61 protein-coding genes and 1 tRNA gene (2 of these 62 only partly in view) are annotated in these 57463 nt (G+C 32.8%); 39 read left to right on the top strand and 23 right to left on the bottom strand.

Annotation, left to right across the window (positions count from 1 at the left end; all coding sequences use genetic code 11):
* The 3 genes from ABZC13_RS02905 to ABZC13_RS02895 all read left to right on the top strand — a co-directional run.
* On the top strand, positions 1-136 hold the 3' portion of the coding sequence (locus ABZC13_RS02905; RefSeq protein WP_372999804.1) for a hypothetical protein. 2 nt of this gene lie to the left of the window's left edge; 136 of the gene's 138 nt are visible here — the last part of the coding sequence; the start codon is cut by the window's left edge — 1 of its three bases falls inside, at position 1; its stop codon occupies positions 134-136.
* Positions 137-224: 88 nt separating this feature from the next.
* Positions 225-300: transfer RNA gene (locus tag ABZC13_RS02900), tRNA-Arg, on the top strand.
* Entirely contained in the window at positions 301-600 is a 300-nt protein-coding gene (locus ABZC13_RS02895; RefSeq protein WP_372999801.1) for a hypothetical protein, read from the top strand.
* Positions 601-854: 254 nt separating this feature from the next.
* Here the strand turns inward: ABZC13_RS02895 and ABZC13_RS02890 are convergent, their stop codons facing one another.
* Positions 855-1628: an NYN domain-containing protein gene (locus tag ABZC13_RS02890; RefSeq protein ID WP_372999798.1), complete on the bottom strand. Its 774-nt coding sequence runs from the start codon at positions 1626-1628 to the stop codon at positions 855-857.
* Between the two features lie 314 nt (positions 1629-1942).
* Between ABZC13_RS02890 and ABZC13_RS02885 the strand changes: the two genes are divergently transcribed.
* The 8 genes from ABZC13_RS02885 (at position 1943) to ABZC13_RS02850 (ending at position 9715) form a co-directional block, all read left to right on the top strand.
* Positions 1943-3211, top strand: a complete 1269-nt coding sequence (locus tag ABZC13_RS02885) for an ATP-binding protein (protein ID WP_372999795.1) — start codon at positions 1943-1945, stop codon at positions 3209-3211.
* Between the two features lie 92 nt (positions 3212-3303).
* Positions 3304-4416 (top strand): ATP-binding protein, encoded by a 1113-nt coding sequence (locus ABZC13_RS02880; protein WP_372999792.1) that lies wholly within the window; start codon positions 3304-3306, stop codon positions 4414-4416.
* A gap of 7 nt (positions 4417-4423) precedes the next feature.
* Entirely contained in the window at positions 4424-4639 is a 216-nt protein-coding gene (locus tag ABZC13_RS02875) for a hypothetical protein (RefSeq protein WP_372999789.1), read from the top strand.
* A 74-nt stretch (positions 4640-4713) separates the two neighbouring features.
* Positions 4714-4980, top strand: a complete 267-nt coding sequence (locus tag ABZC13_RS02870) for a hypothetical protein (RefSeq protein ID WP_372999786.1) — start codon at positions 4714-4716, stop codon at positions 4978-4980.
* Between the two features lie 160 nt (positions 4981-5140).
* Positions 5141-5323, top strand: coding sequence for a hypothetical protein (locus tag ABZC13_RS02865; protein ID WP_372999783.1), 183 nt, complete (start codon positions 5141-5143; stop codon positions 5321-5323).
* On the top strand, positions 5324-5749 hold the full coding sequence (locus ABZC13_RS02860) for a sensor histidine kinase (RefSeq protein ID WP_372999780.1): 426 nt from the start codon (positions 5324-5326) through the stop codon (positions 5747-5749).
* Between the two features lie 26 nt (positions 5750-5775).
* The gene (locus ABZC13_RS02855) at positions 5776-7926 is read left to right on the top strand and encodes a S41 family peptidase (protein WP_372999777.1); all 2151 of its coding nucleotides are present in this window, start codon (positions 5776-5778) and stop codon (positions 7924-7926) included.
* Positions 7927-7930: 4 nt separating this feature from the next.
* A complete protein-coding gene (locus tag ABZC13_RS02850; RefSeq protein WP_372999774.1) occupies positions 7931-9715 on the top strand; it encodes a hypothetical protein in 1785 nt (594 codons plus the stop codon).
* A 1-nt stretch (position 9716) separates the two neighbouring features.
* On the opposite strand, the gene trpA is transcribed toward ABZC13_RS02850, so the two are convergent.
* Positions 9717-10454, bottom strand: a complete 738-nt coding sequence (gene trpA / locus ABZC13_RS02845; RefSeq protein ID WP_372999771.1) for a tryptophan synthase subunit alpha — start codon at positions 10452-10454, stop codon at positions 9717-9719.
* A 16-nt stretch (positions 10455-10470) separates the two neighbouring features.
* A complete protein-coding gene (locus ABZC13_RS02840; RefSeq protein ID WP_372999768.1) occupies positions 10471-10872 on the bottom strand; it encodes an Hpt domain-containing protein in 402 nt (133 codons plus the stop codon).
* A 54-nt stretch (positions 10873-10926) separates the two neighbouring features.
* Here ABZC13_RS02840 and panB point away from each other — a divergent pair, with 54 nt between their 5' ends.
* The 3 genes from panB to ABZC13_RS02825 all read left to right on the top strand — a co-directional run bounded on the left by panB (position 10927) and on the right by ABZC13_RS02825 (position 13882).
* Positions 10927-11718, top strand: a complete 792-nt coding sequence (gene panB / locus ABZC13_RS02835; RefSeq protein WP_372999764.1) for a 3-methyl-2-oxobutanoate hydroxymethyltransferase — start codon at positions 10927-10929, stop codon at positions 11716-11718.
* A gap of 12 nt (positions 11719-11730) precedes the next feature.
* The gene (ruvB, locus tag ABZC13_RS02830; RefSeq protein ID WP_372999761.1) at positions 11731-12744 is read left to right on the top strand and encodes a Holliday junction branch migration DNA helicase RuvB; all 1014 of its coding nucleotides are present in this window, start codon (positions 11731-11733) and stop codon (positions 12742-12744) included.
* 76 nt (positions 12745-12820) lie between these two features.
* The gene (locus ABZC13_RS02825; protein ID WP_372999758.1) at positions 12821-13882 is read left to right on the top strand and encodes an AI-2E family transporter; all 1062 of its coding nucleotides are present in this window, start codon (positions 12821-12823) and stop codon (positions 13880-13882) included.
* On the opposite strand, the gene ABZC13_RS02820 is transcribed toward ABZC13_RS02825, so the two are convergent.
* From ABZC13_RS02820 to ABZC13_RS02810, 3 genes are read right to left on the bottom strand one after another with little or no spacing between them, the layout of a single operon-like run.
* Positions 13842-14735, bottom strand: coding sequence for a lipid A biosynthesis lauroyl acyltransferase (locus tag ABZC13_RS02820; protein ID WP_372999755.1), 894 nt, complete (start codon positions 14733-14735; stop codon positions 13842-13844). The two genes, ABZC13_RS02825 and ABZC13_RS02820, sit on opposite strands and share 41 nt — an antisense overlap.
* Positions 14732-15727 (bottom strand): lipopolysaccharide heptosyltransferase I, encoded by a 996-nt coding sequence (waaC, locus tag ABZC13_RS02815; RefSeq protein ID WP_372999752.1) that lies wholly within the window; start codon positions 15725-15727, stop codon positions 14732-14734. The genes ABZC13_RS02820 and waaC overlap by 4 nt, the downstream gene beginning before the upstream one ends.
* Positions 15728-15741: 14 nt before the next feature.
* Positions 15742-17580 (bottom strand): PilZ domain-containing protein, encoded by a 1839-nt coding sequence (locus ABZC13_RS02810; RefSeq protein ID WP_372999749.1) that lies wholly within the window; start codon positions 17578-17580, stop codon positions 15742-15744.
* 114 nt (positions 17581-17694) lie between these two features.
* On the opposite strand from ABZC13_RS02810, the gene ABZC13_RS02805 reads away from it, so the two are divergent.
* The 10 genes from ABZC13_RS02805 (at position 17695) to pssA (ending at position 26616) form a co-directional block, all read left to right on the top strand.
* Positions 17695-19095 carry a FlgO family outer membrane protein gene (locus ABZC13_RS02805; protein ID WP_372999746.1) on the top strand — a complete coding sequence of 467 codons (1401 nt, stop codon included), beginning with the start codon at positions 17695-17697 and terminating at the stop codon, positions 19093-19095.
* Positions 19096-19211: 116 nt separating this feature from the next.
* The gene (locus ABZC13_RS02800; protein WP_372999743.1) at positions 19212-19691 is read left to right on the top strand and encodes a hypothetical protein; all 480 of its coding nucleotides are present in this window, start codon (positions 19212-19214) and stop codon (positions 19689-19691) included.
* Between the two features lie 65 nt (positions 19692-19756).
* Entirely contained in the window at positions 19757-20662 is a 906-nt protein-coding gene (locus ABZC13_RS02795; RefSeq protein ID WP_372999740.1) for a PDC sensor domain-containing protein, read from the top strand.
* Positions 20659-21270, top strand: coding sequence for an imidazole glycerol phosphate synthase subunit HisH (gene hisH / locus ABZC13_RS02790; RefSeq protein ID WP_372999737.1), 612 nt, complete (start codon positions 20659-20661; stop codon positions 21268-21270). Before ABZC13_RS02795 ends, hisH begins: the two co-directional genes overlap by 4 nt.
* Positions 21271-21279: 9 nt before the next feature.
* Positions 21280-21990, top strand: a complete 711-nt coding sequence (hisA, locus tag ABZC13_RS02785) for a 1-(5-phosphoribosyl)-5-[(5-phosphoribosylamino)methylideneamino]imidazole-4-carboxamide isomerase (protein WP_372999733.1) — start codon at positions 21280-21282, stop codon at positions 21988-21990.
* A gap of 74 nt (positions 21991-22064) precedes the next feature.
* Positions 22065-22439, top strand: a complete 375-nt coding sequence (locus ABZC13_RS02780) for a chemotaxis response regulator CheY (protein ID WP_372999730.1) — start codon at positions 22065-22067, stop codon at positions 22437-22439.
* Entirely contained in the window at positions 22439-23266 is an 828-nt protein-coding gene (locus ABZC13_RS02775; RefSeq protein ID WP_372999727.1) for a 50S ribosomal protein L11 methyltransferase, read from the top strand. Before ABZC13_RS02780 ends, ABZC13_RS02775 begins: the two co-directional genes overlap by 1 nt.
* Before the next feature lie 16 nt (positions 23267-23282).
* A complete protein-coding gene (ftsH, locus tag ABZC13_RS02770) occupies positions 23283-25271 on the top strand; it encodes an ATP-dependent zinc metalloprotease FtsH (RefSeq protein ID WP_372999724.1) in 1989 nt (662 codons plus the stop codon).
* The gene (locus ABZC13_RS02765; RefSeq protein WP_372999721.1) at positions 25261-25893 is read left to right on the top strand and encodes a phosphatidylserine decarboxylase; all 633 of its coding nucleotides are present in this window, start codon (positions 25261-25263) and stop codon (positions 25891-25893) included. The genes ftsH and ABZC13_RS02765 overlap by 11 nt, the downstream gene beginning before the upstream one ends.
* Positions 25894-25896: 3 nt before the next feature.
* Positions 25897-26616, top strand: coding sequence for a CDP-diacylglycerol--serine O-phosphatidyltransferase (gene pssA / locus ABZC13_RS02760; protein WP_372999718.1), 720 nt, complete (start codon positions 25897-25899; stop codon positions 26614-26616).
* A gap of 2 nt (positions 26617-26618) precedes the next feature.
* On the opposite strand, the gene ABZC13_RS02755 is transcribed toward pssA, so the two are convergent.
* Positions 26619-28958, bottom strand: a complete 2340-nt coding sequence (locus ABZC13_RS02755) for a hypothetical protein (protein ID WP_372999715.1) — start codon at positions 28956-28958, stop codon at positions 26619-26621.
* Positions 28959-29133: 175 nt separating this feature from the next.
* On the opposite strand from ABZC13_RS02755, the gene ABZC13_RS02750 reads away from it, so the two are divergent.
* Positions 29134-29997, top strand: a complete 864-nt coding sequence (locus ABZC13_RS02750; protein WP_372999712.1) for a hypothetical protein — start codon at positions 29134-29136, stop codon at positions 29995-29997.
* Positions 29998-30013: 16 nt separating this feature from the next.
* Here ABZC13_RS02750 and ppk2 read toward each other — a convergent pair whose 3' ends face one another.
* Entirely contained in the window at positions 30014-30832 is an 819-nt protein-coding gene (gene ppk2, locus ABZC13_RS02745) for a polyphosphate kinase 2 (protein ID WP_372999709.1), read from the bottom strand.
* Between the two features lie 183 nt (positions 30833-31015).
* On the opposite strand from ppk2, the gene ABZC13_RS02740 reads away from it, so the two are divergent.
* The 3 genes from ABZC13_RS02740 to ABZC13_RS02730 all read left to right on the top strand — a co-directional run bounded on the left by ABZC13_RS02740 (position 31016) and on the right by ABZC13_RS02730 (position 32885).
* Positions 31016-31996 carry a DUF2156 domain-containing protein gene (locus ABZC13_RS02740; RefSeq protein ID WP_372999706.1) on the top strand — a complete coding sequence of 327 codons (981 nt, stop codon included), beginning with the start codon at positions 31016-31018 and terminating at the stop codon, positions 31994-31996.
* Positions 31993-32451 (top strand): ribosomal protein S18-alanine N-acetyltransferase, encoded by a 459-nt coding sequence (gene rimI, locus ABZC13_RS02735; RefSeq protein WP_372999703.1) that lies wholly within the window; start codon positions 31993-31995, stop codon positions 32449-32451. Before ABZC13_RS02740 ends, rimI begins: the two co-directional genes overlap by 4 nt.
* A gap of 74 nt (positions 32452-32525) precedes the next feature.
* Complete coding sequence (locus ABZC13_RS02730) at positions 32526-32885, top strand: hypothetical protein (RefSeq protein ID WP_372999700.1); 360 nt, start codon at positions 32526-32528, stop codon at positions 32883-32885.
* An 87-nt stretch (positions 32886-32972) separates the two neighbouring features.
* Here ABZC13_RS02730 and serS read toward each other — a convergent pair whose 3' ends face one another.
* Positions 32973-34223: a serine--tRNA ligase gene (gene serS / locus ABZC13_RS02725; RefSeq protein WP_372999698.1), complete on the bottom strand. Its 1251-nt coding sequence runs from the start codon at positions 34221-34223 to the stop codon at positions 32973-32975.
* 12 nt (positions 34224-34235) lie between these two features.
* Positions 34236-35147, bottom strand: a complete 912-nt coding sequence (locus ABZC13_RS02720; RefSeq protein WP_372999696.1) for a methylenetetrahydrofolate reductase — start codon at positions 35145-35147, stop codon at positions 34236-34238.
* Between the two features lie 54 nt (positions 35148-35201).
* Here ABZC13_RS02720 and serB point away from each other — a divergent pair, with 54 nt between their 5' ends.
* Both serB and ABZC13_RS02710 read left to right on the top strand, forming a co-directional pair.
* Complete coding sequence (gene serB, locus ABZC13_RS02715) at positions 35202-35825, top strand: phosphoserine phosphatase SerB (RefSeq protein ID WP_372999693.1); 624 nt, start codon at positions 35202-35204, stop codon at positions 35823-35825.
* On the top strand, positions 35825-36145 hold the full coding sequence (locus ABZC13_RS02710; RefSeq protein WP_372999690.1) for a hypothetical protein: 321 nt from the start codon (positions 35825-35827) through the stop codon (positions 36143-36145). Before serB ends, ABZC13_RS02710 begins: the two co-directional genes overlap by 1 nt.
* 50 nt (positions 36146-36195) lie before the next feature.
* Here the strand turns inward: ABZC13_RS02710 and ABZC13_RS02705 are convergent, their stop codons facing one another.
* The 4 genes from ABZC13_RS02705 to rpsF all read right to left on the bottom strand — a co-directional run bounded on the left by ABZC13_RS02705 (position 36196) and on the right by rpsF (position 39479).
* Positions 36196-37908: a hypothetical protein gene (locus ABZC13_RS02705; protein WP_372999687.1), complete on the bottom strand. Its 1713-nt coding sequence runs from the start codon at positions 37906-37908 to the stop codon at positions 36196-36198.
* A gap of 202 nt (positions 37909-38110) precedes the next feature.
* On the bottom strand, positions 38111-38374 hold the full coding sequence (gene rpsR / locus ABZC13_RS02700) for a 30S ribosomal protein S18 (RefSeq protein WP_372999684.1): 264 nt from the start codon (positions 38372-38374) through the stop codon (positions 38111-38113).
* Between the two features lie 24 nt (positions 38375-38398).
* A complete protein-coding gene (locus ABZC13_RS02695; RefSeq protein WP_372999681.1) occupies positions 38399-38992 on the bottom strand; it encodes a single-stranded DNA-binding protein in 594 nt (197 codons plus the stop codon).
* A 31-nt stretch (positions 38993-39023) separates the two neighbouring features.
* Positions 39024-39479: a 30S ribosomal protein S6 gene (gene rpsF / locus ABZC13_RS02690; RefSeq protein ID WP_372999678.1), complete on the bottom strand. Its 456-nt coding sequence runs from the start codon at positions 39477-39479 to the stop codon at positions 39024-39026.
* 225 nt (positions 39480-39704) lie between these two features.
* On the opposite strand from rpsF, the gene ABZC13_RS02685 reads away from it, so the two are divergent.
* Both ABZC13_RS02685 and ABZC13_RS02680 read left to right on the top strand, forming a co-directional pair.
* The gene (locus tag ABZC13_RS02685; RefSeq protein WP_372999674.1) at positions 39705-40718 is read left to right on the top strand and encodes a divergent polysaccharide deacetylase family protein; all 1014 of its coding nucleotides are present in this window, start codon (positions 39705-39707) and stop codon (positions 40716-40718) included.
* Complete coding sequence (locus ABZC13_RS02680) at positions 40719-41498, top strand: DNA-processing protein DprA (protein WP_372999671.1); 780 nt, start codon at positions 40719-40721, stop codon at positions 41496-41498. It abuts the gene before it with no gap.
* A gap of 104 nt (positions 41499-41602) precedes the next feature.
* Here ABZC13_RS02680 and queA read toward each other — a convergent pair whose 3' ends face one another.
* The 4 genes from queA to hemW all read right to left on the bottom strand — a co-directional run bounded on the left by queA (position 41603) and on the right by hemW (position 44950).
* A complete protein-coding gene (queA, locus tag ABZC13_RS02675) occupies positions 41603-42631 on the bottom strand; it encodes a tRNA preQ1(34) S-adenosylmethionine ribosyltransferase-isomerase QueA (RefSeq protein WP_372999668.1) in 1029 nt (342 codons plus the stop codon).
* Entirely contained in the window at positions 42624-43433 is an 810-nt protein-coding gene (gene tatC, locus ABZC13_RS02670; protein ID WP_372999665.1) for a twin-arginine translocase subunit TatC, read from the bottom strand. The genes queA and tatC overlap by 8 nt, the downstream gene beginning before the upstream one ends.
* Complete coding sequence (tatB, locus tag ABZC13_RS02665) at positions 43426-43833, bottom strand: Sec-independent protein translocase protein TatB (protein WP_372999662.1); 408 nt, start codon at positions 43831-43833, stop codon at positions 43426-43428. Before tatB ends, tatC begins: the two co-directional genes overlap by 8 nt.
* Before the next feature lie 61 nt (positions 43834-43894).
* Positions 43895-44950 carry a radical SAM family heme chaperone HemW gene (gene hemW / locus ABZC13_RS02660; protein ID WP_372999659.1) on the bottom strand — a complete coding sequence of 352 codons (1056 nt, stop codon included), beginning with the start codon at positions 44948-44950 and terminating at the stop codon, positions 43895-43897.
* Positions 44951-45064: 114 nt separating this feature from the next.
* Between hemW and ABZC13_RS02655 the strand changes: the two genes are divergently transcribed.
* Genes ABZC13_RS02655 through ABZC13_RS02625 form a run of 7 tightly spaced genes read left to right on the top strand, consistent with a single transcriptional unit; the run spans position 45065 to position 52994 of the window.
* Complete coding sequence (locus tag ABZC13_RS02655) at positions 45065-47623, top strand: EAL domain-containing protein (RefSeq protein WP_372999656.1); 2559 nt, start codon at positions 45065-45067, stop codon at positions 47621-47623.
* Positions 47624-47678: 55 nt separating this feature from the next.
* On the top strand, positions 47679-48149 hold the full coding sequence (locus ABZC13_RS02650; RefSeq protein WP_372999653.1) for an RNA pyrophosphohydrolase: 471 nt from the start codon (positions 47679-47681) through the stop codon (positions 48147-48149).
* Positions 48150-49361 carry an aspartate kinase gene (locus ABZC13_RS02645; RefSeq protein WP_372999650.1) on the top strand — a complete coding sequence of 404 codons (1212 nt, stop codon included), beginning with the start codon at positions 48150-48152 and terminating at the stop codon, positions 49359-49361.
* Positions 49362-49365: 4 nt separating this feature from the next.
* On the top strand, positions 49366-49914 hold the full coding sequence (locus tag ABZC13_RS02640; protein ID WP_372999647.1) for a HobA family DNA replication regulator: 549 nt from the start codon (positions 49366-49368) through the stop codon (positions 49912-49914).
* Positions 49901-50518, top strand: a complete 618-nt coding sequence (locus tag ABZC13_RS02635; RefSeq protein WP_372999644.1) for a DNA polymerase III subunit delta' — start codon at positions 49901-49903, stop codon at positions 50516-50518. Before ABZC13_RS02640 ends, ABZC13_RS02635 begins: the two co-directional genes overlap by 14 nt.
* Complete coding sequence (folP, locus tag ABZC13_RS02630; protein ID WP_372999642.1) at positions 50508-51650, top strand: dihydropteroate synthase; 1143 nt, start codon at positions 50508-50510, stop codon at positions 51648-51650. The genes ABZC13_RS02635 and folP overlap by 11 nt, the downstream gene beginning before the upstream one ends.
* A gap of 9 nt (positions 51651-51659) precedes the next feature.
* On the top strand, positions 51660-52994 hold the full coding sequence (locus ABZC13_RS02625; RefSeq protein ID WP_372999639.1) for a diguanylate cyclase: 1335 nt from the start codon (positions 51660-51662) through the stop codon (positions 52992-52994).
* Here ABZC13_RS02625 and ABZC13_RS02620 read toward each other — a convergent pair.
* From ABZC13_RS02620 to ABZC13_RS02600, 5 genes are all read right to left on the bottom strand, one after another.
* The gene (locus tag ABZC13_RS02620; protein WP_372999634.1) at positions 52991-54637 is read right to left on the bottom strand and encodes an inorganic phosphate transporter; all 1647 of its coding nucleotides are present in this window, start codon (positions 54635-54637) and stop codon (positions 52991-52993) included. The genes ABZC13_RS02625 and ABZC13_RS02620 overlap by 4 nt on opposite strands.
* A gap of 87 nt (positions 54638-54724) precedes the next feature.
* Positions 54725-55189 (bottom strand): tetratricopeptide repeat protein, encoded by a 465-nt coding sequence (locus tag ABZC13_RS02615; RefSeq protein WP_372999631.1) that lies wholly within the window; start codon positions 55187-55189, stop codon positions 54725-54727.
* 9 nt (positions 55190-55198) lie between these two features.
* Positions 55199-55741, bottom strand: coding sequence for a peptidylprolyl isomerase (locus ABZC13_RS02610; RefSeq protein ID WP_372999628.1), 543 nt, complete (start codon positions 55739-55741; stop codon positions 55199-55201).
* Positions 55734-57233 carry a hypothetical protein gene (locus ABZC13_RS02605; protein WP_372999625.1) on the bottom strand — a complete coding sequence of 500 codons (1500 nt, stop codon included), beginning with the start codon at positions 57231-57233 and terminating at the stop codon, positions 55734-55736. Before ABZC13_RS02605 ends, ABZC13_RS02610 begins: the two co-directional genes overlap by 8 nt.
* 45 nt (positions 57234-57278) lie before the next feature.
* Positions 57279-57463 carry the 3' portion of an HU family DNA-binding protein gene (locus ABZC13_RS02600; RefSeq protein ID WP_372999622.1) on the bottom strand. It continues 100 nt past the right edge of the window, so only the last 185 of its 285 coding nucleotides appear in the window; its start codon lies beyond the right edge, outside the window — the gene reads right to left on this strand; its stop codon occupies positions 57279-57281.

The following is a 57463-nucleotide window of genomic DNA, read 5'->3' as shown; positions in this document are numbered from 1 at the left end:
GTCAATTAGAAATATAAAACAGACAGAAAAAGTAAAAGTACTTTTAAGACTATTAGATAATAATGAAAACATGGAAACAGCTTGCAGCAAAGCGGGACTTAATGTCGAAGTAGCAAAAACACTCCTATCTTTATAGTAAGAACTTATTCTTCCAAAACTTACATAATAAATTAAATTAATGACACTCACGGCATTGATTTAATGTAATATACTTACATACCGTACTCCTTATCGCTTAACTGGATAAAGCAGTCCCCTCCTAAGGGATAGCTCGTGGTTCGAGTCCACGTAGGGAGACCAATGAATAAAAGGAACGAAGTGTTTAGATTATTTAAAGAAAAAGAAAAAGAAAAAATTAAGATAGAAATACATAATCGTTTAATTGATATTAGAATAGGTAGAAAATACGCTAGAGGGGAAGATATGGATGGTAATAATTATGAATGCCTTAATTATACAGCGGAAGAAGTATATGATAATTCTCTAAACACTTCTGATGATTTAAAAGCTGTCAATAAATTATATTTTATAGAAGGATATGATTTACAAACAAAAGAATTATCACGTGTACTTAAAATAGCTAGAAAAACTAAAAGATAATATTGAATATGGCGTAGTTTAAGAAAGTGAAATTATTCTTTATATGCCTTTATTCCAATGCAAGCTACCTTCTTGTGAAGATAAACTTTCAAAGTGTTTATAACCAATACATCCATAATCAGCAATGCTAGTAATTTCAATTAAGTTGACTAACAAACCAAAAATTATCCTTCATAGGTTGAAAGTAATCTGCAAACATTTTTTTGCTTGACCGGTAGTGTCATATAGACGTTCGATTTGCTTTTTTCATGATATTATTTTTTTATTCTTATCATTAGTTGAGTTTTTCTGTCTCCTACATATTCCATATCAAATAAGTCTAGTGCCTTAATGAGGTCGCCCATTTTTTTAAATCCATAGTTAACTTGAGAAAAAGAAGAATTTTTTCTTATATACATAGACATATCTTTGACATCTGCCCATCCTTGCTCATCTGATGTTACGTCAACACCTTGCTTAAGTAGATTAATAAGTTTATAGTCTTTTCGTATATCATAGTTATTTCCAACATATTTTGTAACAGCTTCAGTAATAGCTTGATGCTTGTTATTTTTAGAAATATCTTCTACTGTCTCATCATTTAGTAATACACTTAATTTTTCAACATATATGAACTGTGAACATGCATTTACAAATGCCATAGGCGTCTTTGCTTCTCCATATCCATACACCGTTAGTCCATCAGATAATATTCTTGTGACAATAGGAGTAAAATCACTATCGCTAGTTATTAAAACAATAGCTTCAAGGTCTTTTGTGTATAAGATGTCCATAATGTCAATAATCATAGCTATATCTGTTGCATTTTTACCTTTAGTGTAAGCAAACTGCTGAATAGGTTTAATATTATAATCTTGTAAAATATTTTCCCAGCCGTAAAGTTGTTTATCTTTCCAATCTCCATAAGCTCTTCTAATATTTACGGTTCCATATTGAGATAAATCATCAAATATGCTTTCTATATATTTTGAACTTACATTATCGCAATCTATAAACATTGCAATGTTGTTTTTATACATATTTTTCATTTTAATTCCTAATTAAGTTTATGTTTTTTTTCTAGAAAATTATTGCACTTTGTTATTTATTATACAAAAAGTATGTAAAATGAATAGGCAGTATAAATTATTAGATTTTAAAATACAGATTTTGAAATATAGACTAGCCAAAAATATATGTATAACACCACAATAAGCCCTATACAATCATTATTAGTATTTAAGTATTGTTACCGGTAAATCTTCATAATAAAATATATTTACAATTTTATATATATTTTTATTTCATTACGCCATAATATTAAATATGATTTATGTTTTATAAGAACAATTAGGGGACAGTCATGCCATTTGAAATTACAGATTTAAAAGAGCACAATTCAGAGTTACTTAAACTTCTTACTCAGCATCTCCCTGATATGTTGTGGGTTAAAGATTTAAATGGAATATACCTTTATGCAAATCAATCTATATGTGACGGCTTACTAATGGCAAAAGACACGAAAGAACCTATAGGAAAAAATGATGTCTATTTTGCTCTACGGGAGAGAGAAGCTCATAGTGACAAACCGGATTGGCATACATTTGGTGAACTGTGTTTTAACTCGGATCAAGTTGTTATAGATAACAATAAAGCCATGAAATTTGAAGAGTACGGAAATGTAAAAGGAGAACTTCTTTATCTCGAAGTATATAAGGCTCCATTTTATGACAAAGATGGGAAAATTATCGGCACAGTAGGTGCCGGTCGAGATATAACAAAACTAAAAAAGATACAACTTGATCTAGAAGAAAGTCTCAAAATATTGGATCAGCAAAGAGAACAGCTAAAGTCATTTAACGAAGAACTTGAAAAGCGAGTTAAAGAGGAAATAGAAAAACAGCAGAATCAAGAACGTCTTATAATCCATCAGTCTCGTCAAGCGGCAATGGGAGAGATGCTTGAATCAATCGCACATCAGTGGAGACAGCCATTAAATATTATTGGATTAGCAACAGCAAATTTGGAGACACAGTATGCTATTGGTTCTCTTGAGAAGAAGGATTTCCATGAAAAGATGGAGATCGTCTCATTAAATATTAATTATATGTCTGACACAATTGATGATTTTCGAAATTTTCTAAATCCGGAGAGAGATATGATTACTTTTTCTCCGCAGAGAAGTATTGAAGAAGTTTTAACAATTCTAAATGCTCAACTTAAAAGTAATAAAACTACTCATACACTTATAAGCAATTGTGATCTACATTTCTATGGTGTTGAAAACGAGTTCAAGCAGGTAATGTTCATTTTGTTTAACAATGCTATAGATGCGATTAAATTACAAATGGAAGAAAAGATTATTGAGCAAGGGAAAATTACTATTTCCATTAGCTGCCTGGATGATCAAGGAATCATCGAAATAAGTGACAACGGTGCTGGTATCGATACTAATATTATAGACTCTGTCTTTGATCCATATTTTACCACTAAATACCATTCTCATGGTATGGGGATAGGACTTTATATTGCCAAAAATATTATAGAGACAAGAATGAAAGGTTCATTAAGTGTAAAAAATATTAAATCGGGCAGTTGTTTTATTATTTCCTTACCTTTGATCAGCCACTAAATTTTAAAATTTAAGATTGTTAAATTAGATTATTGTTTATTATTGTTGCTATGTTTAATATTATTGTAAAGTAAATAATAATAACATAAACAATGAAAAAACTACGACATAAAGAAATACTCGAAAATATCAGTGACTGGCTATGGGAAGTAGACAGTAGTGGTGTATATACTTATTGTGGTGAGAATGTTTATAATTTTTTGGGTTTTCATGCTGATAAAGTAGTAGGTAAGACACCATTTGACTTTATGAGTGAAGAAGAAGCTATTAGAGTTAAAGAAAAGTTTGCTGCTTATGTTGAAAAAAAAGAAAATATAGTAAATCTAGAGAATACACATACCCATAAAGATGGACATGAAGTCACTGTGCTTACAAGTGCTATTCCTATTTTAGATAAAAATGGTGCCTTACTTGGATATCAAGGTATTGACAAAGATATTACAGATATTAGAGAAGTAGAAAAAAGCCTAAAAGAGAATCAAAAGATGCTTGCGCAACAAACTAGAATGGCACAAATGGGTGAGATGATCAGTATGATCGCTCATCAATGGAGACAGCCTCTTGGCGCAATTTCCTCAGCTGCTATAGATCTGCAAATAAAGATGGAACTGGAGTTTTTTGACTTGACGACTGAAGAAGGTAGAGAGGAATATACAGAGTATTTTTTTCACAAAATAAAAGATATAAATGAGTATGTGCAAAATCTAACAGCTACTATAGATGATTTTAGAAACTTTTATAAACCAAATAAAGAATCAGTATGGGTAAAACTCGATGAGGTGATTTCAAAGTCATTAAATATAATCCAAGCCTCACTTCTAAATGATAATATCAAAATCATCAAGAACTATAAATCTACTATTGATATAGAACTTTACAGTAATGAAATGATGCAGGTTATTCTAAATATCTTGAAAAATGCGCAAGATAACTTTAATGAAAAAGATATAGAAAATAGATATATTAAAATTACCACTAAAGATAAAACAATCTCAATATGTGATAATGGCGGAGGTATTGAAGAAGATATAATTGATAAAATATTTAACCCTTACTTCTCTACCAAAGATGAAAAAAGTGGAACCGGATTAGGGTTATATATGGCTAAGACTATTATTGAAAAGCACCATGCAGGAAATATAACTGTAAAAAATACAGATGATGGAATATGTTTTATAATAGAGTTAGGAGATATTTGTATATAATGCCATTATGAAAATATGGATATTAGATACAAAAGCCCCAAGCCACCGTCTTGTACGTCTTAATTGTGAAGATCATAGTGATTTTACATACCTGGGTGATTTAGATGATAGTGAGTTAAGCAGGTTCTTTTTAGAACTTAAGGATGATATTGATGTTGAAAAAAACATAAAACTACTAAAATATTACGGATATCTACACCTTTTTATTATTGCTAAAAAGTAAAGCTATCCATACCTTGTTTTTATAGGAAATAGTATTTTAAGATATAATTAATACTTATTTAGTGAAAATATGTTATGAAGAAAATAAAGAATGACTTTACTATGAACCTTATAAGTGCTTTTTTAGTTTTTGGCATAAGTTTTTTGTCAGTCAGTTTTTTTGCCGTTTTTAAACTAAATGAGAATATTGCCTTTAAGAATGCCAAAGTCAATGCACAAATGGTATATCACCTGAAAACTTTTCAATTTGAGACATACATAAATGATATGGTAAATGAGCTTTATGAAGATGAAGTATGGTACTCGAAAATAGATTCAAAAACCGATAAAACCAGTTCTTAGAGTAGGAATACCAATTGTTAGAGACTCTAAAAAAAGGTATTTTAATCATTAATCTCTTTATGAATTATTTTTTAAAAACATTGATTATGTCTAGTGAACATGACATTCTTTTAATAGACAAAGATAATAAAATTATCGTCTCAACTGTAAATAATAAGAATTGGCAAATCTTGGTGAGATGCTGAGTATGATAGCACATCAGTGGAGACAGCCTTTGGCATATATATCAGCAATATCAGGAACTTTGACTCTTGATATTATTATGGATAAATATAATGGAGAATTTTTTAGAAAAAGACTAGAGTCAATAGGAGAATTACCATGCATCTGTCTTCGACAATAGATGACTTTAGAAGCTAGAAACATCTCTATTGAAATTGAGTTAGAAGAGAATATAATAGTAAAGACCTATGTTAACGAAGTTAAGCAGGTAATTCTAAATATATTAAAAAATTCCGAAGATGCATTAGTGGAAAAGAATGATAAAGATCCTAAAATATGGATATCCTCAGAAGTAGATGAGAAGTATGTTTATTTAAATGTATCCGACAATGCCGGTGGAGTTCCAGAAGATATAATTGAAATAATCTTTGAACCATATTTTACTACTAAACAGGCAAAAGATGGAACAGGACTTGGCTTGTACATGTCTAAAACCATTATTGAAGAGCACTGCAATGGTAGACTAAGTGTAGTAAATATCGATAATGAGGCAAAATCTATTATCTCTCTTCCTCTAAATGAATTAAGTAATGTAGTGATAAAATAAATAAAATTGATACTTTAGGGAATTAGATGAGAATAATATTTATAGCTATAATTACTGTTATATTCAGTGCATCTTTATTCGCTTTAGATGGTGAGCAAAAGTATAACAAGGTAATCTCTAGTATAGAAAAATATTACTATAAAGCATTTTCCAAAGATGAAATAATAACTAAAGGCTTAGATGAATTTATAGAAAACACTTCTCTTCTTGGTCAAGACGATAAGAAAAAAATCGATGTTAAATTTAAATTTTACAATAATAAATATGGCAAAGACTCTAAAGAGAGTGCATATAAAAAGATAAAAACTATTATAGAGTTTTTATTAAAAGAGATGTTCTCTAAAGAAGAAATTTACGACATACTTATACATGCAACTATGGAATCACTAGACTCTCACTCTAGCTATTTAGATAAAAAACACATGCAAGAGTTGAAAATTCAGACGGAAGGTGTTTTTGGAGGGCTTGGAATTACTGTAGGAAAAAGAGAAAACAAATTGACCATTGTCTCACCTATTGATGATACTCCTGCTTTTAAAGCAGGTATAAAAGCAGGTGATATTATTTTAAAGATAAATGAAATTCCTTGTGAGAATATGTCAATAAATAAAGCAGTTACCCTTATGAGAGGAAAAGTCAATACATCTATAAAATTGACTATATTACGTGATTCAGAGATATTCCCTGTAACTATTGTCAGAGACTTTATACGAATAAAATCAGTAGATACCAGAGAACTTCCAAATGATATTTTGTATTTGAAAATAACTACATTTGATAAAAATGCTCTTAAAAGTATTACCAAAGCCATTAAAGAAAAGAAAAGTTCGAATAGAAGTATAATTTTAGATCTTAGAAATAATCCTGGTGGACTTCTTTCTGAGTCAGTTGCTATAGCAGATCTATTTATGAACAGAGGAAATATTATAACTCAAAATGGTCGTTCAAGTATTGTTTTAAAATCATACAGCGCAACAGAAGAAAAGACTTTAACAGAAGCCCCGTTAGTTGTTTTGATAAATGCAGGAAGTGCTTCTGCATCTGAGATTTTAAGTGGAGCACTTCAGATACATAATCGTGCAACTATTATTGGTGAGAGATCTTTTGGAAAAGGAAATGTACAATCCATTATTCCTATAAGCAAAGAAGAATCTATAAAATTAACAGTTGCACACTACTTATTGGCTGATGGTAATAGTATTCATAATATTGGTATTAAACCGAATTATATTGTAAATACAGATATTGAAAATGGATATGATGTGGCTTTAGCAGCGGCTGAAGATTATTTAAATAATCAAAATATTTTTAAAAATAAATATTTGACAAAAGCCTATGGAACAGGGATAGAACGTAAACGATTTAGAAATCAGAATATTGTACAAAAAAAAGTAAAAGTATACGAAGAGAGTCTGCGAGAGCGTTTAAACAAACTAAAAAAAGCTCCTGAAGATAGTAGTAAATGGTTAATATCGATAGGTATAGAAAACTATGAGTATACAGAAGATGTAAAGTATTCTAAAACAAGTGCTGAACTCTTTAGCGAGTTATTGCAAAAAAAGTATGGAATTGCACAACATCGTAGTCTAGTGCTTGTTGATGGTGAAGCAACTATGGGTAGAATCAAAAATAAGATGAAAAGACTGCTTAGAGAAGTGAATAGAGGTGATACTATCTACTTTTATTATAATGGTCATGGAGTACCTGTTCCAAGTCAAAAAAATGAGCCATATCTTTTACCTAACGATGTAGAACCAGAGTTTGCAAGTGATGATAAATTCTTTAAAATGCAAAATATATATAAGCTTCTTTCTTCCTCAGATGCAGATAAAATAATAGCAATTATTGATAGCTGCTTTAGTGGAGGCAATGATGGGAAAAGTCTTATAAAAGGTGTGGCTGCTACAAGACTGGTTCCAAAAAATGTGACTTTTAATAAGAAAAAAATGGTAGTTCTTTTTGCTGGACGAGGAACTCAATACTCTAATATGTTTGAGCAAAAAGGACATAGACTTTTTTCTTACTATGTTATGGATTCTATCTTAAAGGGTAGAGATGACGTGGAGATGCTATATAATGAAGTTTATGTAAATGTAAAAGATGAATCATTTAAGATGGGAGATATGCATCTGCAAGAGCCTACAGTTGTGGGCAATAAAAAACTAAATTTCAAGTAACTATATGTTGAAAAGTTTGCTTATATTTCTGGTTTTGTTTACTTGGTCCTTAATCGCCACATTCTCTTCATGTGTCGTATTTATACTCTATATATTAGCATTTACAACACTTTTGACAATTTCTCTGTCTGAGATGCGTATCGTTAAAAAGTATGCAATTGCAGAGACAGTTTTTCATGAAAACACTTCTTTATTTAGCATCGTTAAGAGTGTGTGGTTAACACTGCTTACTTCACTTGTTGTAAGTTTTGTTGCATCTGTCATAATCTTGGTTGCCAGCATCTATCTTGATGCCATAATATTTTTGATTTTGGGCTTTGATGTATTGCTTATCTGGTTTATATATGCAAAAGTGAAAAAAAGACTATCCTCGACCGTAAAAGAAGGCTTTTTGCAAAGCATATCAAGAAGATGGACTGTTTGGATAAACACATTTATTTTGATAATTACCTTTGTTACCTATCAGTTTTTTACAGCACCTACTTACGAGATAAAAATTTTTAGTTGTGAAATACTTAACCTTGTATCTTCAACATTAAGATATAAAGAGTTGCTAGAATGGAAATTTATGAGTGCATCTGCCGGCACTCTTGCAAACAACAATGGCATCTTAGTTTGGTTGTTTTATCTTTTAGTGTCTCAGGGAATATTTGCCTGGGGTTATTCAAAACTACTTCTGAGTGTATCTATATCCAAGTCTATAATATATAAAGAAGAACCTAAAAGCAGAAACTACTTTATTTTTGGTTTTATAGCGACCATAGTGCTGCTTTTTATAATCACTATGGGCATAAATCATCTTTATGAGAGGCAACATATACAAAATGTTCAGACAAAGATAAACAATGCCTACAAGGAAGTTGACAGGGTTATAAGTGCAAAATTAAACTCAAGTGAACAGTCGTTAATATACAATATAAGCAGTGTTATAGATGCTGAGGTAGATAATGCTTTTGAGCCAGTATATGACTCAATTCCTGAACTTAGCGACTATTATTATTCTGTAAAAGGTGAATACACTCGAATTATCTTAAAAGGCTATAGTCTTTACTGTGGCTATAAAAATGACTATATGGTTCCATACTATAACCAGTACCTTCCAAATGGCTATAAGCTTAAGCAGTGTGACTCACAGATGCTAGATAATGAGATTCAATCAAAAATAAACTACTTCCTGTTTGATCAGAATGATTTTTCACAAAGAGTAGACAGAGCTTCTTATAGTATAAATGAAAGTATAAGAAAATCTATGACTGATTTTCAAAGTGAGTTAAATGAAAGTTTGAACTCTTTAGAAGCAGAGCACAAAACTGAGCTTGGATCTCTAGAGTCAAGCTTCGACAATATCTTTGAAGCCAACTCCAGGGATGTAGCAAAAAAAGGTTTAAGTGCTACCGGGACTCTTCTTATCAGTGGTGCAATATCAAAAAGTGTAATGTCGAAGATGCTGCTAAAGTTTGGAGCAAAGGGAGCTGCAAAAGCTTCTTCATTTATAGGCGGTTCAGTTGCAGGACTTACAATATGTGCTCCAAGTGGACCTTGGGCTTTGTTATGTGGAGTTGTGACTGGTACTGCAAGTTGGGTTGGCGTAGATGCTGCTATGACTGAAGTGGATCAGGCATTTAATGAAGATGACTTTCAACTAAGTGTAAAAAAGATGATAGATGCCCAAAAGAACAGTTTAAAAGAGCTTATGAAAGCCTCATATAAAGAGTGGATAGAAAATATATTTCTTAAATTGAAAAGAGATACAGAGGCTCTAAAATCACCATATGAACAACTAAAATAATTTAATTGATCTCATTTTTAATAATTTGAGCTAACTCACTACACTGTTTGATCTTATCAGAATAGCTAAGAGTCTCTTTTAAAAGTATATCAATGAACGCACTTCCAACAATAACCCCATCCGCACCCTCAACTTTGTCTTTAGCAGTTTTTGCATTTACTCCAAAACCTACATAAACAGGAGTAGATGAGTGCTTTTTAATAGAGCTTAAAAACGGTTGTAGATCTTCAGCTTGACCAGAACCTGTAATCCCTGTATAAGCTACCATATAGATAAACTTTTGAGCATCACTTACAACCTCTTTGATTCTTTCATCGCTGTCTGTAGGAGCTACAAAACTAATGTTGCTCAAGGAGTTTGCTTTAAACAGATCACTGTAAGGCAGAGCTTCTTCATGTGGCAGATCCGGTATGATAAAACCATTTATTCCCAACTTAGATGCCAAAGGCAACAGTTTGTCCATATCTTGCTGATAAAAACTGTTGAAGTAACCCATCCAAAGAGTGTCAACCTTTGGTGCTACTATCTCTGAGATCTCAAGAAGATGCTTGAACTTAAAGCCAAGCTCCAATGCTTTATGGTTTGCTTTTTCGATTAAGGGACCGTCTGCAACAGGATCAGAGAATGGAACACCAAGCTCAAGCGTGTCAACACCGTTTTCACCAAGTGCCAAGGACAGGTCTATGCTAAAAGATTTTTCCGGGTAAGCAGAAGTTATATATGCTACAAGTTTTTTCAAGTTTTTTCCAGTTTAGTTATTTTTCTAGGTATGGTGTTTTTAATAGAGAATATTTTACATGACTCAACTCATTGTCAAGTTTGAAATCATCTTGCCACTGAGAGTACATATCACTTATTGCAAGTAGCCATGATACAATATCATCACTAGGAAGCTCATCTGTCTTTCTTAGCTCTTCTAAAGCATCTTCTACAAAGGCAGAGAGTTTAGACATCGGCAAGATTTTCAAGTATCCAGAGGCAGATTTTATGTTGTGAAAAACACGAAAAAGCTCATCAACACTTCTCTTGTATTTATTGGGTTTTTCGAGATCCATAATCATCACTTCCATACTCTCAACCATCATAGAGTAATGATCCAAAAATTCATCAACGATCTCAAAATCAAAGTTACTATCTAAGTCACTTCTTATGCCCATAAAGTAATTCTCCTATTTAGTGCAATTGTATCAGTTTTTAGTTAAAATACTTTTATGAATAAAAAAATGACAATAACTTCTATACAAAAAGCAAAGGGCGTAAGACCTCTAGTAATGATTACAGCGTATGATGCTCTGTTTGCAAAACTGCTAGAACCTAGCTCAGATATGATTTTAGTTGGCGACAGTTTAAACATGAGTTTTGCAGGTAAAAACGATACGCTAAGTGCAACAATGGAGCAAATGCTATACCATACGAATGCTGTGTGTAATGGCGCAAAAAATAGCTTTGTAGTATGTGATATGCCTTTTGGAACTTATACTAATAAAAATGACGCACTTCACAATGCTATAAGAGTTTTTCAGGAGACTCCAGCTGATTGTGTAAAGATAGAGGGTGGAGAAGATAAAGCAGATATAGTTCGACACCTTACATCTAATGGCATCGCTGTTTGTGGTCATATCGGACTATTACCTCAGTCTGTAAGAAGTGAGGGTGGGTACAAGGTTAAAGGTAAAAGTGAAAAAGAGAAACTGCAATTGATCGAAGATGCTAAAGCTATCGAGAAAGCCGGAGCATTCTGCATGGTTATAGAGGGTGTTAAAACTGATGTAGCTACTGCAATAGCAAAGTGTGTTGAAGTGCCTGTTATAGGAATTGGTGCCGGAGCTGATGTTGATGGTCAGGTTTTAGTGTTTTCAGATATGCTTGGACTATTTGAAGAGTTCACTCCTAAATTTGTTAAAAAATATATGGATGGTGCAGCTTTAGTAAAAGATGCAGTTCAAAATTATGCAGATGAAGTCGTGGCTAGAGAATTTCCAAAAGAGGAACATACTTATTAATGGCAGAGTTTAATGGATAGACTAGTAGAGATAGAAACTTTTTGTGCTGATGAAGAGAGTATAGAGACATCTTTACGACCAGATGCCTGGAGTGAATACATTGGGCAGGAGCAGATAAAAAAAAATCTTAGTGTTTTTATCCAAGCCAGTAAGAAGAGAGATGAAGCACTTGATCATGTCCTTTTTTACGGACCTCCAGGTCTTGGTAAGACTACTTTAGCCCTTATTATAGCAAATGAGATGAATGCAAACATAAAAGTTACAGCAGCTCCAATGATAGAAAAAAGTGGAGATTTAGCCGCTATCCTTACAAATTTAGAAGAGGGTGATATTTTATTTATTGATGAAATACACCGCCTTTCCCCAGCTGTAGAAGAAATACTTTACTCATCTATGGAAGATTTCAGAATAGATATCATCATAGGCAGTGGACCAGCTGCACAAACTGTAAAGATTGACCTTCCAAGATTTACTCTCATCGGTGCAACAACTAGAGCAGGTATGCTTTCCAATCCTCTCAGAGATAGATTTGGCATGAGTTTTAGAATGCAGTTTTATTCTTCTTTAGAGTTGTCAAAAATTATTTCTCAGGCATCTACTAAACTGGATAAAGAGATAATCCATGAAGCATCTATAGAAATAGCAAAAAGAAGTAGAGGAACTCCTCGTATAGCTCTTCGTCTTCTTCGCCGTGTTAGAGACTTTGCTGAAGTTGCCGAGGAACTAAGTATAGATCATTCTCGTACTCAGTATGCCCTGGATCAGCTTGGCATCAATTCTCACGGTTTTGATGAGATGGATATAAGACTTTTAAAACTCTTAGTATCTGCAAAAGGAAAAGCAATGGGTCTAAGTACAATCGCAGCAGCTCTTAGTGAAGATGAGGGAACAGTAGAAGATGTACTAGAACCTTACTTAATTGCAAATGGTTACTTAGAGAGAACAGCAAAGGGTAGAAAGGCTACAAGAAATACTTATGAAGTTTTAAATATTTCATTACCAAACGATGAAGGAAGTTTATTTTAATGAAATACAAAAAAATCTATTTCTTGTTTGGGCTAAATTTTATAAATAAAATCTGCTCCTCACAAGGATTTTTCCTATGAAACCACAATACTTTGTAGCCATACTCTTTGCGACATCTCTTTACTGGATGTACCTACTTTATGCTCCTTTTATACTTAGTATTACAATAGCCGCGCTATTGGCAGTTTCTACTTCGAATATTCAAGACGCACTTTATAAACTTCTGAAATCAAGACTTGCCGCAGCTCTTGTTTCTAGTTTTCTTTTGGCAGTTTTATTCTTCGCGCCACTTGGTTATTTCCTTGCCACATTGACTATAAAACTAAACAGTATTGACCCCCAAGTTTTTGTAGGTATCGAAGTTTATGTCAAAGAGCTGATAGAAAAGCCACCTGAATACCTTCTATTTATTAAACCATATGCTGTAGATGCACTAAAAGATTTAGATGTTAACTCTCTAACTACAAAGGCTATCTCTTTCACTGGAACAATAGGAGCTTTTAGTGCAGGCTTTTTGAAAAATGCATTTTTAATTATTATATTTTACTTCTTTGCTCAGTACAATGGGGCTTATATAGTTGAGTTTTTAAAACGTGTTGTTCAGATGTCTGTTGACGAGACTACACTTCTTGCCAAAGAGCTTTCAGCTGTTATGAGTGTAGTTTTTTATTCCATAATAGTAACTGCAATGTTTGAGGGTGTACTATTTGGTGTTGCAGTCTCTTTTATGGGTTATAACGGTCTTCTTTTTGGAATCATGTATGGTTTTGCCTCTCTAATACCTGTAGTTGGTGGAGTTCTTATGTGGCTTCCATTTATGCTTTATGAGTTTTCAATCGGAGATTCATCAAGTGCAATATTTATAGCTCTTTATTCAATCATTGTAATTTCAATAATCGCTGATACATTCATAAAACCTCTAATCATAAAAGAGATCAATAATAGACTTTTAAAAGAAGATGACACACGAATAAATGAGCTTGTAATATTCTTTGCTATTATTGCCGGACTTGCAACATTTGGTTTTTGGGGAATGATTTTAGGACCTGCAATTACTGCGTTTTTCTTAACGATTTTAAAACTATTTGAAGCAAGAACTAAAGAGTGCGAGAATAAATCTCTGGATAATCGTCTTTAAATCTTCTATGGAGCCAAAACCAAGGCTCCGGAGCTTTTAAGATTTCTGCACTTAACCAATCTGTCTGCATCTGAGTAGATACTCTGATATCTTCTTCTTCGTTATCTGTTTTTGGCGGTATAATCTCATCGTAAAATTTTATAGTATATGTTTCATCATCATTTTCATGTATAAGTGCCGGAATTAAAGCTGCATCAAACTTTCTCGCAAAATAAGCAGTTGTTTTAATCTGGCTTGTAGGCTTACCTAAAAAATCAACTGTGATAGCTTCTTTTTTATTTACATTCGCATCTATTAAAATTGCTATTGCTCCACCGGAGCGGAGTTGTTTTAGTATACCTCTTGTAGCACCATTTCTCTCTACGTACTGCATGCGAGATTTTGAGCGAGAACTTAAAAGATAATCTTCAAAATATTTATTTTTCATTCTTTTGTATACAATCATGATCGGTTCTCTTAGGGCACTTAGCATTGCTCCAGCTAACTCCCAAGAACCATAATGCGAAGTTACAAAAATTATAGGTCTATTTTGCTCTTGCACTTTTTTCAACACTTCATCATTCTCAAAAGTAATTTTTTTTGATAACTCTTCGATAGAGTAATATCTTATTTCCATCGTATGAAGAAAATTTAAAAGCAGTTGTCTAAATGCATTTTTCGCAATCTTTTGTATAAACTCTTCATCTATATTATCACCGTAGATAAACTGAAGGTTTTGTCTTATGACTTTGTTGTACCTTTTTGAGACTTTATAAGCAAAAAAACCTAAGCCGACAAAAAAAGCACGTCTAACTTTTCTAGGAAGAAACATTAGAAATTTTTCAAGAATTAAAAAAGCATAAAAACCAATCATTTTAATAGCTCCTTTGCTTTAGTAACAACTTTGCTTACTTCTATGTCTTTTATAGAAAAGTCATTTTTATTTATATGATATATATCTACTTTAGAGCTTGATTTTATGCCTACATTTATAGGAGTCTCATAAATCATTCTAGTAGTCGTTGGACCAAAAAGAGTGATTGAAGGAATGTTTTGAGCCCAGGCCATGTGAGTAGGGCCTGTGTCATTTCCTATCAGGAGGTCAACACTCGAGATAAGAGAGACTAACTCAATTAAAGATAGTTTAGGCGCTATAGTCGCATAAGCAGAGTTGTCACATATCCAAAGGGCATCTTCTTTTTCAGCATCTGAGCCCCATAAGATTATAGAGTTTTCTTTCAACTCATTACAAAGTTCAGCAACTCTCTCTTTCGGGTATTTTTTTGATTCCCAAGAAGCACCTATTACAATAGCTATATTCTTCTTATCACTATTTTCTAGCGGGTACTCATTTGTCTCAAATATAGGCTTTTTATGAAGTAGCATCTCATCGCTAATATTAAATCCAAGTCCATCAGAAGCAAGAAATGTATTTCTCTTAACGATATTTTCATCATATGCTATAGATGAAGTAGTCTTGTAGAAATAAGAAGCGATACCTTCTCTTGCAGAGCTCTTGTCAAAACCATGAGTATTACTTCCAATAAGTCTAGCTACTATTGCAGATTTCAAAAGCCCTTGGATGTCTATTATAATATCAAACTCACCAAGTGAACGTAGTTCTAAAAAAATTTGTTTTAAAAGGGAGAAGCTTTTAGACTTTTTCAATTGTTTTAGGTTTAGTGTATGAACAATAGAAACAAGGGGATGATTTTCTAGCAGTGGAGCAAAAACTTCTTCAGTTATCCATTCTACCTTTGCATCTGGATATTTTTCATGTATAAACTGTAGTGTTACAGCACTATTAACAATATCTCCAAGAGCAGAAAGTCTTACTATAGCTATGCGTTTTATATCTTTTTTCATTGTCGGCATTATACCTAATTTAGCATAGTGCTTTGTTTTTTTAGCTCAACAATAATCTCTTTTTGTCTATCATAAACATATTCCATAAGTATGGCTTCATGCACTTGGTCCTCATCAAGGTTTACTACAACTTTACAAAACTCTTCATCGCACATAGTAAAAATAACTTCTGCTGTTAGAGTCAGCTTTAGGTAACCTTCCTCACTACTAGTTACGGGAAGAGTAAACTTTAGAGAGACTTGCATCATTTTTAGAGAGTCTATATTTGGATAAAGCCTTGTTTTAATAGCAATAGAGTTCATAGAAATATCTAATACTTCACCGCTTAAAGTGCCTTTTTGGTGAACAATAGATATCGGTGTTCTTTGTGAACAAGTTACACGAGAATATCTTCTGCCATTTGCACTTCCCTGTACAAAACGAAAGTTTTTCAAAAGAGCGAGTCTCCTCTTTGAATCTATATATTTTACATCTGCAATTATGTCTTTTGTAAAACTAGAAGACTGAATTACTGTCTCTTTTTCAAAATTCATAACAGTACCTTGGAGTTGCTCATAAGTTACATACACTTCTTGATCTGTTTTTTTCATAATGTTAGAAGAAGTATTTATACAAAGACCTTTGTAAATATTTAAAAGCTTAATAGGTGTTTTATTTGTAAATGTAGCTTGAAGAAGTATATCTATTGCTCTTGCATCGTCGAGTTCATTGCTTATGTCAATAACTCTGTAAAGTTTTTGAGCCTCTATATCTTTTATCGATATACTCTCTCTTGCAATATCAGATATTGTTTTTAAAACAGTGTTTAATTCTAAGGCATTTATATCAAATGCATATAGTCCTATGATTGGCTTAATCTTCTGTTTAGATGTATATGTTGATATCTTCGCTTGTATAGTACTGGCTTTTTGTTTTGTGGACTCAAAATCAAGACCTTCAAAAAGTGTTAAGTAAAGATTGTTGTCATACTGCGCTAAAAGTGTACTAGAATCTATTTCTATCTCCACTTGTAAAAGTAGATCACGGATAGACATCTCTATCTCATATTCACTCCAATATAGACGTAGATTTGACATGTTTTCTATTTGGATTGTAATAATAGAAAAGAGACTTTTTGAGATGCTTGTCTCTAAGATTTTTTCTTTTAGAATCTCTATGAAATAGATTCGATTTTTAATAAAGTTTACGCCTGAAGAGAGTTGCATAGCATCTTGAGAAATATTTTCTATATATATAAATTTATTATCATTATAGCTTGAGGTGGAACTTCTGATATTGTATGCTTGGGTAGAACCGGTAAAGTTAAAACTTTTTTGTTGAGATATGTCTTCTTTTAAAAGAGCAGCTAAGTCAAGTTCCAAACATATTCTGGATTTAACCATTTCCAAGTCTGTACATTTAAACTCATCATATAATTTGTTACTTGCAAATTTTAGTCCATTTGAATCAAAAAGCATAAAGCACTGATCCTTGATTATACTTTTTGCTATAGAGTTTTGTATTTGAGCATTTTTATTCTTGAGAAGTTCTGTTTTGATATTTGAGATAATTTTAGATGTATCATGCTTTGGAGTGATAATGCTTTTTACATTTAACATAGAAGCAAGTTGAAAAAGCATCAGGTTATGTGAATCATTAATAAAAAAATATATTAAACTTTCTGTTTTTGATGCGAGTAAATTTTTTATATGTAAGAGCAGAGCTTTTTCTATTTTATCAATTTCTACTAGATAAATCTCGTCATATTTGAGACTTTTAGTATTACTGATATCAATAAACTCACAAGATTCAAATGCATCAACTGTGTCTGATAATTGCTTCGAAGTAGAAGTCTTGTAGTAGAGATGAACCAACAGATGCCTTTAAAAGTTGCTATTAACAGATTATACCATATCTCGTAATAAGGCTTCTAAAAGTAATTTTAGCTACTTTATTGCATAATGATGTAAATCTTAAAAGGTGAGTATGTGAGAAGTTTGAAATCAAGTGTATTTATAGTACTAAGCACAGCTTTTTTATCTACTGCTATAAATGCAGATATTAGTGGAGTTGGTTTTGCTCAAACAAATAAAGAGGCAAAAAAAGAGGCACTTGCTGATTTAAGTCAGGTTATAAAGAGTGAAGTTCGTTCTAGCTTTGAGTCAATCTCAAAAGTAAAAGGTGATAATGGAAGCATAAGTAGCAAATCAAATATTAAGATAAGTTCAAACCTTCCTATACTTGGAGCACATTTCAGTTTTATCGATAGAGAGCTAGAAGTTGAAGCTAAAGTAAATCTATCCCCGGCAAAGGTAAACGAGCTATATACTAAAAAACTAAAAAATTTAAACGCTGAGATAAACTCACTTAGCAAAGAATTAAAGAAGCCAAACGCTAGTTCAATAAAAATGCAACTATATACAGATCTGTATTCACTTTTAAAAGAGTATGACAGGTATGAGAGTGTTGCGGTTATTTTAGGTGCTCACTTACCGGTTAGACCATCTATCACAAAGACAAAAATAAAGTTAGAGTTAGCAAAGCTAAACTCTAATATAGACTCATTGATTGTAGCAGCTAGTGTTTTAGCAAATAGTTTTAAACAAAGTGCCATCTATATATACCCACCGCTACTCCAAAACAATACAACAGTAGCAGAATTTGGTTCTGTTATTACCAAAGAGTTAAAGCCTAAAGTTAAATCTGTTAAGAGTCCCAAAGAAGCCTCCTATTTACTTGTGGGAGAGTATACAGTTCTAAAAGATATAATAGTTTTAAACTATGAGCTAATAAGTAATAAGAATAATGAAGTAATAGCTTCAAAGACTATAAATATAAACTCAAAAGCATATAAGGGTATAAATACAAAACCAAATAATATAGACTTTGATGAACTTCTAAACTCAGGGGTTATAAGTTCAAGCAGCTTAAAAGTCTCTCTAAACTCAAATAGAGGAAGTGAAAATTTACTTTTTAAAAATGGCGAAGATGTAGAGCTTTTTGTAAAACTAAATAAGATGGGTTACTTTTATATAGTTGGTTACACGCAGACAAATAAAGGGAAAATGTCATATCTTTTAGAACTTCAAGAGGGAAGTGGAAACAGCAAGTTTGTTAAGTTTGTAAATGCTGATGATTCTTCAAGATGGATAAGTCTTGGAGAGTTTACAGTGGAGAAACCGTTTGGTGTTGAGAGCCTGCAGGTCATTGCATCTAATAAAAGAATAAAAATGCTTCCTAGTACAAAGTATGATGAAGAGAGTGGTTACTATGTCATCTCAAACAACATTAAAGAAGCACTTTCGCAGACTAGGGGAATAAAAAAGAAGAAGAATAAAAAAACAGAGTTCAGTGAGGATGTTATGAGTTTTACTACTATGAGTAAGTAGAAAAAGTTTATAATTTCATTTTCTTTGAGAATTTTGATAAATGAAGGATTTTTAGGTGAAAGTAAAATTGCTTATTTTTGCTATAATAATATATACAAAAGAGTAAAAGGATTTTTATGGAGCTTAGTTATTTAGGTATATTATTGATTATTGCAAGTCTTGTTGTTGGTTATTTTATAAGTTACGTGAAGTCGAGGTTTGAAGTTGGCGCTTACAAAAAAGAGTTGAAAGAGTATAAGGAACATTTAAACAGACAGATGAAGATTACAAATGAAGGTAGTAAAAATCTGGAAAAAGATCTTGAGCAAGCGAAAAAAGAGAATGAAAACTTAAGAATATCTGTTAAGACTTTAGGCCAAAAACCGGGTCGTTCAGAGCTTAGACTTCTAAATATTTATGATGGTGCTTTGAGAAAAATGATGTTAAAAGCTCCAGGTTTCTCATCTGCATGGGAAGTAGCACTGCAAGAAGCTGAAAGAGAATATGAAGAAAATGAGAAAGGCTTTAAGTCAATTATTAAAAAAGTATTTGGACCTAGCATAGCTCAAAACAGTGAGAGTGGACATATTGATCAGCAAAAAGAAGGATTCAATTAGAATAACCTCTTTGTTATTTAGCCTTTGCTATAATCACGACAATTTTATAAAAGGTAAGTAAAAAGATGGTTGCATCTGATATTCAAGATTTTTCAGAAGGTCGTACTAAAGCTAGGGCGTATTTCTGTTATCTCTTTTCAAAAAACATTCCAAATAGACTTCCATCCTTAAGTCAGGAAATGATTATGCCTCGTCTATTAAAGATAAAGGCTGATTTAGAGAAATGTGAAGGTGTTTATCTTTTAGATAACAAGGGTGTTCAAGTCTCGCCTACATTCACATCTACTGGACAGATAGATGATGATGCCGGAAAAATCAGAGCGGATCGTGCTTACTATTATCGTGCAGTTAGAGAAGAGAGATGTACGATTACGGATCCTTATCCATCTCTAATAACACAAGATCTTACAGTTACTGCGTCTCAACCCATATTCTGCGAAGATGGAAATCTTAAGTATGTGGCCTGTCTGGATATGCCTCTAGATGAAGTTCTGAAAATTGCTCATTTAAATACATCAGATATGTTCTTTTCTAAGTTATTCAAGTTTTCATATGCAATGTTTGCTTTTGCTCTTATTGCAGTTGCTCTGCTACTTTTTTCTCACGGAATCAAAAGTTTTTTTGTAAATGAGATTACAATCTCTCATCTAGTTATAGATGATATGTTTAAAGCAACAATTTTACTAACCCTTTCTTTGGCAATATTCGATTTGGCTAAAACCCTAATAGAAGAGGAAATACTAGGCCGACATAAAGAACAAAATATTTCAGGGCCACATAAAACGATGGTTAAGTTCTTGGGATCTATTATTATTGCTTTATCTATTGAAGCATTAATGTTGGTATTTAAGTTTGCCATTACAGATCCGCAGATGTTAATGTATGCAATGTATATTATTGGCGGTGTTGCATTACTGATAATAAGTTTGGCAGTATATATAAAATTTACAAAAGTGAAAAATGATTCATGATAGCGATAGTTGATTATAATATGGGAAATCTAGCAAGTGTGCAAAATGCATTTGCTAAGTTAGGTGAAGATACAGTTATAGAGAGTGACCCAAGTAAGTTTAAAGAGTACGATAAACTTATTCTTCCGGGTGTAGGTGCTTTTGGAGATGCTATGACCCATTTAAGAGATAGAAATATGATAGATGCACTAAGAGAGTATGCAGCAAGTGGTAAGCATATGCTTGGCATCTGTCTTGGAATGCAATTGCTTTTTGAAAGTAGCGAAGAATTTGGTGAGCATGAAGGTTTAGGACTTATCAAAGGAAGTGTTACAGCTTTTGATAGCGATAAGTTCAGCGAGCCTTTAAAAGTTCCTCATATGGGCTGGAATAGAATGTTTACTACACAACATCCGTTGTTTGAAAACTTAGACGAGGAACATTATCTGTACTTTGTGCATACATATCATGTTAATTGTACAAATAAAGAAGACATTATAGGTACTACAAACTATGGATATGATTTTACATCAGCTGTGGCTCGAGCAAATGTGATGGGCTTGCAACCTCACCCAGAAAAAAGCCATAAAAATGGTTTACATATATTAGAAAACTTTATTAACCTATAAGGAAAGATAGTGACTTTATACCCGGCAATAGATTTAAAAGATGGAAAAGCAGTTAGACTTACAAAAGGTCTTATGGATAGTGCAAAGATTTACTCAGATGAGCCATGGTCTTTAGTAAAAACATTTGAAGAGATGGGCGCAGAGTGGGTTCATCTAGTTGATTTAAATGGTGCTTTTGCTGGAGAACCTAAAAATTTAGAACAAATAATAAAAATTAGAGAAAACTGTAACGTTAAATTGGAACTTGGCGGTGGTATCCGTGATGAAGAGACAATACAAAAAATGTTAGAGATTGGAATCGATAGAATAATATTAGGGTCAATCGCAGTAAAAGATCCAGAGTTTGTTAGAGACATGGCAGCAAAATATCCAATCGCAGTAGGTATAGATGCAATAGATGGATTTGTTGCAGTTGAAGGTTGGGGTGAAGTTAGTAGTATGAAAGCTACTGATTTAGCAAAAGAGTTCGCAAATGCAGGTGTTGAAGCTATAATATGTACTGATGTTGGTAAAGACGGAACACTCTCTGGAGTAAATGTGGAGTTTACTTTGGATATAGCAAGAGCAAGCGGTATTAGTACTATTGCCAGCGGTGGTGTCAAAGATGCCAGTGATATTGAAGCTCTTATTGCAACGAGAGAAGTTGATGGTGTTATCATCGGTAAGGCTTATTATGAGGGTACATTAGACTTACCAAATATGTTTAAACTTCTTGATTAATGGTAAAAAAATAAAAATTTAGCTATTATTAGAGTATAAATTTTTGCAAATATATTTTTTAAAAAGGATTTCAATTGAAATTACTTGTTGTTGATGATAGTTCTACAATGCGTCGTATTATTAAAAATACTTTGGCTCGCTTAGGTTATAAAGATATTTTAGAGGGCGCTGACGGCGTTGAAGGTTGGACTCAAATGGATTCTAATCCAGATATTGAGATGCTAATTACTGACTGGAATATGCCAGAGATGAATGGACTGGAATTAGTTAAAAAAGTTCGTGCAGATGCGCGTTTTAAAGATACACCAATTATTATGGTAACAACAGAGGGTGGTAAAGCAGAAGTTATTACTGCACTTAAAGCAGGTGTAAATAACTACATCGTTAAACCGTTTACTCCTCAAGTATTAAAAGAAAAACTTGGTGCTGTAATGGGTGTTTCTGAATAATGCAGGAATACTACTACGAGTTAGTAGTTAAGGTTTCATCCCGTAAGGAGTTATTTGCTGACTTTTTAACTGACACTATACCAATAGGCTTTGAAGAGTCTGATTCCGGTTTTACAGTTAGAAGCGAAGATGAACTTGATACTATTATTTGGGGGCTAGAACAGTTCCGTGAAGCTTTGCAAAAAGCTTTAGGTGAAACGATAGAACTTGAGTGTACTCAACAAAAACTTCAAAACAGTGACTGGGTTGAGCTTTACCAAAAAAGTATCACTCCTCTTGCGATAGATAAATTTTATATACATCCTACTTGGGATGAAGAAAACCCAGATTTAATTAACATAGCAATCGATCCGGCATTAGCTTTTGGAACAGGTCATCATCCAACAACTGCTTCGTCGTTAAGAGCAATTTCCAAGTACGTAAAAGAGGGAGACTCTCTAATTGATGTTGGTTGTGGCAGTGGTATATTAGGTATTGCAGCAATAAAGTTAAAAGCAATTGTAGAAGCTTGTGATACTGATCCTGTGTCTGTTGAAAATAGTATTGAGAATGCTAAGTTGAACAATATAAAATTCTCAAAAATATGGGAAGGTTCATGTTCACTAAGTTCTTCAAAATATGATGTGGTAGTAGCTAATATAGTGGCTGATGTACTTACATTTATAGCAAAAGATTTGAAAAGCGCTTTAAAAGATGACGGTATATTGATTTTATCAGGTATTTTAGATAAGTATGAGAGTAAAGTTTTGGGTTTTTACAAAGATTGTGAAATAATTGAAAGAATAGCAGTAGATGAGTGGGTAACACTCGTCCTAAAAAGAAAATAAATGAAAGAGATAAATAATGTCAAACCAAAATTCAAATAATGATGATAATAAAAATAACAATTTTTTTAACAATAACCCATTAATAACTTTTGCAATATTTTCAGTAGTAATAATATTACTATTTAAAATGCTTGTTGGAGAAGGGACAGGACTGGATAACAGTGGTACTGCAAATAGAAAAACTAAACAAGTAAGTTACTCTGAATTAAAAACTTTAGTAGAGAGCAAATCTGTTTCAAAAGTAAGTATTGGACAAAGTTACATAAAAGCTATTGCTACTGACGGTTCTGCATATACTACTAGAATTGTAAAAGGTGACACTAGGCTTGTTGAACTATTAGATAAGCAGGGTATAGAGTATGCTGGCTTCAGTGAAACAAACTGGTTTACAGAGATGTTTGGATGGTTATTCCCATTTCTGATTATTATTGCAATCTGGATGTTTTTTGCGGGAAGAATGCAAAAAAGTATGGGTGGCGGAATACTTGGCATGGGCAACTCTAAAAAAATGGTCAACTCAGAAAAACCTAAAACAAAGTTTGATGATGTAGCAGGTGTTGAAGAAGCAAAAGAAGAAGTTCAGGAGATTGTTGATTTTCTAAAGTATCCAGCTCGTTATGTAGAAATTGGTGCAAAAATTCCAAAAGGTGTTTTACTTGTAGGTTCTCCAGGTACTGGTAAAACACTTCTAGCTAAAGCAGTTGCAGGTGAAGCAGATGTTCCATTTTTCTCTGTAAGCGGCTCTAGCTTTATAGAGATGTTTGTTGGTGTTGGTGCAGCACGTGTACGTGATCTATTTGAGCAAGCTAAAAAAGATGCTCCCAGTATTATCTTTATAGATGAGATCGATGCTATCGGAAAGAGTCGTGCTGCTGGTGGAATGATGGGTGGAAATGATGAGAGAGAACAAACTCTAAATCAGTTATTAGCTGAGATGGATGGTTTTGGAACAGATACTCCTGTTATAATCTTAGCAGCTACTAATAGACCTGAAGTTCTGGATGCAGCACTACTTCGTCCTGGTCGTTTTGATAGACAAGTATTGGTAGACAAGCCTGACTATGAAGGTCGTATAAAAATCCTAAAAGTACATATGAAAAATGTAAAAATGGACTCGGATGTTGAGATAGAAGAGATTGCCCGTTTAACTGCCGGACTTGCTGGTGCAGATTTAGCTAATATTATCAACGAGGCGGCGCTATTAGCTGGTAGAAAAAGTCAAAAAACTGTTACACAAAGTGATCTGTATGAATCAGTTGAGAGAGCAATAGCGGGACTTGCTAAAAAATCTCGTCGTATAAATCCTAAAGAAAAAAAGATTGTTGCTTATCACGAAAGTGGTCATGCGCTTCTTGCTGAGACTACTAAGGGAGCTAAAAAAGTTTCTAAAGTATCTATTGTTCCTCGTGGTCTTGCTGCTCTTGGATATACGCTTAATAAACCAGAAGAAGACAAATTTATGATGCAGCAACATGAGATGTGGGCAGAAGTAGATGTTCTGCTTGGTGGTCGTGCTGCTGAGCAAGTTTTCATCGGTGAAATCTCTACTGGTGCTGGAAATGACTTAGAGAGAGCTACAGATATTATAAAATCAATGGTACAAACATATGGTATGAGTGATGTAGCTGGACTAATGGTTCTAGAAAAAAGTAGACATTCTTTCATTGGTGGAGGACAACAAGCAACTCGTGAGTATAGTGATAAAATGGCTGAAAATATGGATGAGTTTATAAAGTCCTCATTAGCTGAGCACTATGACAGTGTTGTTACTAGACTTGAAGAGTATAGAGGTGCTATAGAAGATATGGTAAAACTTCTTTACAAAAAAGAAAATATAACTGGTGAAGAAGTTAGAGATATTATTATAGATTTTGAAAAAGAGAATAATATAGATTCAAAAGTTTCTGTTAATGTAGGTGATATAGCAGAAGAGCTAAAAGAAGACGCTGAGATGGCTGAAAAAGATAGCAAAAAAGAAGATAATGGAAAAGAAGATGAACAATAATCTTTTACCAATAGCAAAAGAAGGCTTTAGTCGTATAGGTTTTACTATTTTAGCATTTATAATTTTTGCTATTTTAGATTTAGAACTTTTAGAGTTCTTTTCTTTTTTGACACTTATATTTTTTATATTTGTATATAGAAATCCTGAGAGAATGATACCAAACTTTGAACAGATGAGTGTCGTAAGCCCTGTTGATGGAGTGCTTATCTCTATTGAAGAATTAGAGAATGAAGAGTATGCTTATAAGCTAGAGATTAATAGTAGTTACTTAAACGTATCTCTTCTTCGTACGCCATTAAGCTCGAAAATAGAAACAATAGATATAAAACATGGTGCAAGACTTTCTCAACTATCTCCACTGGCTAGAGATGTAAATGAGAGAGTTGAAGTAGTATTTCAAGACTCACACGAAAACAATGTTAAAGTATCTCATATGTTAAAGCAAAGTTTTGATGATATTAAACTAGATGTAATCACAAAACAAAATTTAGTTCAAGGAAGTAGATACGGACTTATGGTTAATGGTATCACAACTGTGTATTTACCTCAAAACTTCAGAGTTAATGTAAGTGTTGGACAAGAATTAAATGCATCTCAGACATTAGTAGGGTACTTTTCATAAAAAATGAAAAAAAGACCTGCTAACTTAATTTATATACTCCCAAACCTTTTTACTGCGGCATCTATATTCTCCGGTGTTTTTAGCATCATAAGTGCAGTTGACGGAAACTTTGAAAAAGCTGCTTGGTTGATAATGCTTTCTCTTATTTTTGATGGATTGGATGGAAGAGTAGCAAGACTAACTAATACTTGTTCTAAGTTTGGTGTAGAGTTTGATTCCTTAGCTGATATGGTTGCATTTGGAGTAGCTCCGGCACTTTTGATGTACCTTTTTGTCGGTCATGAATTTGGTCGATTTGGTGTTGTCGTATCTGCTTTATTTGTAATATTTGGTGCGATTAGATTAGCTCGATTTAATGTCATGACAGTGAGTAGTGAACCATCAGTGTTTATAGGTGTTCCTATCCCAACTGCAGCAGTTTTTGTTTCTTTATTGGTTCTTTTATTTCAAAAATATGGTTTTAATAATGACTATGGTTTAGTGGTTATGCTTTTATCTATTTTAATTTCATTACTTATGGTCAGTAATATACGCTATCCAAGTTTTAAAAAAGTAGACTTTAGTCCGAAACATGCTATGAAATTTTTTGTTTTTATATTATCAGCTCTATTTGCAGTATTTATGTATCCTATAGAAGGTTTTGCGCTGATTTTTGTACTGTATATTATGTATGGTTTAGTAAGGGCTGCAATGTTAATACCTAAGAGTTTAGCAAAGAAGTAACTCTACTCTTTTGCTGCTTGTTCTTTTTCAAAGAGCAATTTATTCAGGTTAATATCAAAGTTAAAATACTCAGAGCTAAATCCATTATCTCCAATTCTTCCAAACTGAATTGCTGCACCCTGATTGTTCTGAACTTCAAGATATAACAGACCTAAAGCATAACGACTCTCTAAAAAGCTTCCATCTTTCATCTTTGATAACTCAAGAAGTGCAATAGCATTGGCATGATGATCAGCCGCAGTTGAAGCAACAGCACCTAAAAAGAGTGTATAAGCATCTCTAACTTTCAAATCATCAATAAGGTAATTATAAAGAGTGTATGACTCTTCAAAAGCTTTGTCATATAATGATGCGAGAGCCAGAGCACTCGTTATCTCATGAGTATTTCTATTTGTAGTCTCAAGTACATCTCTTAGCTGTTTTCTAAGAAAAAATAGCTTACCAGTTATAAGGTTTTGTTGAGTATATAGGTATCTAGTAATATATGGGCCATAGTATAGGTCATTAAAGTTAAATTTCTGTATTTTGAGATAGTTTAATACTTTTTTAGCATATTCTTTTGGCTTTAAGTCTGAGAAGTGTGAATCAATATACATCATATGTGGAAGAATTTCATTTGGAAGTAGTACCGTGAGTTTATGAGAAGCTTTCTTCGCAGCATCAATATTATTTAATCCAAGTGCTATTATAGTATCCATAGCTAAGTAAAGAGGTCTTTGCTTATAATCTTTATCAAGCCAGTCTGCTGTTGAAATAATATTATTATCACTTATAAATAAAAGTGTTTTATATAGATTTATTTCTTCACTTGCTTCTTCTAGTGATATAGAATCTTTAACTATTTCAGTTAATTTAGTAGAGTCTTTATTTATAAGCTGACTTGTCATAATGGCAAAAATACCAGATAGGTAGTTCTTTGCATTTAAATGATAAGAGAGAAGAAAATGTTTATGAGCATTTGTCATATTACCCATTTGAGCATAAGTAAGAGCAAGATTATAATGAAGTATAGAGTGCTTTGGTTGAAGTACTACAAGTTTTTGTAAATCTGAATTAGCATCTCTTAATTTAAATGATAAAGCCTTTTTAATAGCTTTAACAATGCCTTTATTTACACTCGAAGCAGAAGCACTTCTTTGTAGGTACTCTTTTGCAGATGAGATGTTATCAATATAAATATTGGCATTTCCTTTTTGAATATAGCTAATAGTCTGATCCGCATTAAAAATTTTATATGGTGAAAAATAGAATATTTTCAGATAGTTAAATATCTTAGCATGTTTGATTCTATCTCTATATCTAAGTTGCGCTTTTAGCGGATCAAAAAGAGACTCTTTTAAGTTTACTGATATAGGATACGGCTTGTATACTTCTTCAGGAAACATATCTGTTACATTTTTTATTTGTTTACTCGCAGTTTGTACTCGTCCTGCTTTTAGGTTAACTAGTGCTTGGGCTACAGCAGATTTTACTGGCTCAATATTTTTTACGATTGCTTCTGCTAAATGTTTTTGTGCAAGCGTAAGATCACCTATTCTTGCATAGAGCATAGCAATACTAAAAGAGTCTTCAACTTGAAAGTTTTTTTCCATAGCTTCTATTGCTTTGTAATTATTTGAGTAGAGTGCATTGATTTTTGCTCTTAAGTGCTTTTGAGTTGTCGGGTACTCTTTGCTAGTTGGATTTTCTAAAGCACTGAGTGCTTCAAGATAATTCTTATTATAGTAATTTATTAATGCATAATAATAAGAGTACTGAGGTGAATTTTTCTCTTTAGCAAGATAAGCGTAGGCCAAGTCAATATAGTAATTAAAACTCTTTTCATCTTTTAGATGCAAAGAACAAACTGCGGCATTTATAGCACTTACACATCGTTTTTCATCATTAATTATAGCTTTTTTAAATGTTTTTAGAGCTAGTTCGTAAGTTCCATCTTTTAATTGAGCTACACCTAAATTGTATACAGAGATTGCTTCACTATACATAGCAATCTTCTCATATAAAAATAGAGCTTCATCTTTTGATCCTGTAGAGTAAAGATAGTTAGCCTTTGAAATCATATTTTCTAGTTTACTCGGCTGTATAGCTTTTGTAGTGTTTTGTTCTAGTTTAGTCTCTATAAAATCCATAGAGTGTTTCTGTTTAACATCCGGAGACTTTAAAATAAAAAACAGAACTATTATTATAATAATAACAAGAAGGACAGCGATAAGACCAAAGATAAGTATTTTTTTCTTTTTGGAAGAATCATCATCTAGAATAGATTCTGATTCGTGAATTGTATCGGATCCAGCTGCATCACTCTCTTCAATGATAATAATATCTTCTAGTTCTTCAGCCATTACCTACCTTGTTTTAGTCTTTTATAAGCAAAAAAAGTACCAAGAAAATACTTTAATTTTGGTTTATTAAGTTTATTAATTAATTTAAATATACTAGTTAAATTTAGTAAATAAAGTGCTAAAGTTAAAAGCTTTCTTACTTGATATATTATTTAATGTATGAACTGAGGCAGTTATGAAAGAAATTGTTGCAATATATAAAAACAACTACTCATTTATAGAAAACTCACTTACAGCTATGGTTGACAGCATCGATTTTGATGAATACGATATATTAGTCAGTAAATCTATTTTTGCACTATTTCCGGCACTAAAAGCAACCTACAAAATAAATAAAAAATTTAAACAATCAACACCTTTATATACACAAGAAAATGTTGATAATAGCAGTATAGGTTTGGATAAGGCTCATCTACTTGACCGTATTCAATTTAGAGACGACAATATATACATTTCTAATATATATGTTAACTCAAGATCAGGAACTCCATTTATAACAGTCGTTATACACATAGCAGATGAATATATTGTTTGTGATTTTGAGCTTTATACGCTTTTAAAAGAACTTTCACTAATAGAAGGGCATGAGTACTTTAGTGAGTTTACACGATACTTTTATACATTATTTGGATTTCTGCTGGCACTCTTCTCATTAGCACTTATAATATATGCTATTTATATTACATGGACAATAGTTTTAGATAGTGATAAGGATTTATTATCAGGACTTTTCCGTTCTATAATAGCTCTAACTCTTGCCTTGGCTATATTTGACTTATCAAAAACTATTTTAGAACATGAAGTCTTTTACAAAAGTTTAAGTCGCAACAATAACCTAGAAAATCGTCTTTTAGCACGATTCTTAACTTCAATTATTATAGCTTTATCAATTGAATCACTGATGGTTGTGTTTAAAATTGCACTTAGTGATTCATCCAAAATGGTACATGCTTTTTATCTTATTGCCGGAGTCGGGATAATGATAGTTTCATTGAGTCTGTATATCTTTGTGATGCGGTATAATGGAAAGAAAGAGTGAACTGTCTATAAATTGGTTAATAGACAGTTTTTTGAGAAGCTTGTTTATTCATAATCTCTATCTCTTGTTCAGCTGTAAAAACCACACTCTTATCAGAATCTAAGTTTAAAGTACTGCTTTTTCCATTATAATCTATAGTATTTAGTAAAAGTTTCATTGTTTCCATTCGTGCTTTATGTTTGTTACTTGATCGTATGACATGCCAAGGTGTAGTCTCTTTACTTGTCTGTTGCAACATGCGGTACTTTACATCCGTAAAGTTGTGCCACATGCTTTGTGCTTGCAAGTCGATTTCACTAAGTTTCCATTGCCGAAGTGGATCTGTTCTGCGTTGTTCAAATCTTAATGCTTGTTTATCTTTATTGACACTAAAGTAAAGCTTTACCAGAATAGTTCCTTGCTCGACTAAAGACTCTTCAAAAGGAACGACATGTTTCATAAATAGCTTATACTCATCTGCACTACAAAACCCAAAAACAGGTTCTACCATCGCACGATTATACCAACTTCTGTCAAACAAAATAATCTCACCACCATGTGGAAAATGTTTGATATATCTTTGAAAATACCATTGTGTTAGTTCTTCTTGTGTCGGCTTTCCAAGAGCAACAATTCTATAATGTTTAGGATTCATATATCTAGCAACACTACCAATAACACTTCCTTTTCCTGCGGCATCACGTCCCTCAAATAGAATGATAAGTTTTAGCTTGTGGTTTTCTAAGTGCTGTTGCATCTTTACAAGTTCTGCTTGATAAGCTTCTAGAACTAAGTTCTCAGAGTAAGTTGAAAGTGCTTCTTGTTGTTGTATGTCCGTTAAGTTGTATGTAGTCATGTTGAATTTCCAATTTGTAGAAATAGTTATAATGGAACTATACCTATTTTTTTTAATATTCACTCAAATATTTTAATTTTATTACGTAAAATAGGTCGCTTTAAGTACTTGAAAAACTTACAACTGCAAAACAAAAAAAAAGATGTATTATTCTAAAATTTTTTTATTATTAAAAGGATTAACATGGCTAATCTGACTGTAAATGAACAAGTACTCAAACCCTTTACACTTGATGTAAAACCAGTGTTGGAAAAGTATCTATCAAGACTTCATATTGATTTAAGTGATTACACCTTTGCGGCTAATTATATATGGCTTGCAAATAGTAGTGGCTTTTATGCAATTATAAATAAATGTTTTTGCCTTTTTGTTATGACAGCTGGAGAATTGACGATGATTCTACCTCCCCTTGGAAAGAAAAAATATATAACTGACGCTATGATAAGTTGTTTTACAATTATGAATGAGAATAACAGTTCACCATATTATGCACGAATAGACTATGTACAAGAGGCAATGGTTGAAGAGTTTGCAATGTATACCGATGATGCTCAAAGTATGTTTGTCATGATGGACAACTACATCGTAGAGAAAAAATTGGTTGATTATATCTATTTAGTTGATAGCTTAATATATCTAAGAGGCAATAGCTATCATACAAAACGCACAGAGATTAATAAGTTTAAAAAGTCTTATCCTGATTGTGTTGTAGAGGAGTTGGATAGTTCAAAACATAAAGATGAGATTATACTTCTATTTAACAAATGGGTTACGGATAGAGTCAAATACATGCCAAGTGAGGAAGCTGAAAACTTTTTAGAAGGTATTCACCAAGAACGTATAGCAGTTAAACAGATGATTAAAAACTACAATGAGTTATCATTAATAGGGCTTGTGATTTACATAAATGGTGAGTTAAAAGGTTTTACTGTCGGTGAAAAAATAAATGAGGACACAGCAAGTGTGATTATTGAAAAGACAGATTTTGAAATTTTAGGATGTGCACAGTTTATATTTCGAGAGTTTTCAAAAATTCTTAAAGAGCATTATAGAGTGACATATATCAATGTAGGTGATGATATGGGATTTGAAAACCTTCGTAAGGTAAAAATGTCATATAGACCATTTAAACTTGTACCAAAGTATACAATATATCAAAAATGATAATACGAAAAGCTCAAAGTAAAGATGCCTCAAATCTTTTTACATTAGAACAAGAGTTGTTTAATTTAGCTGATTATCCTCTCTCTAAAGCATCTTTTACGTATCATATACGAAACAATATGCTTTATATAGCGGAATCAAATGGAATAATTTTAGGTTATATTCTTGTGCTGATTAAACGTCGTAATGCTAAGTTGTACTCTATAGGAGTCGCTCAAGAACATCGTGGAAAAAAGATATCTATAAAGCTATTTAATGTGATATTAAATAGTTTGGAGATGATGGAATTTAAAGAGTTGTTTCTTGAGGTACGTGTAAGTAATAGAGTCGCTATATCTTTGTATGAGCAACTTGGTTTTAGTGTTCTTAAAAGCTTAAAAGATTTTTATCGTGATGGATGTGATGCATACCTCATGGGAATAAACCTTAAGCCTGTGAACTTAATTTTAAACTAATAAAGTTATTAGTTTTTTTTCAATAAACTCTTTAAGTAATTTTAATAATTAATATCAATCAATAGGAGGATGTTATGAATAAAATTTTAAAGTATGAAAATCTAACAGATAGATTTCCTCACTTACAAGATGGATTATGCAACGCTATTCAAAATGATTTTTTAGAGATTAAAAAGGTTAATTATACATGTCCCACTTACGGGAAAGCATGTAAAAAGTATCCCAAATTAGAATATGCAGATTGTGTTATATACTCTCCATTTATGGATAAAAAAAACCATGACTATGAAACTTTTATTTTTATTGATAGTCAAGGAGGAATTTTAGAACATATTTGTGATCGTAATTTGAATTTATATGGAATGCTTGAAAATGTAAATAGACTATTTGTTAATACTGAATATGAAATAGATAGGAAAAATGCAGAAGCATAAATGATATAATAATCTTTTTTTAAATAGAATTAAAAAGTGGCTGAAAATATACAGCCACTTTATACAATTTACTATAAAAGTATTAAATTACATTCCTAAATAAGGCTTTAAAACTTCAGGAATATCTATAGAACCATCTTCATTCTGATAATTTTCCATAATAGCCACAAGCGTTCTACCAACGGCTAAAGATGAACCGTTTAGAGTATGAACCATAGAGTTTTTCTTTCCATCTTTAAAGCGTATTTTAGCTCGTCTTGCTTGGAACTCTCTCGTGTTTGAGATTGAAGAGATTTCACGGTATGTAGCTTGACCTGGTAGCCAGACTTCAATATCTGTTGTGTGAGCAGCTGAAAACCCTAAATCTCCAGTACAAAGATTAACGATTCTATGTGGAAGTTCAAGTGCAGTTAAAATATCAGATGCACACTCTACCATCTCATTAAATATAGTTTCACTCTCCTCAGGTTTTGACAGAGCAACTAATTCAACTTTATGAAACTGGTGCTGTCTTATCATTCCTCTAGTATCACGTCCTGCAGCACCTGCTTCTTTTCTGAAACATGATGTATATGCTGTCATCTTTTTAGGTAAATCGTCTGCAGATAAAATCTCATCTTGGTAAAGGTTTGTGACCGGAACTTCTGCTGTTGGGATTAAGAAAAGTTCCTGACCATCAATTTTGTAAAGATCATCCTCAAACTTAGGAAGCTGACCTGTTCCCTCTAATGCTGTACGGTTTACAAGAGCAGGAACACTTACTTCATCAAAACCTCTTTTCGAATTGAAATTAAGCATAAAATTAATTAATGCACGTTCAAGTTTAGCACCCATTCCAAATGATACGCTAAAACGACTTGTAGCTAGTTTTACACCACGCTCAAAGTCTATCCAACCATTTTCCTCAGCTAGTTCCCAATGCTCTTTAGGAGTAAAGCTAAACTCTCTAGGAGTTAAAACTTTTTTAATCTCAACATTGTCATCTTCATCCTTACCGTCTGGAACATTATCATCTGGCATATTTGGAATAGACATAGCTATGTTTTCTAATTTTTCTTGGCAAGCTCTTTGAATTTCTAGTGCTTCATTGATTACGATTTTATTAGCATCTACTCTCTGCTTTAGCTCACTTATGTCTTTGCCTTCTCTTTTGTAAATACCAAACTCTTTGCTCATAGAGTTTTGTAGTGCTTGAAGTGTTTCAAAGCTTGATTTTGCTTTTTTTAATTCTTCATTTTTAATTTTTAATTTTTCAATAAGTGCAGCATCTACACCTTTGCGAATTAGCTTTGCGCTAACTATGTCAAAATCTTTTTGTAGTAGTTTTAAATCAATCATAATTTTCCTATTTTATTTTAATATATCTTTTGCCAGTTTAAACTGATTTGCAGTCATTAGGTGAAGTTTAGGATGATACTCTTTAATCTCATCAAAAAGATTTTTGCTTAATTCAAATCCTACTTTGTACTCCTCTTCTAGACCCTTTTCATTAGCAATCCTAAGAGCCTCTATCCAACTGTCAGGAACATTAATACCTGGAACATGAGCAGACAAAAATTGTGCAGTACGTAGTTTTGTAATTGGGAAGATTCCTAAAATAAGCTCAGCACTTTTACTTTCAGAACCGCATTCTTTGATTGCAGCTTCTTTTAGTTCAAGTAGCTGTTTTGCATTTTCTAAATCATAAACCGGTTGAGTAATTATTCCTAGAGCACCGTGTTTGATTTTTTTCTGCATTTTCTTTTGCAGTGTTCTTGGATTTTTTGCGTAAGAGTTTACAACAGCAAATGGAAGTATTTCTTTTGGTTTATGAGCCAGTGGCTTACCTGCATAGTCCATTCCAGAATTAAAAGCACTTATGATATCAAGTAGTAGAGAACTGTCAGCTTCAAATACACCTTTTGCATGAGGTTGATCAGATATAGTTGCCGGATCACCTGTAAGTGCCAATATCGCTCTAATATCTACTTCATTTGCGCCAAGAAGATCAGACTGAAGTGCTATCTTGTTTCTATCTCTCATGCTCATGGTTGCAATTACAGGTTTGTTGAATCTGTCTTGTAGCATCTTAGCCGCAAAAAGAGAATTATATTTTAGTTTTGCCAAAGGGTTGTCTGTAGTTGAAAAACCATCCACATAGTTTTGTAGCTCTAGCTCTTCTATTTTTTCTATGATTGGGGAGAAAGTAGGGGAGTGCCCAGGTGTCGTTTCAAGCGTAATGTATGTATCATTTTTTAGCTTATTTATCAGTTTATCAAACAAAAAAAATCCTAAGTGGGTATAATTGCGACATTATAACAAAAGTGAGTGATATAGATGCTAAAACTAGCTGTATTTGATTTTGATTCAACTTTAATGGATGGTGAGACTATCGATTTTTTTGCTGAAGAATTAGGCTTTGGTGAAGAGGTAAGTCGTATAACTGAAGAAGCAATGTCTGGAAGACTTGATTTTTTTGAGTCATTGCAACAAAGAGTTAAACTTTTAAAAGGACTTGACTATAGTGTAGTTGAGAAAATTAGTCAAAACCTGCCATATATGCCAGGCGCTATAGAAACTATTACAGAGCTTAAAAAAAGAGGCATAAAAGTAGTATGTTTTAGCGGTGGTTTTAGAAGTGCTACAGGATATGCAAAAGATATCTTGGGTTACGACGCAGACTTCTCAAATGTACTGCACCAAAAAGATGGAAAGCTTACAGGTCTTGTAGGTGGAGATATGATGTTTAACTTCTCTAAAGGTGACATGCTTCAAAGACTTCAAAACATTTTAGGTGTTAGCGAAGAAGAGACACTAGTGTGTGGAGACGGAGCAAATGATCTTAGTATGTTTGCTCACGCGGGGACAAGAGTCGCTTTTTGTGCAAGAGAGATCTTAGAAAAAGAAGCAAACATAATTATTAAAGAGAAAAATTTAACAAAAATATTGGAGAAAATATAATGCTAGAAAATTCGGTTTGGAAACAATATAACGAAGAAAATAACTTTAGACAGATGCTGGCTAGATTTTGTAAAATGGATATAGATATACTTATAGAAGACGATAAACTTTTATATGGTGTTTTGAAATCTAAACTTACAAAAAAAGAATTAAAGCTGTTTGCAATGGACAGCGCACAAATGGACAATGAAGAGATGAAATCTGAACTTTCACTAAATGATGAAGAGCTTGAGAAGGCAAAATTTAAACTGTATAAGAAACTAAAACAAGATAAAGTTCGTTTGAGTTTTAGAGAATCTGCTTTAACCTTTGATGCATAAGTGCTCAATAAATAACTAAACTTTCATTTACGCGTTTCACGCGCGTAAATCTACTTCAAAATAATTTTAAACGAAACTCTTCTTGATTTTTCTCTATTTTCATTCTCACTTCTCATAATCTTTTTAGAAAAACTAAGACCACTCCCTTTTAAGATATTAGTTAGCCAAGTCTGTTTCTTTAAATCTTGATTTTTAAATATATGGCTAAGAGTAGAGTATGAACGGTTCATAGAAAGCTTTTCATTTTTAAGATATCTGCTTGTGAAATTATCATCATTCCACTCACTGGATGTATGACCATTTATCTCTAAGGTATTTATATACTCTTTATATCTATGTAAAAATGGAATCAGTTTATCTGAGAATTTATCTAAATATAGCTTTTGGACTTTTGTGAGTTCATACTGAGCGACTTTAAAATACAACTCACTATCCATAAACTCAATACTCAGGTCTTCTTTGATTGTCATTTTACCAGTAGATATTTCATTTTTGAATAGTTTTATAAGCTCTTCGTAAACGTTTACACTTTTGACAGATTTTTGAGCAATAGTTGCATCTCTGTTTAATTTAACTACCCACATATTAGAGTTTTGTGTATCTTCATATGTATATATTCCGGCTGCTGCAGCTTGTGAATTATGAAGTATAGTTACTGCATTGAACATATCATAGTTTTGTTCACCGTAGTGCTCTTGATGAAGCATATCCAATCCACTATCGAGCATCATCACTAAAGCATCTGTATTGTATGCATCTTGTACATATCCTACACCAACAATAGAACCATCAGAGTATTCTTTTATATCTTTTAGTCCACTTGAGTATGTTGTATGGATTTTTTGATCTATTAGAACATTTTTTTGCAGATCAAACTTTATTAGTCTTATCTGCTCTTTTTTCATATCATCTTTTTGAGTAAGTGAGACTAAAAAATTATTGTCTCTTAGTCTGATGATTTTGTATGGAGTTATAACTTCATCAGCCTCATAGTGTTTAAGCCAAATTTTGTTTCCATTTTCAGTGATTCGCATAAGCGTTATATTTTTATTTTTTTCATTACTTGTAGTGCTTAAAACAAGAATAGACCCGTCAAATGCTTCAACAGCGTCTATGCCTCTATCATCATACTCTGTACCATATTTTTTGCTCCAAAGTTTTCTGCCGTCTTTAGAAAAGCGTGTTAAATATATGTCATTAAGGCCAAGCCCTGTCTCAAATAATCCATCATGTTGTGAGCGAGAAGTTATAGATGAGCCAATAGCTAAAATACCACCATCACTTAGCTTTATAAGGTTATTCATTCTATCGTAGTTTTTTGTTCCAAATGTCTTGTTAAAAATAATATTGCCATTAGAATCAAGTTTTAATATTATTAGTGAGCCGTCAAGTGTATATCCACCAACGAAATATCCATTTGAAGGTGTTTTAACTACAGCAATCGCTTCACTAAAACGAGACATTTTTGTTGCTTTACTTAAATTGATATTTGCGTACTTATCTATTTTTAGTAGATGCATTTGAGGACCATGAGCATCTGCTACACTTGATAGATAGTCGAAGGCATTAGTGTATGTATTACTTCTATTAGCAGAAGATTGCTTATACTCCTTTGAAAAACCGACAGCACTTATTTGTCTGTCATAATCCTCTGTGATATCAAATAAAGCATCATCAAAAGGCTTATTTACAATAACTGAAAAGTCAGAGCTTTTTGCCATTAGAGAAGTAAGTAGTAAAAATAAAATAATGAAAATGCGCATATGAGTACTTTTTTACTTATCTATAAGCAAAAAATATTCCTAGTTGATATAGTAAATGTAAAGATATTAAAAAAGAACGCTTTCTGTTCGCTCAATAAGTGAAATGAAGAAGTATTTTGGGGTGTGAGGTTTGACACAGAGTCAAACTCAGCATTAGCGTAAGGTAGGAGCTTACGCTCCTCGCCTGTACTAGATAGTAGATCTATCTTAGGTTTTCGAATGGTGCAGTAACAACTGCTTTTCTTGTTACAGTATAAGGAACTAATGCTGCTGCACGAGCTCTTTTTATTACTGATGAGATCATATCTTGGTGACGTTTACAGTTTCCAGTAAGACGACGAGGCATGATTTTATAACGCTCAGAAAGAGAGAAACGTAAAGCTCCTACATCTTTATAATCCATAAAATCAACTTTTGATTCACAATATTTACAATATCTTTTTTTGTATTTTCTTTTTTCTGCCATGTTATTTCCTTTATTATCTATTTTCTAAAATGGAATTTCATCTTCATCGATGTCAATCACAGGAACAGAATCGCTACTTGGCATCTGACGACTTTGAGCATTTGCTTGTTGTTGTCCATATCCATTCCCAGCACTTGGTTGTTGATAACTTTGCGTTTGTTGCTTAGACTCGTTATTACCATAGCTTGGTTGTTGCTGTTGGTAACTTTGGGCTTGTTGTTGACCCTGTGGTTGGTTGTAGCTTTCTGCACCGTTATTTTGTGCAGGAGCTTGATAACCGCCACCTTGGTTGTCGCCTTTAGAGTCTAGCATCTGCATAGTTTCAACTGTTACAGAGTGTTTTGAGCGTTTTTGTCCATTTTGATCTGCCCATTGTTCAAAATTAAGTCTTCCCTCAACAAGAATTTTACTTCCTTTACGAAGGTATTGGTTAGCAACCTCTGCACTTCTAGCAAAGAAAGTTATATCAACAAAACAGATTTCCTCTTTTTTCTCACCATTAGCAGTGAATTTGCGGCTAGTTGCAATAGCAGTTTTTGCTATTCCCATTCCACCTTGAGTGTATCTGAGTTCGATATCTCTAGTTAAGTTTCCAACTAATATTACTTTATTAAACATGAGCTTTCCTTAATTTATTAGGCTTTACTGATTACTCAGCTGCCGCTTCTTCAACTGCTGGTGTTTCAGCTACTGGAGCTTCAGTCACTGGAGCTTCTTCAACTGCCGGTGTTTCAGCTACTGGAGCTTCTTCTTTTGCAGGTGCAGCAGCTTTTTTCTCAGCTTTTTGAACTAATTGATTCCATGCAGTAATCTCACGATTTGTATCATATTTAATAGTTACAAAACGAAGAAGATCTTCATTAATACGGAAACGTCTTTCAATTTCACTAATTGCAGATGGAGCAATAGAGTAATAGATAACATGGTAGTAACCACGCTCGTTTTTATCAATTGGGTATGCTAATTTTCTCATTCCCATTGAGTCTGTAGTAGCGATTTCGCCACCGTTAGAAGTAATTGTATCTTCGATAGCTTGGATGCTAGCTTGGATTTCTTCAGCTGTAAAGGTTGGTTTAACGATAACTAAGTTTTCGTAGTTTCTCATAGAGTATAATCTCCTTTTGGTATTTGCCGCTTTGGCATTGTTTCCCTTTCGGATGTGTACATATCGCTAATTTCTAGTGATACAAAGAGAAAGGAACGCGGGATTATACATAAAGTATGCTTAAAAATAGCTCGCTCTATTATAAGTATGTCTATTTGAAATATTAAGTACTGTTTTTTTACTTTTTTGGATATAGTTATGAAAATTTTGGAGAGTATAGTTTAAATGACAAAAAGAAAAAGAAAAAAATCTAGCAGTAATAGTTTTTTAACATACGTAGCGTGGATTTTGGCAGCTATAGCTCTTGGTTTAGGCGCACTAGTCGGGGGCTATTACATAGGCTATGAAGATGCGAAGAAAGATATAGAAAAACAAGTTCAAACGGATAAGAAAAAAAGACTTTCTATGCTTAAAAAGCTAGAAGAAGCGAGCAGCAAAAAAGAGAAGCAAAGTGTAAATACAAGACTAAAAGATGTTCTTAAAAAAGAGAGTAAAGTCGATAAAGGTGCGGCTGCACATGAGTATGGAGACGGAACTCTTCCTAAACCACCCGCTCCTCCAAAAAGAGTAAAAAGAGATGTAAGAAAAATATCATCTAAACCAAAGTTAGCTATCATTATTGATGATGTAAGTGTTAAATCTCATGTAAATGCAATAAAAAGTTTAGGTATACCTCTAACAATGTCATTTTTACCACCTAGTAAGTTTCGTCCTAACTCTGCAAAACTTGCTTCTAAGGAGAGTTTCTATATGGTTCACTTGCCTATGGAAGCAGAAAACTTTAATGCTGAAGAACCAAGGACACTTAGAGTTAGCGACTCTGATGAAAAAATATCACTAAGAATTAAGGAGATCAAAAGATCGTTTCCTAGAGTTTCTTATATAAATAATCATACAGGAAGTAAGTTCACATCAAATGAACTAGCTATGAACCGTTTGATTTATGCTCTAAAATCACAAGACATAAGTTTTATAGACAGTAGAACTACAGCTGAGACAACAGCACCTAAAGTTATGAAAAATTTTGGTCTAAATTATGTTGCAAGAGATGTATTTTTAGATCATGCTCTGGATAAAGTATCTATTACTATTCAGATAAAAAGAGCAATAAAAATTGCAAAACTTCATGGTACAGCTATAGCTATAGGACATCCACATGCAAATACACTTTTGGCTCTTCATGAATCAAAAAACTTATTTAAAGATGTTGACTTAGTCTATATTAACGGACTCTATTAAATGAATTTGGTTCAAGGTCATATTTTTGAACTAGAAGCTATGAAAAGCTATCCTAAAGAGCTTTTTTATAGTGGTAACCTTGAACTTTTGAAAAAAACAAAAATCTCTATTGTCGGAAGCAGAAAGCCTTCAAAATATTCTCGTTCTCTGACTCATCAACTATCATCTGCACTTTCAAGAAACAATATCTGTGTTGTTAGTGGAGGTGCAATGGGCGTAGACGCAATTGCTCATAAAGGAGCTGGTGAGTCAAATACTATTTCTGTTCTCCCCTGTGGAGTAAATATCAAATATCCAGCAATCAATAAAAATTTACTGAGTGATATAGAAAGAAATGGACTTTTACTTAGTCAGTTTAAAGATGATTTTCGGGCAACACCTTGGAGTTTTGTAGTCAGAAATGAGCTTGTTGTAGCTCTCGGTGAAGTTTTAGTCGTCGCAGAAGCTGAGCTAAACAGCGGAAGTATGAGAAGTATAGAATTTGCTCTTAAGATGAATAAAGAGATATATGTATTTGCTCATAGAATAGGGGAAAGCAGCGCTACAAATGAGCTTTTAAAATCAGGTAGAGCTAAAGCTATATACGACATAGATGAGTTTGTAGCTAAGTTTTCAAAAGTACAAAATAATACTCAAATAAAAGTGGATGATTTTATGGACTTTTGTAAAACAAATCCAACTTATGATGAGGCTCTGAAAAAGTATCCAACTAAAATATTTGAAGCAGAGCTAAGTGGAGAGATAAGTATAGAAAATGGAAGGGTACGCTCTAGCTTATAAAATAAGTTTAGATTTTAGAAATGCTAACCAATGGCATTTTTCACGATGAGTAGCCTCATGCTGCTCCAGCGAAGTAAAAGGGACGAGTTCCTTTTACGGACTAATTAAATAATTAGCATTGCATCGCCATATGAGTAAAACCTATACTTCTTTTTTATAGCCTCTGCATAAAGCTCTTGAGCTTTTTCTACTCCGACAAAAGATGAGACTAACATCAAAAGAGTTGATTTAGGAAGATGAAAATTTGTAAGTAGATGATTCACTCTTAAGGGTTTATTATTTGGATGCAAAAATAGATTTGCCTCTCCTCTTTGCATCCATCTGTGTCTTACATAAAATTCAACTGTCCTTGTAGAAGTCGTCCCAACACTTAGTATTGGCTTGTCAGAGTCAAGTATATTTTTTGCTTTATCGGAGATATCATAATACTCAGAGTGCATAGGATGATCTGTGATTCTCTCAGCTTCTACTGGTTTAAACGTTCCACTCCCAACATGCAGAGTAACAAATGCATGATCATGATTTTGGCAAACTCTTTTATGTTGTTCCTCTGTAAAATGCAGTGAAGCTGTTGGAGCTGCTACTGCTCCTTCTTCTCTTGCAAAAACACTTTGATATTCTGAAGCATCTTCGGCATTATCTTCTCTTTGGATGTATGGAGGAAGTGGAATGTGCCCGATTTTTTCTATGATTGGTAGAAGATCTTCAAATCTTAAAAGATTACCTTCTTCAAAAAAGTTTACAACTCTACTTCCGTCATCTTTTAATTCTTGTACAATTGCTTCTAAATCATCATCAAACATTATCTTAGTATCAACTTTTACCTTACCTCTGATATATACGTTTATGTTGTTTGCATCTAGAGGTCTGTTTATAAGAAGCTCAATTTTACCGCCACTTGGTTTATGACCGTAAAGTCTTGCTTTTATAACTTTAGTGTCGTTAAAAATAAGTGCACAATTTTTGGGAATATATTTTTCAAAATCATAAAAATGGCAGTGATTTATTTCATCTGTTTGGCGGTTGTAAACTAAAAGTTTTGCTTTGTCTCTTGGATGTACAGGATGTGTAGCTATGAGTTCATCGGGAAGTGTGAAATCATAGCTGGAAGTTAGTAGTTCTGGGTCAGTCACTCTTCTTCTCTAGTGCAATAGCTACTTCGTCTTCATCTTCGTCTTCATCCTCTTCATCTTCAAGTGGCGGAGCAGGATTAACCATCCTAACAATTAAAATTGAGAAACCATATAGTACGATTAATGGACCAGCCATTAGTAATTGAGTTAAAACATCAGGAGGAGTCAGTAGAGCGGCAACAACAAAGATAATAATAACAGCATATTTGAAAAAGTCTCTCATCATTCTATCATCAATCATTCCAAGTAGTGCTAAAAAGTATGCAAAAATCGGTAACTCAAACGCTAAACCAAATCCAAACATGATTTTTGTAAAAAAACCAACATAATCTTCTATGTTAATCAGAGGAGTAAATTTAAAACTACCAAAGGTAATTAAAAAATCAAATCCAAAAGGAGTAACGATATAATAAGCAAATAGGACACCGACTAGAAACATCAATGTACCACCGACTATAAATGGAATAATCATCTTTTTTTCGTTAGCATACAAGCCCGGAGCAACAAACAACCAAATTTGACCAAGGATTATTGGCAGTGCACCAACTATTGCTGCAAAGAAAGATACTTTTAGAGCTACGAAGAAAGCTCCACCAACTTGAGAAGTTGTTATCATACCATCAGCTGCGTGAAGCGATTTTTTACCTACTTCTATTAGAGCAACATTTAATGGTTCAACCATCCAGTTTAAGATTGGTTCATGAAAATAAAACATCACAAAAAACATAACTATAAGGCTACCGGCTGATATACCTAGCCTTTTTCTTAGTTCAACTAAGTGTGGTCTTAAATCATCAAACATCTGTATTGTCTTCTTTTTCTATTATTTTCTTTTTTTCTTTTTTCTCAAAAGTTACTTTTTCAGCTTTTACAGGCTCTTTTTTCGCTTTTGGCTTTGGCTCATCATCTAAAAAGTCATCATCAAGGTTTGTGAGAGAAGCCCCGATCTGAGTGACGTCAGTCGCTCTTTTTAGCTCATCACTAGCACTTAAAAGTTCTTTTTTATAAGCTAATGCTTCTTCTTTGATATCTGCAACATTCATCTCTTCTTCTAAAGAGTCTTTTACTGTACCTATCGTCTTTTTAACACTTCTAAAAAATTTAGCTACTTCTACCATTGCACTAGGAAGTTTATCAGGACCTAGAAACAAGATGGCGATAACAGCTATAATGAGTATCTCTGTAAAACCCATACCAAACATATTAAACCTTCAAAATTATAATTAAGTCCAAGAGTTTAGCTAAAGAATGATTAAATTATCTTCAAGAGCTCAAGAAAAGTGCAATCTCATCTGCTAAAAGATACTCATCGTTATATAATCTGCCATTTTTTAGCAAAAGTTTTTTTTCATCTACTAAAATTTCGGCTCTTTTTTGTTCTTGATCATTGAGAATATCATAATCTATACCAACACAAGAACGAAGACCTAAAAATATTTGTTCTATTTTTTTATCTTCGAGTGTTAGCTCTTCAGTTCTTATGTCAAGAGGGTTGCTAATGTAATCTTCAACAATTGTAGTTGGATAAAACCTTTGAAGACTAAGCTTTCCTACTGCACCACTTCCTAAACCAATATAGTCTTTATATTTCCAGTATCCAAGATTATGAGTGCTTTTATATTTTCCAAAGTTACTGATTTCATATTGTTTGAATCCAGACTTTTCTATCTCTTTAAAAAGCCAGGTTGTCAGCTTTAAAGTCTCTTTCGACATATATGGTTTTGATTCAAATGGTGTGCCTTCTTCTATCGTTAATGCATAAGCACTAAGATGATTTATTGGCAGAGAAAAGGCTGTTTCTAAATCATGTTCTAGAAGCTCTTTTGTGTCCCCTAGAGTTGCATATATCAAATCAAGTGAAATATTTTTATATCCAATCTCTTTTGCATTGATAATAGCATTTTTTGCATCTTGGGATTGATGAGCGCGGTTAAGAAGTTTTAACTTTTCTCTATCAAAACTCTGTACTCCAAAGCTTATTCGGTTTACGCCAAGCTCAAACATTCCTTTTAGCCACTCATTTGTAGCACTATTGGGATTAGCTTCACTTGTTATCTCTATATCATCTTGGAGATATGGATTTATTAGTTGAAATATTGGTTTATACAGATGTGGAGATACAGTTGAAGGTGTTCCTCCACCTATAAAAATTGATTCAATTGTTTGTACGTTTGCGTCAAATCTTTTAAGCTCAAAATCGAGTTGAATTAAAAGAGCTTTCAAGTACTTTTCTTTTAGATGAAATTTGTCCACATAAGAGTTAAAGGCGCAATATGAGCACTTCGAATCGCAAAATGGAATATGAATATATAATAGCATTCTTGGTCGTCCTTATAAGCTTAGAAGTATAGCAAAATTTAATATTTACAAAAGAATATATCAATATAATAGGTTATTAATTATTATTATAAAATAACTGCTAAAGTATAAACTATGAAAAAAGATACGAAGTTAGTCCAAGATATAAAGCTTTTATATGTTGAAGATAATGATGATGTTAGAGAATCAACGGTAGGGATTTTAGAATATTATTTTAATGATATAACAGTAGCAATAGATGGGGAAAAGGGACTTGAACTCTATGAAAAATCCTATCTTACTACAAACTCATATTACCATATAGTTATTAGTGATATAGAGATGCCAAATATTAATGGTGTCGAGATGTGCAAGAAGATTAAAGATATAAATCCAGATCAACTACTTGTTATGCTGACAGCACATGACAATCAAGAATATTTGATGGAAGCTATAAATATTGGAATTGATAAGTTTATTACAAAACCGATAATCAGCGTCGATGATTTAATAGTACCGCTAATAGATTTATCAAAAAAAGTAATGCTTGATGTGGAATTACAAAAAAGTGATTTTCTCCTAAAACAAAAAAATAGAATAATTGATGAAAATGTCTTTATGACGGTCTCAGATCTAAGTGGAAAAATAGTAGATATTTCACAAGCTTATTTAAATTTCACTGGATATACAAGAGAAGAGGTTATAGGTAGGAATCATAGTCTTTTTAGAAATGAGGGAGCTAATCCTGAAATTATAAAAAACCTGTGGGCAACAATTTTAGCAGATAAAGAGTGGACTGGAAAATTAAAAAACAATAAATATAGCGGTGAAGAGTACTGGATAAGCTCTAGTATTAGTCCTTTATATGATATTAACCATAAAAAAATCGGTTATACCGCTATTGTAGAAGATATTACAAACACAAAAAGATTAGAGTCACTGTCTATCACCGACTCTTTAACAGAGATTCATAATAGACGCTATTTTGATTACTCATTAAAAAGAGAATTTAAAAGCTCTACATGGAGAAAAGAGAAGTTTGGTCTGCTTATAATAGATGTTGATTATTTTAAAGACTATAATGACTTTTACGGACATGTAAAAGGTGATAAAGTTCTAAAAATGGTTGCAGCAGAAATCAAAAAATATGTAAATAATTCAGTAGAAGATGTTTTTAGAATTGGTGGTGAAGAATTTGCTGTTTTTATATCAGATGCAACGGATAGAGAAGTTGATAGAATTGCACTAGAAATAGTTACAAATGTAGAATTATTAGAGATAGAACATGAAAAAAGTGATGTTTCAAAGTTTGTGACTATATCCATAGGTGCTGTAAACATAGATGGCTCTAAAGACAGTATGTCAAATGAGGATCTTTATAACCTAGCAGATAACAATCTCTATAAGGCAAAAGAAGGTGGACGAAATAGAGTGGTATTTAATGTAAATACGACTTCTATAAACACACTTAAAAATTTAGATATTATAACTAAACTTCCTAATAGACAATCTCTTATTCAAGATCTCTCAATGATTCAGGAAGAGGCTATGTTAGTCTTGCTCCATATAAACCAAATTAACTCTATAAAGGATCTTTATGGACTTGACGCAGTTGGCGATATGGTCTCTCAAAAGGCAAAACAACTTTCTCAAGTGATCATAGATGATGATGTGACTCTATATAGCTTGAATATGCAGGAATTTGCAATTTTAGTAAGTAAAAGAGCACTATTTGATAAATACTTAGCACTATTAAAATATTCGATTTTAACAAACTCAGATGAAAATATTTACTATGCGGATGATGATAATAATTATTTGATTTCAGATTTTACAGCCGGTGTATCGTATGGTATGATAAATATATTCAATCAAGCAGATATAGTACTCCAAGAAGCTATTATGGCTAAGAAAAATTTGATTATATATAAAAACAATCAGACTACATTAGAACTTCAAAAAGCAACACTAAATAGATTGAGGGTTTATAAAAAGGCACTTCACAGTGGAAATATTATCCCTTATTTTCAGCCAATTATAGATGTAAAAGATAACTCTATACTGAAGTATGAGGCTCTAGCTAGACTGCTGACTGATACAGGTGAGATTGTAACTCCGTACTACTTTTTAGACTCTGCAAAACAGGATAATACTTTTGAGTTTTTTACAAGGCAGATGATGCAAAAAGTTTTTAACATCTACGCTAAGAAGAAAACGGATATATCTATCAATATCACATATGAAAATATAAGCTCAGAAAGTATGATAGGATATATAAAAAATAGACTTGAAAAATATGGTGGAGATGGCATAACATTTGAGATTGTTGAGTCTGAAGATATAGAAGATTATGGACTTATAGAAGATTTTATACTCATGTTAAAGCAGTATAACTGTAAAGTTTCAATAGATGACTTTGGTTCTGGATACTCTAATTTTACAAATATTATAAAATTAAATATTGATTATATAAAACTAGACGGTTCTTTAATAGAAAAACTAAATATAGATAAAAATGTAGAACACATGATAACAGCCTTATTATCATTTGCAAAAAATGCAAATATAAAAACAATAGCAGAATTTGTTAGTACACAGGCGTTAGATGATAAAGTTAGAGAGCTTGGTGTTGACTATATACAGGGTTACCTATATGGTGAGCCAAAGAGTCCAGAAAATTACGATATAGTTTAACTTATTTTAATAGCTTCTTTAGTATAATCGCGTTTATTATAATTTAGGTGTTTTAATGAACGAGAAAGATTTGTATCGTCCTAATGTAGCGATGATAATAGTTTCAAATGCTTACCCTCAAAAAAAAGAGATTTTTATAGCACTAAGAAATGATTTAACTGACATATGGCAGTTTCCTCAAGGTGGTATTGATGAGGGAGAAGAGGTGCATGAAGCACTTTTCCGTGAGCTTGAAGAAGAAATAGGAACCAACAAAGTAAAAATTGTTGCAGAGTATCCTGAGTGGATATCATATGATTTCCCTCCTAAAATAGCTAAGAAAATGAAGCCCTACAAGGGACAAAAACAGAGATATTTTTTAGTTAAATTAAAAAAGAGTGCGAAGATCGATATAAACACAGCTCATCCTGAATTTGGTGATTACAAATTTGTTGGAGTTGATGAAGCTTTAAATCTTAGTGCATCTTTTAAACAAGCAGTTTATGAGAATGTCATAAAACATTTTAAAAATGAAGGTTATCTTTAGATGTTAATAGTACAAAAATTCGGTGGAACAAGTGTTGGAGATTTAGAACGCATTCAAAATGTGGCAAATCGTGTAAGTGAAACTAAGAAAGCTGGAAATGATGTAGTTGTTGTTGTATCAGCAATGAGTGGAGAAACTAATAAGCTAGTTTCTTATGCTGAGCATTTTTCAGCTACTCCTGCAAGAGCTGAAATGGATATGCTTCTCAGTTCTGGTGAGAGAGTAACGGCTTCACTTTTGTCTATCGCTCTGAACGAAATGGGACATAGTGCGGTTTCTATGACAGGCAGAAAAGCAGGAATCGTTACCGATTCTCTTCATACAAAAGCACGTATAGAGGAGATAGACCCTACAACAATGAATAATGCTCTAAAAGAGGGTAAGATCATTGTAGTAGCAGGTTTTCAAGGTGTATCACTAGAAGGAAATGTAACAACTCTTGGTCGCGGTGGTAGTGATCTTAGTGCTGTAGCAATTGCAGGGGCTGTAAAAGCTGATTTATGTGAGATATATACGGATGTTAGCGGAATTTACACAACTGATCCACGTATAGAGCCTAAGGCTAGAAAACTTGATCAAATCTCTTATGATGAGATGCTAGAGTTAGCATCTCTTGGTGCAAAAGTACTTCAAAACCGCTCAGTAGAGCTGGCAAAAAAATTAAACGTAAATCTAGTAACAAGAACAAGTTTCTCAAATGAAGAAGGAACATTAATAACAAAGGAAGAAAATATCATGGAAAAACCATTAGTAAGCGGAATAGCATTAGATAAAAATCAGGCTCGTATCTCTTTAATGGGAGTTAATGATAGACCAGGTATTGCTTCGGATATATTTAATAAACTAGCGAAAAGTGATGTGAATATTGATATGATTATTCAAAATAAAGCACACGATGGAAATACTAATATTGACTTTACAGTAGCTAAGGGTGACCTTTACGATGCTAAAGCTGTGGTTGATACATTTATTCAAGATGGAGAAATTAAGGCAGATTCTTATAATGAAGATATCTGTAAAGTTTCTATTGTAGGTGTTGGCATGAAATCACATACTGGTGTAGCTGCAAAAGCATTCACTACGATGGCTGAGAACAATATTAACATCAATATGATCTCAACATCAGAGATAAAAGTATCTATGGTTATAGATGAAAAATATGCAGAGCTTGCTGTTAGAAGTCTGCATAATGCATATGAGCTAGATAAGTAGTATTATGCAAGATTTTGCACAGTGGAGCTTAGATGTTATACGCGAAGATGGAGCAACACTAAGCTGGCTGGAAGAACAACGTTTTGACTGGACAAATCCTCTTTCTTTGGCTCTAGAGCAAATTTTACAGGGTAAAACTATAATTCTCATTACTGATGAGAAGAGAAAATGGTTTGAGACATATATACTATGCTCAATTAATGAAATAAATCTGGATAGACCACTATTACCTATTGTAAGTATGGATAGTCTCTACCAGCACTATAGAAATGTAAGTGGCGGAGATATGATAGCAGTTGTTGAAGATATGATATCTCTTTCATATAAAGACGATTACTTCTTTTGGTATATAGGTAAAGGCGATGACAAGAGATCTGATATTGCAAAAAGAAAAGATAATAGTTATTTTTGGATTTTTGATGAAGAGTATCTCAATGGCTTTACCCTGAAATCTTACGATCCTATGATAGATATAAAACTTTTACAACTTTACAAACTTTTTGATGCTTCGTTAAATGCTACAATATTTGGAGAAGTGGATGTTAGATCGTGAGAGTATAAAAGGTCATATATTAATATCTAGCGATATAGAAGCTGAGGTCCAAAAGCTAAAATCGCTGCTAAAACCAAATAGGGTAGTAGCATTTGTAGAAGAAAAATTTCTTATCGAGCATGCTAAAGCAGTTGTAGCCGAAGCATATATAAGTGAGTCTCAAACCAAATATATAATACTCGGAGCATTAGAATTTAATGCAGTCTCACAAAACTCTCTTCTGAAGGTTTTGGAAGAGCCTCCAAGAAATATAGAATTTATTATTATCTCTCCAACAAAATCAAACCTTCTTCCTACCGTTCGCTCAAGACTTCCAATACTAAAAGGTCAAACATCACATACATCACATGAGTGTGAGCTTAATCTGGCAAAGTTGGATTATGATGCTGTTTTTTCATTTTTAAAGACAAATGCAAGAATAAAGAAAAATGAAGCAAAAGCTATCGTAGAAGCTCTTTACCATCGAGCTACTGTTATAGATATGTTAATACTCTCTAAAAATCAATTAGATAACTTTGACAAGGCATATAGACTCTTAGAACTAAATTCAAGGCCTCAGAGTGTTTTAGCACTTATTCTTATGGGATTTATAGATGCAAATTGAAAAACTCTCAAATCATATAGATGCAACCAAATATCTAAAAGAGTTAGGTGTGGATGGTGGCGGTGTTAATATCTTAGCTTCAAAAATGAGTAATCATATTATTTATATAAGAGATCTTCATGTAGGTGCAGCAAATATTTTAAAGCAAGATGCTCTTTCTATAGGTGCTGATCTGGCTGTTCCAAAGGGTACTATCATAGCAGCTACACCGAGAGTGAACTGTATATTGATCGCTACAACTAAACAGTTGAAAACCCTTAGTAAAAAAGAGTTGGCACAGCCATTTGGACTAAAATTTTTGGCTAAAAAATTAGATGATTTCGTAAATATAAAAAAGAGTAAAAAGATAGAAGTCATGGGTGTTATAAATGCAAACGACGATAGCTTTTTTTCTCTAAGCAGATTTGTAGATAGTGATGCTGTAAAGGCGATAGAAGTGATGATAGAAGATGGTGCAGATATAATAGATATCGGTGGAGTCTCATCAGCACCAAATGCCAAGTCAGTAGATGCAAAAGAAGAGTTAAAGAGAGTAAAGCCAATACTTGATACTATCAAAGCACAGAAGCTATATGAAAAAGTAGATTTTAGTATAGATAGTTATGAGCCACTAGTTGTTGAACATGCACTGGATAGTGGTTTTAAAATAGTAAATGATATCACTGGATTAGCTAATGATGAAATTTGTAAGTTGAGTGCCAGTTACAATGCTCGCGCAGTAATCATGCATATGCAGGGAACTCCACAAACTATGCAAGTAGCACCAAAATATGAAAATATACTTAGTGATGTATATAATTTCTTTGAAGGTAGAATTCAAAAAGCTGAGAGTTTTGGAGTAAAAGATATCACTCTGGATGTAGGAATAGGTTTTGGAAAAACACTAGAGCATAATCTAGAACTTGTAAAACATCTAGAACACTTTTTAACTCTGAAAAAGCCTCTTTTAGTTGGAGCATCTAGAAAATCTATGATAAATAAAATATCTAAGTCTCTTCCTCAAGATAGATTAGCTGGAACACTTGCCTTGCATTTAGAAGCAATTAGAAATGGTGCTTCGACGATTCGTGTTCATGATGTAGCTGAGCATGTACAAGCTATAAACATTCAGCAAGCTCTAGATGCAACATAAAGGAGTATCATGAAGTTTCCAAATATAGGTGATATTGCTACAACATCAGTGATCTCTATAGATATCAACAGCACTTTTAATGAAACTATGAATAAAATGCTTGATAATGAGCATAGAAATATCATCGTAATAGATACAAATGACTTTTACATTATGAGTATCATAGATGTCTTAAATGTACAGGCAAAACATATAGATGTAAATACAGCTCTGTGTGATTTACATTTATCAAAAATACCTGTTATAAGTAAAGATAAAAATATATTAAATACTTTAGAGTTTTTAAATAATTCAACAGAGTACATTGCTGTTGTGAATGATGATAATTCTTTTTATGGTCTCGTAACACATACAGATATCACTAGTAATATAGATCCAGATACTTTAATGGATAACTATAGACTACAAGACTTCTTAAAACTTGGTCGTAGAATGAAGTGGGTTAACAGAGATGAAAAAATATCTCATTTATTGAAGGATATGGTGAATAATTTTTATGACAATGTAGTAGTAGTTGAAGATTTAAAACCTATTGGTATCTTTACAACAAAAGATATTATGAGGCTTGTTAAAAATAAAACTGACTTGGATGTAAATATTGAACAGCATATGTCATTTCCAGTAGATTCTATTCATAAAAACTCATCAGTCAGAGAAGCTCTTAGTTTTATAAAAGATAGACATTACAAGAGAGTTATAGTTGTAGATGATGATGGCTTACTCTCTGGAATAATTACTCAAAAAGAGTTAATATCTCTTACTTTTTCTAAGTGGGCAATTCTTATGAAAGAGTATCAAGATGAGCTAAGCGAGATAAACTTGATGCTTCAAAATAAAAATATTGAGTATGAAAATATTGCATCAACAGACGCTCTTACTGGACTATATAATAGACATAAGTTTACTCAGTTATATCTTTCATCATATACTTCTATGGTTCAAAGGCATAATGATATGTCCCTTATACTTTTAGATATAGATTACTTTAAAAAAGTAAATGATGTTTATGGACATAATGCAGGTGATAAAACTCTTGTTCAAGTCTCACACACTCTTTTAAAAATACTTAGAAATGTTGATGTTGTATGTAGATGGGGTGGTGAAGAGTTCCTAATAATGTTACCGACAGCTGATCTTGAACATGCTATCTCTATTGCTGAGAAGTTAAGAAAAGCCATAGAAGATTTATGTATAGATATCGTAGGACAAGTTACAGCTAGCTTTGGTGTTTCCCAAGTTAGAGAAGGTGAAGATATGCAAGATGTGATAGATAGAGCAGATAAAGCTCTATATCTTGCAAAAGATTCTGGTAGAAACTGCGTCAAGTTTGAAGCAGATATCTAAACCATAATCCCTTTAATCATATAAAATAGCACAGCTGCCAGAATTGCTGCAGCTGGAACAGTTACAACCCATGCAGTCACAATTTTCTTAATAGCTTCTCTTTTTACAAATTCAACTTTTTTAGACTTTTTTATACTCTTTTTAGCTGTCTTAATTTGCTTCTCTTCATCTGCTATGAATTTGTATAATTCAACAATTCTTTCATAGTCTTCTTGAGCTTTTGTATCTTTTGCTTCTAATGTTTTAAGCTCTGCGCTGTATGCATGAAGATTTTTTCTCTCATCAATAATAGCTTGCTTATCATCTTCAATTGTTCTTCCCATATCATTTAGGTGTAACCATTCTCTTAAAAAACCAACACCAAATACTCCACCGATAGCAATATGAGTAGAACTAACTGGAAGACCAAGCTGAGATGCGATAATAACTGTAATAGCAGCAGCCATTGCAATTGAAAATGCTCTAATCTGATCAAGCTCAGTAATCTCACTTCCTACAGTTTTGATAAGTTTTGGACCATAAAGAGCAAGACCAAGAGCTATACCAAGAGCACCAACACCCATTACCCATAATGGGATAGAAGCTTTAGAAGAGATACCACCATTTACAACAGCGTCATTAATCGCAGCTAATGGCCCGATTGCATTTGCCACATCATTTGCACCGTGAGCAAAACTTAAAAGTGCTGCTGCAAAGATAAGGGGGATAGTAAATAAAGTATTTACTGAAGCCTTATTATTCTCAAGAGTTGTTGTGTTTGAACTAACTCTAGCTTTAACAAAAAAGTAAACCACTACTGCAGTAATTAGACCAAAAATTAGAGCTGTGCTCAGAGTCGGTTTTTTAGTCATCTCGATTGCTACAAGTGGCAGCATATTCAGTGTCTCAACAACTTGTGGCCATATTTTTTTAAGACCTTTTAGTGTCAAGTATGTTACAAATGCCAGTGACATTATTGCAACAAATATAGGTACATATTGCTTAGCAGCCTTGACTTTATCGTCTTTAAATACAATAGATTTTTTAATCGAGAAAAGAAAAGCGGCTGCAATAACTCCACCAAGAACAGGTGAGATGACCCATGAAGCAGCAATTTTTGCCATTGTTGTCCAAGATACTATTGAAAAACCGGCAGCTGCAATGCCAGCACCCATCACACCACCGACGATAGAGTGAGTAGTTGAAACAGGAGCACGCATCATTGTTGCAAAGTTAAGCCATAATGCAGCTGCAAGAAGAGCCGCCATCATTGCCCAGATGAATGGATCTGAATTCCCGCCAAAGGCAGAAATATCAATGATACCTTTTTTTATTGTTTTAACAACTTCACCACCAGCTATGATAGCTCCAGCGGCTTCAAATATAGCAGCGATTATAATTGCTGTAGTAAGAGTCATTGCCTTAGAACCAACAGCCGGTCCCACATTGTTTGCAACATCATTTGCACCAATATTCATAGCCATATAGGCACCAATTAGTGCAGCAACAGCTAGGAACATATTGTTTGAAATTCCACCATTGCTTAGAAAACTAAACGTTAAAACACCTATCATAAAAAATAGTGCAAAACCTAATCTTGTAAAATCTGTTCCGCTCTTTTTTAGCGCTTCTTTTTCAAGCTTTTTCATAGTTTGAATTTCCATTCTTCCCTCTTGTAATCGTATTGTAATAATTTTTGGAATTATATCTATATTATGGTTACGAGAATATTACAAAGCTTTGTATGGCCTTTAAATACGGTTCAATTCGTATTTATTATATACGTCCATTGCTTCCTCGGAATTTGAAAATGAAAGAACTTCACGAATAAGTTTGGAAGCTTCTGCTCTTGTACCATCTACCTCACCCATAGCATATATCTCCGCTAGTGTTATTTTTGCACTTGCTTCTCCAGCCTCTGAAGCAGGTTTTAGGTAACGAACCGCTTTTTCAAAGTTTTGAGGTACACCCATTGCATTTGCGTATGCAAAGCCTGCACTTACTTGCGCAGGCACTATCCCAGCCTCTGCTGCAACAGTATAGTAATGAGTAGATTTTTTAAAATCTCTATCTATTCCTTCCCCGTTATAATACATAACACCTAGTGCAAATGCACATTTTGGATTTGTATCATCTTGAATCAGATGCTCGTAAGCTTCTTTGTGTTTTCCGGCTTCGTAAAAATTCATTCCAGCGTTGTAAAAGTCTATTGCCATTTATGAATCCTACTTTTTAATATATGCTTTAATTATTTCTTGTCTATCTTGTGGTCTATCAGCACCGCTTCTGCCTAATGTAGCTATATTGTTAAGCTTCATGAGAGTTTCCATTGAATCTTTTGTAGCTTCACCAAAAATAGTGTGTCTACCATTTAGCCAAGGAGTTTTTGCCGTAGTGATGAAAAACTGACTTCCATTTGTATGTGGTCCTGAATTTGCCATTGCAAGTATTCCGGATTTGTTAAAAGTTCTGTTTTTATATTCATCTTTAAAAGCTCTTTTCCATATGCTCTCTCCACCCATACCACTCTCAGTAGGATCTCCACCTTGAATCATAAAGTTTTTAATAATTCTGTGAAAAGCGACACCGTTGTAGTAACCATTTTTTACATGTGTAGTAAAGTTCTCAACTGCAAGAGGTGCAATATCTGAGAATAGTACCAGCTCTATTTTACCTTGAGTAGTCTCCAGTACTACATGAGGATTCGTCTCGTTAGCCTGTGAGTTAATTGATAACAGTAATAAAAGCGTTAGCAAAGTTTTAATCATTTTTTTCCTTTAAAGTTTTTATATTTTCAGACTCGTCTTCATAAAGTACATAAGCACTTTCTTCTGCCAAATTAAGTGCATACTCTATTTCATTTAGTGAAGCTTCTGCAACGTCCATTAGTATTACAAATTTTGAGTTCATAGAACTGATTTGTGAGTATGAACATAATAGCAAATTATCTAAGTCTTGAGATAGTAAATTACTGGAACTATCTAATAAAACAGCTTCATCTCTAATAAAAAATTCCAAGTCATCTTTTAATTTTATTTTACTTAAGTTATCACTTACAACTAAGATATCTTTAGAACTGTTTTTTTCTAGAATATTAGAAATAAGCTGTAAAGCTTTAGCGTGCTGATTTGCTTGTTTAAAAAACACCTTTAATTCTGTAGATTTAAAACTTTTATCAAACCTATAGTTTGAGTCTTCATTACTATACTCATTAACTAAAATAAGAGAAGAGTTTTTTTGTATGTGTCTTAGATAGTTTATAAACTCAAAAGATAGTAAGTTCGAATCATCGCATATAATTAAGTCTGCTACATTGAAATTTTTATGCATAAGCTTATCATTAATATTTAAGATAATTTCTAATTGTGGCATTTTCAACTTGCTTAGATGCTTGTTAACTAGATCTATTGGGGTAATGATTTCAATAGAAGTAATATCAACTTCAATGATAGCGTATTCAATGATATTAAGTAGTTTTTGCTTTAAAATGTCACAAGACAAAATCGTAGGTTCTATGATAATAATCTTTAGCTCCGGGTTTCTGAGAGTCTCCAATATGGCTTTTAAAAGAATAGAACTAGTTTTACCAGAATAAGCATTTCCGCTTAAAGTCTCCAATCCATTAGTTTTAGACTCTATAAATTCTATCTGCTCAGCAGTAGCTAGGTTCATATCTTTATCTTTTGAAAATATTAAGTATTGAACAAGTAAGTTACCGATGATATGAACTTCATCCGCCATAGGTGCAGTAGGAAGTGGGGTCTCCTTTAGTTTATACAATATATCTGATTCCATAGAGTCGTTAAACATTACTTTTTGATAAGGAAGAAGCTCTTTAAAAGAGTTGTCTAGATGCTTAAACTCATCGCTGTTTAAATTTTCCATAAGTAGGTAATTATAAATTGGAACACCGTCGTTATGTATAAGTTCATTAAATTTTTGCTTTATGAAGTCATGTGTTTTTTGATATGCGAGACTTTTGTTACTAGAGTCTTGGTTTATTGCTTTTGATACTGTTGCATTTTTTAAATCGTCGTATGACCACTCTTTATATTCAAATATATAAATACCTCTAGTTGGATCTAAGATTAGAAGAGGGATAAAAAAGTTTTGAGTGTGATGATATATAGTTATATTTTCATAGATGCTAAGACCGTTGTTTTTACTAACTTCTTTTAGCTTTTTTATTAATAGTGAATCAGGAAGTTTTAGTGTTTTTTGTTTTTTTTTAAATAGAGAGAAAAAAGAAAATATATTCATAGAAAATAAAAACTCATTGCCTTGGGTGCAATGAGTTTTTGGAAATTATTTACCAGCTGCAACACGGTCTTTAAGACCTTTACCAGCTTTAAATTTAGGAACCATTTTGTCCTGAGTAGTATAAGTCTTGTCTGTACCTGGAACTTTACCACTTTTACCTTTTTGAAGGTTTGCAGCAAAACTACCAAAACCTACTAAAGAAACATCTTCCTTTTTTACTAGAGCAGCTG

Origin of the sequence: Sulfurimonas sp., from assembly GCF_041563035.1 — a bacterium.
GTDB lineage: Bacteria > Campylobacterota > Campylobacteria > Campylobacterales > Sulfurimonadaceae > Sulfurimonas.
This window is presented reverse-complemented; position numbering and strand designations above follow the sequence as displayed.

What these genes read in the sequence shown, in the direction of transcription:
- ppk2 (WP_372999709.1), bottom strand. Translation starts at nt 30,832, where the DNA reads ATGACTACATACAACTTAACGGACATACAACAACAAGAAGCACTTTCA.
- ABZC13_RS02730 (WP_372999700.1), top strand. Translation starts at nt 32,526, where the DNA reads ATGAATAAAATTTTAAAGTATGAAAATCTAACAGATAGATTTCCTCAC.
- ABZC13_RS02840 (WP_372999768.1), bottom strand. Translation starts at nt 10,872, where the DNA reads ATGGGCATAAGAAGTGACTTAGATAGTAACTTTGATTTTGAGATCGTT.
- ABZC13_RS02705 (WP_372999687.1), bottom strand. Translation starts at nt 37,908, where the DNA reads ATGCGCATTTTCATTATTTTATTTTTACTACTTACTTCTCTAATGGCA.
- ABZC13_RS02640 (WP_372999647.1), top strand. Translation starts at nt 49,366, where the DNA reads ATGCAAGATTTTGCACAGTGGAGCTTAGATGTTATACGCGAAGATGGA.
- panB (WP_372999764.1), top strand. Translation starts at nt 10,927, where the DNA reads ATGAATAAAAAAATGACAATAACTTCTATACAAAAAGCAAAGGGCGTA.
- rpsF (WP_372999678.1), bottom strand. Translation starts at nt 39,479, where the DNA reads ATGAGAAACTACGAAAACTTAGTTATCGTTAAACCAACCTTTACAGCT.
- ABZC13_RS02680 (WP_372999671.1), top strand. Translation starts at nt 40,719, where the DNA reads ATGAATTTGGTTCAAGGTCATATTTTTGAACTAGAAGCTATGAAAAGC.
- hisH (WP_372999737.1), top strand. Translation starts at nt 20,659, where the DNA reads ATGATAGCGATAGTTGATTATAATATGGGAAATCTAGCAAGTGTGCAA.
- ABZC13_RS02605 (WP_372999625.1), bottom strand. Translation starts at nt 57,233, where the DNA reads ATGAATATATTTTCTTTTTTCTCTCTATTTAAAAAAAAACAAAAAACA.
- ABZC13_RS02645 (WP_372999650.1), top strand. Translation starts at nt 48,150, where the DNA reads ATGTTAATAGTACAAAAATTCGGTGGAACAAGTGTTGGAGATTTAGAA.
- hemW (WP_372999659.1), bottom strand. Translation starts at nt 44,950, where the DNA reads ATGCTATTATATATTCATATTCCATTTTGCGATTCGAAGTGCTCATAT.
- tatC (WP_372999665.1), bottom strand. Translation starts at nt 43,433, where the DNA reads ATGTTTGATGATTTAAGACCACACTTAGTTGAACTAAGAAAAAGGCTA.
- ABZC13_RS02860 (WP_372999780.1), top strand. Translation starts at nt 5,324, where the DNA reads ATGACTTTAGAAGCTAGAAACATCTCTATTGAAATTGAGTTAGAAGAG.
- rimI (WP_372999703.1), top strand. Translation starts at nt 31,993, where the DNA reads ATGATAATACGAAAAGCTCAAAGTAAAGATGCCTCAAATCTTTTTACA.
- ABZC13_RS02825 (WP_372999758.1), top strand. Translation starts at nt 12,821, where the DNA reads ATGAAACCACAATACTTTGTAGCCATACTCTTTGCGACATCTCTTTAC.
- serS (WP_372999698.1), bottom strand. Translation starts at nt 34,223, where the DNA reads ATGATTGATTTAAAACTACTACAAAAAGATTTTGACATAGTTAGCGCA.
- ftsH (WP_372999724.1), top strand. Translation starts at nt 23,283, where the DNA reads ATGTCAAACCAAAATTCAAATAATGATGATAATAAAAATAACAATTTT.
- ABZC13_RS02635 (WP_372999644.1), top strand. Translation starts at nt 49,901, where the DNA reads ATGTTAGATCGTGAGAGTATAAAAGGTCATATATTAATATCTAGCGAT.
- ABZC13_RS02870 (WP_372999786.1), top strand. Translation starts at nt 4,714, where the DNA reads ATGAAGAAAATAAAGAATGACTTTACTATGAACCTTATAAGTGCTTTT.
- ABZC13_RS02880 (WP_372999792.1), top strand. Translation starts at nt 3,304, where the DNA reads ATGAAAAAACTACGACATAAAGAAATACTCGAAAATATCAGTGACTGG.
- waaC (WP_372999752.1), bottom strand. Translation starts at nt 15,727, where the DNA reads ATGAAAAAAGATATAAAACGCATAGCTATAGTAAGACTTTCTGCTCTT.
- ABZC13_RS02855 (WP_372999777.1), top strand. Translation starts at nt 5,776, where the DNA reads ATGAGAATAATATTTATAGCTATAATTACTGTTATATTCAGTGCATCT.
- ABZC13_RS02615 (WP_372999631.1), bottom strand. Translation starts at nt 55,189, where the DNA reads ATGGCAATAGACTTTTACAACGCTGGAATGAATTTTTACGAAGCCGGA.
- ABZC13_RS02765 (WP_372999721.1), top strand. Translation starts at nt 25,261, where the DNA reads ATGAACAATAATCTTTTACCAATAGCAAAAGAAGGCTTTAGTCGTATA.
- folP (WP_372999642.1), top strand. Translation starts at nt 50,508, where the DNA reads ATGCAAATTGAAAAACTCTCAAATCATATAGATGCAACCAAATATCTA.
- ABZC13_RS02885 (WP_372999795.1), top strand. Translation starts at nt 1,943, where the DNA reads ATGCCATTTGAAATTACAGATTTAAAAGAGCACAATTCAGAGTTACTT.
- ABZC13_RS02850 (WP_372999774.1), top strand. Translation starts at nt 7,931, where the DNA reads ATGTTGAAAAGTTTGCTTATATTTCTGGTTTTGTTTACTTGGTCCTTA.
- ABZC13_RS02755 (WP_372999715.1), bottom strand. Translation starts at nt 28,958, where the DNA reads ATGGCTGAAGAACTAGAAGATATTATTATCATTGAAGAGAGTGATGCA.
- ABZC13_RS02695 (WP_372999681.1), bottom strand. Translation starts at nt 38,992, where the DNA reads ATGTTTAATAAAGTAATATTAGTTGGAAACTTAACTAGAGATATCGAA.
- ruvB (WP_372999761.1), top strand. Translation starts at nt 11,731, where the DNA reads ATGGATAGACTAGTAGAGATAGAAACTTTTTGTGCTGATGAAGAGAGT.
- tatB (WP_372999662.1), bottom strand. Translation starts at nt 43,833, where the DNA reads ATGTTTGGTATGGGTTTTACAGAGATACTCATTATAGCTGTTATCGCC.
- ABZC13_RS02655 (WP_372999656.1), top strand. Translation starts at nt 45,065, where the DNA reads ATGAAAAAAGATACGAAGTTAGTCCAAGATATAAAGCTTTTATATGTT.
- ABZC13_RS02895 (WP_372999801.1), top strand. Translation starts at nt 301, where the DNA reads ATGAATAAAAGGAACGAAGTGTTTAGATTATTTAAAGAAAAAGAAAAA.
- rpsR (WP_372999684.1), bottom strand. Translation starts at nt 38,374, where the DNA reads ATGGCAGAAAAAAGAAAATACAAAAAAAGATATTGTAAATATTGTGAA.
- ABZC13_RS02625 (WP_372999639.1), top strand. Translation starts at nt 51,660, where the DNA reads ATGAAGTTTCCAAATATAGGTGATATTGCTACAACATCAGTGATCTCT.
- ABZC13_RS02800 (WP_372999743.1), top strand. Translation starts at nt 19,212, where the DNA reads ATGGAGCTTAGTTATTTAGGTATATTATTGATTATTGCAAGTCTTGTT.
- ABZC13_RS02775 (WP_372999727.1), top strand. Translation starts at nt 22,439, where the DNA reads ATGCAGGAATACTACTACGAGTTAGTAGTTAAGGTTTCATCCCGTAAG.
- ABZC13_RS02750 (WP_372999712.1), top strand. Translation starts at nt 29,134, where the DNA reads ATGAAAGAAATTGTTGCAATATATAAAAACAACTACTCATTTATAGAA.
- ABZC13_RS02890 (WP_372999798.1), bottom strand. Translation starts at nt 1,628, where the DNA reads ATGAAAAATATGTATAAAAACAACATTGCAATGTTTATAGATTGCGAT.
- ABZC13_RS02875 (WP_372999789.1), top strand. Translation starts at nt 4,424, where the DNA reads ATGAAAATATGGATATTAGATACAAAAGCCCCAAGCCACCGTCTTGTA.
- ABZC13_RS02710 (WP_372999690.1), top strand. Translation starts at nt 35,825, where the DNA reads ATGCTAGAAAATTCGGTTTGGAAACAATATAACGAAGAAAATAACTTT.
- pssA (WP_372999718.1), top strand. Translation starts at nt 25,897, where the DNA reads ATGAAAAAAAGACCTGCTAACTTAATTTATATACTCCCAAACCTTTTT.
- ABZC13_RS02795 (WP_372999740.1), top strand. Translation starts at nt 19,757, where the DNA reads ATGGTTGCATCTGATATTCAAGATTTTTCAGAAGGTCGTACTAAAGCT.
- ABZC13_RS02685 (WP_372999674.1), top strand. Translation starts at nt 39,705, where the DNA reads ATGACAAAAAGAAAAAGAAAAAAATCTAGCAGTAATAGTTTTTTAACA.
- ABZC13_RS02820 (WP_372999755.1), bottom strand. Translation starts at nt 14,735, where the DNA reads ATGATTGGTTTTTATGCTTTTTTAATTCTTGAAAAATTTCTAATGTTT.
- ABZC13_RS02740 (WP_372999706.1), top strand. Translation starts at nt 31,016, where the DNA reads ATGGCTAATCTGACTGTAAATGAACAAGTACTCAAACCCTTTACACTT.
- ABZC13_RS02620 (WP_372999634.1), bottom strand. Translation starts at nt 54,637, where the DNA reads ATGGAAATTCAAACTATGAAAAAGCTTGAAAAAGAAGCGCTAAAAAAG.
- ABZC13_RS02650 (WP_372999653.1), top strand. Translation starts at nt 47,679, where the DNA reads ATGAACGAGAAAGATTTGTATCGTCCTAATGTAGCGATGATAATAGTT.
- ABZC13_RS02610 (WP_372999628.1), bottom strand. Translation starts at nt 55,741, where the DNA reads ATGATTAAAACTTTGCTAACGCTTTTATTACTGTTATCAATTAACTCA.
- serB (WP_372999693.1), top strand. Translation starts at nt 35,202, where the DNA reads ATGCTAAAACTAGCTGTATTTGATTTTGATTCAACTTTAATGGATGGT.